Raw genomic sequence first — 56,007 nt, 5'->3', positions numbered from 1 at the left:
GCCATCGTAGCGCGGGCCGCGCGCGCTGGCGAAGAAATGCGATTCGATGGGCTCCCTAGAATGGCCCGACCATGGATGACTCAGCCCCTGACACCGAACCTGCCGTGGCGTCGGCATTCGACGCCATTCTCGATGCACGCTACAGCTGTCGCGGCTATCTGCCGCAACCGGTGCCGCGTGAAACCGTCGAGGCGATCCTGCGCAGCGCGCAGCGCACGGCTTCGTGGTGCAACTCCCAGCCCTGGCAGGTGGCGGTGACCAGCCCGGCCGCCACCGATCGGCTCCGCGAGGCGATGGCATCGCCCGAAGGTCTGGCTGACCAGGGCTTCGACATTGCGCCGCCGGCCGAATACCGCGGCGTCTATCGCGACCGACGACGTGAATGCGGCTTCAGCCTCTACGACAGCGTGGGCATCGCGCACGGCGATCGGGTCGCTTCCGCAAGACAAGCGGAACTGAACTTCACCTTCTTCGGCGCGCCGCACATGGCGCTCATCACGACGGAAGCCGCGCTCGGCGCCTACGGCGTGCTCGACTGCGGCGCCTATGTCAGCAACTTCATGCTTGCCGCGCGCAGCCGCGGCGTAGCCTGCATTGCGCAGGCGGCCGTCGCCTCGCGCGCGAAATTCCTGCATCGGTGGTTCGACGTTCCGGACGACCGGCAAGTGGTGTGCGGCATCGCGTTCGGCTACGAGGACCCGGAGCATCCGGCCAACCGCTTTCGGACCTCGCGCGCGAGTCTCGCGGAGGCCGTGCGCTGGGTCGAGGACTGATCGGCCTCAAGGCTGCGCAGGTGGTTTGTCTGCATCCGCCAGTTGCCGGTACACCAGCCCGGCGCTGGCGATGTCTTCGACGGCGACGCCCACCGACTTGAAAAGCGTGATGTCGTCGGGGTGCCGCCTGCCCGGATGGGTGCCTTCGATGACTTCGCCGATTTCCGCAAAGATGCTTCCCGCGGCGATCACGTCGCCCGATTCCCGCGAGGCTGCTTCGCGAGATTCGACGTAAAGCCTGCAACGGGCCAGCACCTCGTCATCGAGTTCCCGCCAGTCGGGCCTCGGGGCGCCCACCGCGTTGACGTGCACGCCGGGTGACAGCCATCGCCCCGACAGCACCGGCTTGCCCGAAGTCGTCGCGACGACCACCACATCGGCGCCGCGGACCGCGTCCTCCGCGGATGCCGCCGAGCGCACGCCGTGTTCTTGCGCGAAGGCGGCGGCGTTGTGCGGACTCCAGACCCGAACGTCGTCGAAATTCCGAACCAGCCGCATCGCCTCCAGATGGCTCCGGGCCTGCACGCCGGATCCGAGGATCGCCAGGGAAGAGGCGTCGGGCCGAGCAAGGAGCTTGGTTGCCGCGGCGGAAACCGCTGCGGTGCGCATCTCGGTGATCAGGCGACCGTCCATCACCACCAGGGGTTCGCCCGTCTCGGGCCGGAACAGCATGATCAGCGCGTGATGCGTCGGCATGCCCTGGTTCCTGGGATAGAAGGTGACAAGCTTGGCACCCAGATGACCCGATACATAAGCGGGCATCGTCAGAAAGAATCCTCCATGCGCATCGATGGGCAGCACATTGCGCAACGGCTGCATGGCGCGTCCGGAAGACAGCAAGTGCAAGGCTTGTTCCATGACCGGGATCAGCGCGTCCATGCGCAAGACCCGGTGCACCGCCTGCTCGTCAACGAATTTCATGAGGTCGAAGTTGGCGCCGGCTGGATCGCAATGTCAAATACACCGTCCATTTGGCGGAGCGCGTCTCTCCAACTCCCCTGCCGCCGCAAGGGCGAATCAGCTTGACGTCACGCGGAGAGATTTCGACTGCCGGAATCCTTGGCGAACACGTCCAGATACGAAGTCGGATCGATGTATGCGCCGTTCTCCAGGAGCTCGAAGTGCAAGTGCGGGCCGGTCGAGCGACCGGTCGATCCGACGTCCGCGACATGCTGGCTCGGTGACACCCGATCACCCTTGCGCACGATCAGGCGCGATGCGTGACCGTAGCGCGTGACAAGTCCGTTGCCGTGATCGATCTCGACGAGGTTGCCGTAGCCGCGCTTTTTCCCGGCGAAGCTGACGCGGCCGCTGGCGGTGGCGCGAATCGGTGTGCCCTTGTTGGCGACGAAATCGATGCCCGAATGAAAGCGCACTCGGCGCTTGAATGGATCGACGCGATTGCCGTACTTCGAGCCGATGCGGGCGTTGTCGACCGGCAGGCGCCCGGGAAATGCTGCCCAGGCGACGGTCTGTGCCTTTGCCCCCTGCTCGTGAGAGGCCAGCGACGTGTTGATCAGCCTGGCCGGCAACTCGGGACCCCCGCTGCCCTCGTGAGGGGCGTGGTCGGAGTGATCTTCCCCTTCATCTTCGTCGCACACATGTTCGTGATCCGCGTGATCCGCGTGATGCTCGGAATAGTCAGCCGCGGATTCCGCCGTGGCGAGTCTGAGGCCGATCGCGATGCCTGATGCAAACGCGATTGCCGAGATTCCAACCGTGACCGTGATTGCGATCGTCAGGGCCGAACGGCGCTTTGCGGATCGAATCGATCGGCGAACGCGACGACGAGTCTTGAACGTGAACAGGCGGCGTTCTTGCATACAAACCTCCGGGAAAATTCTGTGCGGCTGAAGTGGACGAGGTGGGCGCTCAGGCGCCAAACCTGTCGACCTCTCAGTGAGTGAACGGCGGCATGCGTGCTGATGCCCCGCTGTCTCGATTGTTCGCGGTCACTGCGATGCGAGACATGGGAAAGTTCCGAAAGGCTTCGGAAGCGTCTTACGCAATAGGGAAAATTCCACAAGCGCCCGAGGGCGCGGTGTCACCAAGCCGTGCCGTCGCCCAGCAGGGCGCGCCGGGCGAGCAGGAAAGTCGCAGCATTCCAGCTCTGGCCGGCCATCCCCATCGGTGCCAGCGATCGACCTTGAAACCACTCGGTGAAGCGCCAGTCGTCGAGTTCGTTGGCGCGCGCGAGTTTCGCAAGCTCGGGCCAGGCCAGTTCGCGCATGCCCAACTGGGCCAGCGCCATCACCCAGAAGCCACCGACGAAGGGCCAGATGCCGCCGTTGTGGTACTGATGCACGAGGTTTTGCTGATGGCGCGCCATGTAGGGCCGCCACAGCGGATCCTGACGCGTCAATGGATGCAGCACCACGCGCACTGGAAAGGGCTCGCAGGCATGTGCAGCGACGATGGTCTTGACGATGCGCGCCGCCATGGAAGCATCGGCCAGCCCGCTCTGTATGGCCAGGACGTTGCCGAACACATCTCCCTCGTCGCCGACGACCGAGAGATTGACGAAGCTGAGGTACATGCCGGGATCGCGACGGCCGCGGCGCGCATAGTGCTGAAGCAGTCGGGCGCGGTGGTATTCGGGCAAGTCGCGCTGGAACGGGTTGAACAGGTGATTGAAGTGGCGCCGCGTTGCCTCGGCATCGTCGAGCGCGTAGCGGCGCTTGACGTCGTACCAGAGCGCATTGGTGTACAGCACATAGCCTGAGCGCGGCATGATGTCCGCCCAGTCACTGGCCTCGTTCTGTTGCAGCAGCCGGAAGTGCTGGTGCTCCTGCGCGAGCAGCCATCCGATCGCACGCTTCACCTCGCTGTCCCAATGCGACAGACCGACACGTCCGTGGCGTCGCACATGGTCCACCGCGATCAGCCACCACAAGGTGGCATCGATGCAGCCCAGGTACCAGAAGTCGGCATCGAGACCCTCGGGATCGACGTACTTGGGTATCTGCCCGTTGGCTGCCTGCTGCGCGGCGAGCGCGTCGAGACTGGCCACCGCTCCTTGCTCCGATGCGGGCACGCCGCTCCCGCACATCGCCATCACGCAGATCGCCGCATCGCGTCCGAAGATGCGCGTGTAGCGCCGGGCCTCGGCTGCTTCGGTGCGGCTGGCGGCCAGGATGCCGTGCGGCGTGAGGTTGCGCTCCAGAAGATCGAGCGAGGCCTGCGCGCAGGTGTCGATGAGTGAAAGGGCAGGGGCGTCGAGGGTGGTCATGAGTGCGTCTATCGTCGCGCAAGAATGCCGTTGGTTCCAGCTAGTACGATTTTCCACAGTGCGTCGCTAAGATGTCCGCCGATCCAGTACAGGCCGCAAGACGAAAGGACGCCCTGAACATGAACGCCAACGACCCCGCTCCCCGGCGCCACAGCCACAGGCATTACGCCTCGGGAAGTTCGCGCTCCCGTCGGAGGCGCTCGCGAAAGGGATTGATGGTGTTTTTCGCAACCGTGGTGGTTGTCGGGGCCGCCATCGGCGCGGGCGTGTTCTATCTCTCGGACACCGAGCCGATGCCAATGGCAGCTGCAGCCTCCGGACCGGCAAGCCGCAAGCCGATGGAGCGAACGGCGGCACTTCCGCCGCTCAACTTGCCGGCCGACGACGCGCCCCACGGCTCCGCGATGGAATGGTGGTACTACAACGGCATCCTCGACGCGAAGAACGGCCCCCGCTACGCGTTTCACATGGTCGTCTTCGTCGCCAACGGGCTGGTCAAGCACACGGCCATGCACGCGGCGCTGACCGATCTTCAGACTGGCAAACGCTACGTCAGCCAGACCCGTACCGCCGGCATCCCATGGTCCAACGTCCCCAACGGTTTCGACTTCAAGCAGGAGGGATGGCAGGCGACGTCGTCGCCTGCCTCCCAAGTGGTGCGCGCCAGCTTCGACGATGCCTCGATCGCGGTCGACTTGAAGGATTCCGGCCCGACGGTTGCACATCGCGCGCCCGGCTCCGAGACGCCGGGCGTGCTCGATTTCGGCAAGAGCGGAATCAGCTACTACTATTCGCGCCCCCGACTTTCGGCGCAAGGCACCATTGCCGTCGGAGGGAAGTCGCTTCCGGTGAGCGGTGAGGTGTGGTTCGATCACCAGTGGGGCGAATTCGACGTCCTGTCGCTCGGCTGGAACTGGTTCGCGCTGCACCTGTCGGATGGATCCGACCTGATGCTTTATGAGCTTTTCGACATGGACCAGCGGAAAGTCATGACCGCGGGCACGATTTCGACTGCAAAGGGGTCCGTGCCGATCAAGCCGGGTGAGGTCGAACTGGTGCCCGGCGCCACGTGGACTAGTCCGAAGACGAACATCAATTACGTGGTCGAGTGGGGCATCAAGCTTCCATCGGGCGTCCTGAACGTGAAACCCTTCCTGCCCAACAGCGAATTCGATTCGGGCGGGACGACCGCGAATGTCTATTGGGAAGGGCCCGTGAAGGTGACGGGCAGCCTCGACGGCCAGGGTTTCCTCGAGCTGAGCGGCTATGACCGCTTGAGTGCCAAGCAGGCGAAGGGCAAATGAAGGGCAAGTGAAAGGCGAGCGCCTGCGAAGCTTCAGCGAAAGAACTCGCTCGCAGCCCGAACGGCGCGCGACAGGCTTGGATGCTACCGCTACGATCCGCCTCTTTGTTCCTGTATCGCGCGACGTTCCGCGCCCACGCCATGTCTTCGACTGCCACTGCCCGCGCTTCCGCCGTTCCAGCCGCATCATCATCATCGAGCGCGGCTCGACCGGGTTGGCTGCCAGCGGTCGACACCGCGCATTGCACGGGCTGCGGATGGTGCGTCGCCGCGTGCGACCTCCACCTGCTCAGCCTTGAAGTCGTGCAATGGAGAAAAGCCGCCACGCTGCACAACGCAGATCAATGCACGGGCTGCAGCGATTGCGCTGTGAAGTGCCCTTTTCATGTGATCACGATGCGGAAGAGGGCTGGCGCATCGCCCTGATTGCACGCGGTTGGCAGTGATCAAGCTGTCTCCGACAACGCCTCCGAAAGCTGGCGGAGCAGCGATGCGCCATCGCCCAGCCACGCACTGCCGTGCATGCATGCGAAGGTACGGGGTTCCTGCTTCGCGAGTCCGGCCAGCAACGTGGCGGTCTGCGGCGCATGCGCGTAGTAGTCCATCTGGTGCCGGAACGCCTCGCTGGGGCCCAGGATGTCGGTCTCGATCAGCGCCTTCTCGCTGTTGCCGGGCTGCGTGAAGAGGTCGCCGCAAAAGAAGGTACGCGTGAGCGTGTCCATCATCAGGCCGCATTCCCACCCATGCGGGAGATGGGGCGTGTCGAACCAGCGGATGGTGTGGGTCCCGAGCGTCAGTTCTTCGCCATTGGCGAGGGCGCGCGGCGGCCGATCGGCCAGATCGCCCATCGAGATCATCGCCGCGAGGCTGCCGCACAGCGGCACCGCCTCCGGCGCCGCGGCGAGAAACAGGTTCATCGCGCCGCACTCGTCCGCCTCGACATGGGACAGGCCGATATAACGCAGACGTTCCAGAGGCATCACGCTCGCGACGGCCTCGCTCACGAGCGGGAAAAGCTGGCGCAGCCCGGTGTGGAAAAGCAGCGGCTGGTCGTCGACCACGAGATATTGGTTGAAACTGAACAGGTTGCCGTCGGGCAGCGGCACCGGCGTATTGATGCGGAAGATGCCCGAAGCAATTTCCTGCACGTTGGTTCCGGATTGCGGATTCGTGATCATGCGCGTCTCCCAAAGGCCGACGGGGCGGCGACAGGTGTCGCCGGGGCGCCAAACCTTACTCCGAATTGAAGAGCCAGAGAAGCCGCCCCCATCGGGAGCGATGCAGGGACAATACGCGTCAGCCCAAACCTATGACCCACCCCATGAACAGCATTTGGATCGACACCGACATGGGCTTCGACGACCTCGCGGCCGTGCTGACAGTCACGCATACGCCGCCTTGGTGCGTCGCCGGCATGTCGCTCGTCGCCGGCAACGCGCCGCTCGACGTGGTGATCGACAACGCGTTGCGCTCGGGCGCTTTCTTCCGGTGGGGCTTCCCGATCCACGCAGGCAGCGCCAAGCCGATCGCCAGCGAACTGGTCACGGCACAGTACGTCCTCGGGGCGGATGCCATGGCCTCCGCCGGTCGCAGCCTGCCCAAGGCGCGCGCGGAACTGGCATCGACCGATGCGGTGGCTGCGCTCATCGACCATCTCGCCTCGTCCGCTGAGCCGGCCACCTTGCTCGCGCTGGGGCCGCTGACCAACATCGCGATCGTGCTGCAGACGCTCCCCGACCTCGCAGCGCGCATCGGGCGGCTCATGTGGATGGGCGGCAGTGCAGGGCCGGGCAACCACACGGCGGCGGCGGAATTCAATGCGGCGGTCGACCCGGAAGCGATCAACGTCGTGCTCGACGCAGGCGTGACGCTGCACATGGTCGGTCTCGATGCCTGCCGGCAGGTGCGCGTGCACGCAAGCGATGCGGAAGCGCTGCGTGCGCTCGGTTCCGACAGGGCGGACGTGCTGGCCGACCTGCTGCTCGGCTACGTGCGCATTGCGAGCCCTGTCGGCGCGCTGCCGATGTCGCTCTACGACCCGACCGCCGCGGCCGCGTTGGTGGCGCCGGAAGGAATGAGCTTCAGGCCCGCGTACGTGGTGGCCGAATGCAAGGGCGAGCACACGCGCGGCATGACGGTGGTCGAGTGGCGTGTGCCGAAGCGCGCCAAGGCCAACGCGCAGGTAGCCTGCGTGGCCGACGAGCCTCTGCTGCGGCGCGTGGTGCTGGACGCACTGGCGCGCGCCGCGGGCTGATCAGTCGCGCAGCACCCAGCCGTCCGGCACGACCTTCAGCAAGGGACTCTCGAACACGCCGACGACCCGCGAGGCGCGTTCTGCGCCGAGCGCGTCGAGCCAGCGGCGGCCCTGCAGCATGGCGACCCCGCAGGCCACCACGTTGCCGCCGAGCGACTCGATCAAGTCCCACGCCGCGAGAAGCGTAGTGCCGGTGCTGATCGCGTCGTCGACCAGCACGAGGCGCTTGCCGTCCAGCAGCGGTCGGAGGTTGGGGTCGAGGTAGATGCGCTTGCCCGGTGTCGGCGAGGTGATCGAATGCACCGGGGTGGACAGCGCCTCGTCGTACCAGAACTTTCGCGAGTAGCCCATCGGCACGTAGCGTGTGTGGCCCAGTGCACGTGCGACCACGGGCGCCAGCGCGAGCCCCAGTGTGGGCAAGCCGATCACCAGATCAGGTGCCTCCGCAGACAGGCGCTGCGCGAGCATGGCGCCCAGCGTATCGACCACGTCGAGCGACGCGTGATTGACCAGCAGCGAAGCCACGGCATGCGATGGTTCGTTCGCGAGCTGCCTGATCGGCAGCATGAGCACGCGCCCGTCCGGCAGGCGTGCCGGGTAGCCGAACTGCCAGGGCGCTTCCGGCCGTTCGACCGCGTCGGCCGCGACGATGCGCTGCCAGTGGTCGGTGGTGGGTTCGGTGAAATGACGGGTCATCGTCGGGTCATTGCGCTTCGAGCTGGCGCGACGGGTCGGGAACGGGCGTGGCGGCCAGCAGCCGCTGGGTGTAGGGATCGCGCGGCGCGTTCAGCACCGCGTCCGCATCGCCGCTTTCGACCACGCGGCCCTGGTGCATCACCATCACGCGATCGGCCATGGCCCGCACGACGCCCAGGTCGTGCGTGATGAAGAGGTAGGAGAGCTTTCTTTCCCGCTGCAGGTCGAACATCAGCTTGAGAATCTGCGCGCGCACCGAGACGTCGAGCGCAGACACAGGCTCGTCGGCAATGATCAGCGCCGGATTCGATGCCAGCGCACGCGCGATGCCCACGCGCTGGCGCTGACCGCCGGAGAGTTCGTGCGGAAGCCGGTCGCGAAAGTGCGCGGCCGGCAGTCCGACCTGGTCGAGCAGCGCATCGACCTCGGCCGACGCGGCGCGCCGGTCGAGTCCGCGGTGATAGGTCAGCGGAAGCCCGACGCTCTGGCCGATGGTGCGCCGTGGGTTCAGCGAACCGCCGGTGTCCTGGAACACCACTTGGACTTCGCGGCGAAAGCTGCGCGCCGCTTCGCCGGAGCGCGTCGCAATGTCCATGCCCTTGTAGAGAATGGTTCCCTCGCTCGGCGCGGTGAGCCCCAGCAGCATGCGGCCGAGCGTGGTCTTGCCGCTGCCGCTTTCGCCGACCAGGGCCAGGACTTCACCAGCACGGATCGACAGGGACACGCGGTCCACCGCGCGTTGCATCTGCCGAGCGCGAAACAACCCCCCGCTCGCGCGCACGGGAAAGAGCCGGCTCAGGTCCCGGGCTTCGAGAAGCGGCGGGGTCGTGGCGGTGTTCATGGGGACGTGGCCTCGTTGCGCTGCCACGCGTCGGCGGCGATCCATTCATCGGCCAGGTGGCAGCGGTCGGCGCCGGTTCCGTGGGCTCGCAGCGCCGGCGCGGTGCTGTCGCAGACACCGGCACGGGCGATCGGGCAGCGTGGATGAAAGCGGCAGCCGTCCGGCCAATGGCCGGCGATCGGTACGCTGCCCGGAATCGAGAACAGCGAATGCGCCCGCGACTGTGGGCTCAGGATGCTCCCAAGCAATCCCTGCGTGTAAGGGTGACGCGGCGCCGCGAAGAGCGGTCCGACATCATTCGATTCGACCACCTGGCCTGCGTACATCACGTTGACCCGTTGGCACGTCTCGGCCACCACCGCGAGGTCGTGGGTGATCAGCAGGATGCCCAGATCGAGTTCCTTGCGCAGCCGCATCAGCAGCTTCAGGATGCCCGCTTGCACGGTGACGTCGAGGGCCGTCGTCGGCTCGTCGGCGATCAGCAGCGCGGGCCGCATCGCGAGGGCCGTCGCGATCAGGATGCGCTGGCGCATGCCGCCGGAGAGTTCGTGCGGATACTGGCGAGCGACCCGTACGGCGTTCGGCAGCTCCATCATGTCGAGCAGTTCGAGCACGCGCGCCTCCAGTCCCTCTGTGCGTCCGTGCGCGCGCAACGGCTCGGCGATCTGGCGTCCGACGGGCATCAGCGGATCGAGGTAGCTCGTCGGGTCCTGGAAAACCATGCCCACGCGCGCGCCACGCACTGCTCGCAGTTCGGCGGGCTTCAACTGCGCGAGGTCCTGGCCTTCGAGCAGGATATGCCCCGCTGCGACCTGCGCCAGGGGCGAGGGGAAGAGATTCATGATCGCGAAGGCAGTCATCGACTTGCCCGAGCCCGATTCGCCAACGAGGCCCACCGCCTCGCCGCGGCGCACTGTAAGAGAAAGGTCGTTCACCACGCGCAGCGCAGTCGCGCCTTGGCGGATGTCGACCGACAGGCCGCGCAGGTCGAGCAGCAGATCGGCGTTCATCTCGGCCCCCACGCTCGGCACTTCGTGTCCTCGCTGCCCCCCGAGGGGGCGCGAGCTTGCTTGGGGCGGCCCGGCGCTGCGCTCATTTCGCCCCCCTCGGGTTCAGCGCGTCGTTCAGCGCGTCGCCGAAGACGTTGAAGGACAGCACCGTGAGCGCGATCGCAAGCCCCGGAAAGGCCGACATCCACCACGCGCTGCGCAGGTACTGCTGCGCGTCGTTGAGCATCGCGCCCCACGATACATGGTTGGGATCGCCGAGTCCGAAGAAGCTCAGGCTGGCCTCGATCAGGATCGCCATCGCGATGTCGAGCGAGCCGAGCACGATGATGGGCGCCGCCACGTTGGGCAATATCTCGCGCAGGATGATCGCGCCGTGGCCCATGCCCGCCACGCGTGCCGCGTCGACGAACTGCGATTGCGCGAGCGCTGCGACCGAGGCCCGCACCACGCGTGCAAGCTGCGGCCACGAGAGCGCCGCGATCACCACGATCATCTTGAACACACTGGTGCCGAAAAGAGCAATCACGATCAACGCCACCACGAAGCGCGGCAGCGTCTGGAAGAACTCGGCAATGCGCATCAGCAGCGTGTCGAGCCAGCCGCCGAAGTAGCCCGCCAGCGCGCCGACGATGACGCCGACGACGACCGCGCACAGCGCGCTCAGGACGCCGACAGTGAGAGAGATGCGCGTGCCGAAGACCACGCGCGCCCAGATGTCGCGGCCCAGGTCGTCGGTGCCGAGCCAATGGCCGGGCGAGAGCGGTTCGAGGAGCGAGCTGTCGCCGCCGCCGAGCGGGTCGTAGGCAGTGACCAGCGGCGCGAAGACTGCCAGCGCGAAGAGCAGCGCGAGGAAGGCCAGCGCGAGCAGCGTCGTCGGCCGCCGGAGCAGGCGGCGCCAGAAGCCGGCCTTGCGAAACGGCGTGCCGACTGGAGGGATCGTGATCGGCGTCAGCGTTGCGTCGGTCATGAGCGTTCGATCCGCGGATCGATCAGTCGGTGAATGATGTCGGTGACCAGGTTCGCAATCACCACCGTGACCGACACCATCAGCAGAATCGCCAGCATCACCGGATAGTCGCGCTTGGAGATCGATTCATAGAGCAGCCGCCCGATGCCGGGCCATGCAAACACCGCTTCGATCAATGCCGAACCCGCGAGCACGAAGCCGACGTTGTAGCCAATGACGGTCAGCACCGGTGCCGCGGCATTGCGAAGCGCATGCACCACGACGACCGTCCATTCCGACGCGCCGCGCGAACGCGAAGCCAGGATGAAGTCGGCATTCATCACCTCGAGCATTGCGGCGCGCGTGATGCGCGTGATCAGCGTGAGGTAGCGCAGCGACAACGCGAAGGCCGGCAGCACCAGGTAGGACAGGTGCTGCACGAAGCCATCGAAGCCGGGGAGCGTGCCGCGCACGGGGTTGTTGCCTTGCGAAGGAAGCCATCTGAGCCAGATCGCGAACACGAGAATCAACAACTGGCCGAGCCAGAAATCCGGAATCGAATAGCCCGCCGACGAAACACCCTGGATCGCCGAGTCGACCAGCCCGCGACCCGAGCGTGCGGCCGAACGGGCCGCGACGACGCCGAAGACGATCCCGAGCACACTCGCGAACGCGAGCGCGGTCATGGTGAGTTCCAGCGTGGCGCCCAGCCGTTCGAGAATCAGCGTCGCCACCGGCTGCTGGTTGGCGAACGAATAGCCGAAGTCGCCCTGGACCACCTTGCCCAGATAGCGCAGCAGCTGGATCCATACCGGCTGGTCGAGCCCGAACTCGCGGCGCATCTGATCGAGGTATTCGGGCGGCGCGGGAAAGTCGCCCACCAGCAGCGTGATCGGATCGCCCGGTGTGAAGGCGATCAGCAGGAAGTTGAGCACCACCACCGCGAGCAGCAGCGGAATCGCGTGCAGCAGGCGCCGCAGGATGAAAGAAGACATTGAATGCCGGTTAGTCCGTGCGTCGCACGCCGGCCCACTGGTCGCGTGCATCGAGCGCGGGGAAAACGCCGGTGAGCTTCTTGCTCGCCGTGTCGACGGTCTCCTCATCGAACAACACCAGCGTCGGAAGGTCCTCGTTGAGGATCACCTGCAATTCCTTGTAGAGCTTGGCGCGGAGGTCGCGATCCGTGGCTGTGGCGGCGCGGCCCAGCAGGTCGTCGACCTTCGGATTCGAATAGCCGCTGGCGTTGGTGTTGGGCGAGGTGCCGGTGTAGGTGTTGTACAGGCGCGTGTAGCCGATGGCCGGATCGCCGGCCGAGAAGTACGAGCCCAGCATCATGTCGTAGTCGCGCTTGGCAAACACCCGGTCGTAGTACACCGAGCGCTCCAGCGGTTCGAGCTTCACTTCGATGCCGATCTGGCGCAGGTTGTCCTGGATGATCTGCGACTGCGCGCGCATCTGCGCACGGCTCGCGTCGAAGGGCATGCGCACCGTCGTGCTGCCGGATTTGACGCCGGCCTTTTCGAACAGGGCCTTGGCGCGTGCCGGATCGAGCGGGTACTTCTTCGCATAGCTCACGTCGTCGTTGAAGAGCCACTTGAAGCCGTCGCCGAAGGCGCCCGCGCCCGGCCGCGCAATGCCGTTCATGGCCTGCTTGACGAGCCGTTGCCGATCGATCGCCAAGGCGGCCGCATGGCGCGCCTCCAGCTTCGAGAACAGCGGCGACTGCGTGTTGAACATCAGGAAGTAGACCGCCGGGATGTTCACGCCGCGGCGCGGCGCCAGGTTCTTGTCCGCCAGGATGCGCGGGACTTCGGGCTTGGGCGTGTAGAAGTCGAGCAGCTCGTCGATCTCGCCCGTCTGCAATGCGGGCACGCGGTTGGCCGCCTGCGGGATCACCTGGAAGATGATCGATTCGAGAAAGGGCTTGTCGCCATCCCAGTACTGGTCGTTGCGCACGAGCTTGATGCTGGCTCCGCGCTTCCATTCGCCGAACTTGAAAGGACCGGTGCCCACCGGCTTCTGGTTGGCCGGGTTGGTGCCGATGTTGCTGCCTTCATAGAGATGGCGAGGCAGCATCGGCGCGTCGAACACCGTCATCTGCGACAGCAGGGGCGCATAGGGCTTCTGGAGCCTGACTACGACGGTCAGGGCGTCGGGCGTGTCGACCTCGATGCCGAGGGTCTTGAACACCGGGGCCGCGCGCGGATGCAGCTTGCCCACGACTTCGGTCAAGGTGTACTTGACGTCGGCGCTCGTGAAGTCCTTGCCGTCATGCCATTTCACGCCGGGGCGCAGTGTGAAGCGGTACGTCTTTCCGTCGGGTGAGATCGTCCACGCGGTGGCGAGCGAGGGCTTGGGGTTGTATTGCGGGTCGAGCCACACCAGGCCTTCCAGGATCTTGGCCGAGACGTCGCCGGCCGCGAAGTCGGTGGTCGTGCCGAGGTTCAGCGTCGGCGGATCGGCGTCGATGGCGAGCACGGCGGTGCCCTTGCCGGTGGCGGCACGGCCGTAGCGCGTGGTGGCGAGGCCGCCGGCCGCGGCAAGCGCGCCGAGGGTCAGTTGGCGCCGGGTCAGGAAGGGGAGGGTGGGGTTCTGGAAGTGGTGAGTCATCGTCGGAGGTGAGGCCTTCGGAGGCAGCCGCTTCTGGAAGCAATATCGAGGCCATCGCGGCAGGCCCCATTATTGGCGTGGAAAATGCGAAGCCAGTGCTTTGAAGGCGGCCTCCCGATGATTTCAGTTCCCATCCATCCCGGCATCCAGGCCTCGACCGAGGAGATGGTCGGGCTGCGGCGCCGGATCCACGCAAACCCCGAACTCGGCTACGAGGAGTTCCAGACCAGTGACCTGGTGGCCGAGCGTCTCGCGCGATGGGGCTACTCGGTGCATCGCGGCCTTGGCGGTACCGGGGTGGTCGGCACGCTCAAGGCCGGCGATGGCGCCAGGCGGCTGGGGCTGCGCGCCGACATGGATGCGCTGCCGATGACCGAGACCACCAACCTCTCATGGGCCAGCCGCAAGCCCGGCGCCATGCACGCCTGCGGGCACGACGGGCACACGGCCACCCTGCTCGCCGCGGCGCAGTTGCTGGGGGTCACGAAGGCGTTCAACGGCACGCTCAACCTCATCTTCCAGCCGGCCGAGGAAGGCTTGATGGGCGCGAAGAAGATGGTCGAGGAGGGCCTCTTCGAGCGCTTTCCGTGCGACATGGTGTACGCGTATCACAACGAGCCCGGCTTTCCGGCGGGGCAGTTCGGCTTCCTGCCGGGCGTGATCTACAGCTCGTCGGACACCGCCGTCATCACCATCGAAGGCAAGGGCGGACACGGCGCGATGCCGCACACCACGGTCGATCCGATCATGGTCGCGGCGCACCTGGTCCTCGCGCTGCAGACGCTGGTGTCGCGCGAGGTCGACCCCAACGACATGGCGGTCGTCACAGTGGGCGCGATGAGCGCCGGCAAGGCGCCCAACGTGATTCCCACGAGTGCCGAACTCAAGCTGTCGATCCGGGCGCGAAAACCGGAAGTGCGCGCATTCCTGCGCGACCGCATCATCGCGATGGCGCAGGCCCAGGCCGCCGTGCATGGCGCCAGCGCGACGGTGGACTACCAGTGGAAGATGCCGCCCTGCGTGAACGACGATGCCGCCACTGCCTTCGCGCGCCAGGTGGCCGTCGAATCCATGGGCGAAAAGGCGCTGATCCCCGACATGGCGCCCTTGCAGGCCAGCGACGATTTCGCATTCATGCTGAACGCGGTGCCGGGCAGCTACTTCATCGTCGGCAATGGCGACGGCAAGGCGGGGAGCGGTCCGGGCTGCATGGTGCACAACACCGGCTACGACTTCAACGACGAGATCCTGCCCAGCACCGCGAGCTACTGGGTCGCGCTGGTGCAGGCCTACCTGCGTTGAGCGGCTGTCAGCCCAGCCGCCCACAGATCAACCCGAGTGGAGCACGCATCGCCATGAACCCGAGCACACCTGCAGTCCAAGGCCTTCGTCCCGACCGAGAAGTCATGACGAAGCAGCGACTTCCCTACTTCGTCGGCATTTCCGGCCAGACGGTGAACGCGTCGGGCTTATCCATGCACTTGGTCGTCATCCCGCCCGGCGCCCGTGCGGAGCCCCATGTCCATGTGGGCTACGAGACGGGCATCTACGTGCTGGAGGGGACGGTCTGCACGCGGTGGGGTGCCGAACTCGAAAACGAAGTCGTCAGCCAGGCCGGCGACTTCCTCTTCGTGCCGCCTGGAGTGCCGCACGAGGCCATCAATCTGAGTGCGACCGATCCTGCCCGCGCCGTCGTCGCAAGGAATCATCCGGCGGAGCAAGACTTGGTCGAACCGTACGTGCGGCCTGCGAAGACAATCAAGAATTCCAGGAATCGGTAGCGGCGCTCTCGCGGTCGCTGGCGACGCGCGATATCGGCAAACAGGAGGAGGACGCCATGACCGAACCAACATTTCAGAAGGAAGAGTACGCAGCGCTTCACAACGAAGCGACGAGATGCATGGCGGAACTGGCCCTGCTCGAGCGTTCATGCGTCGTCGGCGCTTTCGCCGTCTTTGCATGGGTGGCGATCAACGCCGAGGTCCTGGTCGGCTTTGCCGGACTCGTGTGGCTGCTCCCCGTCACCATTGCGGTGTACGGAAGCCTGAAGGCGCTGGCCATCCGCAGGCATATCGCGGTGCTCGGGGGCTACCTCGAGGAACTGGAGGGCGAAACCACCGCCCCCGACAGGTTGCAGAAGCATTTCAGGCGCCGATGGGGCGCACGCCGCTGGCCGTCTGCGGCGGCATGGGTGTTGTTTCTGGGCCTGACGGTGGTCGGCAGCACTTTGGGATTCGTGCAGTTTCGTTCGGAGTGCCCTGGCCCCTTGATGAACGCGTGCAGTCAGGACGAAAGCGACGACGACCAGGACCAAGACCAGAATCAAGAAAGCCTGAAGCACGGCACGACCCTGAGGGTCGGCATCGCCGCGCGCGGAACGAAGGGATGAGCCGGCGAAACCGCCGCGCCCGTCGCAACGTTCAAAGCACACGCACCAGCGCAAAGACCGCCGACATCAACACGACCACGATCCCCGTGGCAAGGGCCAACCGGTTGGCAAACAAGCGGCGCATCAGGACCTCCTGCTAAATGTGGGAACGCGGCGAACATCTTCAGTGGCTTCCCAGGGATGGCCGCGCTCTCACGCAACTATAGGCCAGGCCGATGCCACCGTCAGCGGCCCAAGGCGAGCCCAGGTGAGAATTGGACTGGGTCACCGAATGGAGCTGTCATGAGTTGGGTCACCATTATCTGGGCCATGGTCGGGTCCGCATGCCTCATGCTGACTGCCGTGCATTTGCCGGTATGGGTGAAGGACCGGGCAGCCTGGCCGAGTTTGTTCTTTTCGGTCCTGGCCGCGGCGACCGCTGCACTTGCCTTCTGCGAACTCGTCATCATGAAGGCGCAGACGCCGGAAGCGTATGCCATCGCGAATCGCGTGGGACAGGTGGCGGTCTGGCTCGCCACCGTGTCGCTGGTCGGCTTCCTGCGCACCTATTTCAAAAGCGGTCGCGCCTGGTTGGGGTGGACAGTCATCGTCCTGCGGACCTTCACGTTGCTGCCCAACTTCTTGACCGGTCGGTCACTGAACTTCAGAGAGATCTCGACGCTGCGTGCCATTCCGTTCCTGGGTGAGAACGTTTCGATCGCCGTCGGGACGCCCAATCCGTGGATGCTGGTTGGCCAGTTGGCGATGGGGCTGCTTGCGATTCTTGTCGTGGATGCCAGCCTCTCGGCGTGGCGCCGCGGCGACAGGACTGCAGCGCTCACCATCGGCGGCACGACCTGCTTCTTCGCTTTGGGTGGTGTTGTTCAGGCGGTGCTGGTGTTCTGGGGCTTTGTCGAGATGCCCATCACGGTCAGCTTGTTTTCCTTGGGCATCGTGTTTGCGATGGCCTACGAACTGAGCCGCAACGTACGTCACGCGGCGAAACTGCTGCGCGAGTTGCGCGAAAGCGAGGAGCGCATGACGCTCGCCACGCAGGCCGCGAACCTGGGCCTCTGGATGCGTGATATCGCGTGCGGTACCTTCTGGGCGAGCCCGAGGACTCGGCAACTGTTCGGCTTTTCGTCGAGCGAGCAGATCAACCTGGAGTCGTTGCTGTTGAAGGTGCATGCCGACGACCAGGACATGGTTCGTTCGGCATTCTCCGAAGCGGCGGGAGGGGACAGCGCTGGCCACTATCAGACGGAGTTTCGCATCTGCGGTTCAGACGGCAGCACGCGGTGGATCTCGGCGCAGGGGCAATTCGAGTTCGCACGCCAGCGCGCCATTCGCAGTCGGGGCGCCTGCAGCGACATCACCGCACGCAAGGAAGCCGAGCAGGAAATGTCGCGTCTGCGGCATGAGATCGCTCACGCGGGCCGCTTGTCCGTGATGGGTCAGCTGGCTGCCGCTCTGGCTCACGAAATCAATCAGCCGCTCGGCGCCATCCTGCGCAATGCCGAAGCCGCAACACTCATGTTGCAATCCGGTCACGCGGACCTCGATGAAATCCGCGCGATCGTCGACGACATCCTCGCCGATGACCAGCGGGCGGGTGCCGTCATCGATCGCATGCGCTCGATGCTGCGGCGCCACGAGGTCGAGGTCATACCGCTGGACGTGCACGACCTTCTGGAGGATGTCACGGCATTGGTCCGTCCCGACGCCGCGGCGCGACGCATCAGCGTGGTCTTGCAAGTTGCAAACCGTCTGCCGCCAGTGCTTGGCGATCGAGTCCATCTGCAGCAGGTGCTGCTCAACCTCATCTCCAACGGCATGGACGCAATCGACGAGGCGGCACACAAGGTGCGCAGCATTGTGGTCACCGCGATGCGTCGCGGCGGCGAGACGGTCGAGATCGCCGTCATCGACAGTGGTTCCGGTATTCCAAAGGAGCGGTTCGAGCAAATCTTCGGGTCGTTCTTCACCACCAAGCCGACCGGGATGGGCATGGGCCTGTCGATCTCTCGCACACTGGTCGAGGCACACGGAGGGCGGTTGTGGGCCGAGAACCTTGAAGCTGGCGGCGCCAGCTTGCGCTTGACGCTGCCGGTCTCACTGGCCGGCGGGTGCGCGTGAAGCGCAGTGGAACCGCTACTTCGACGCAACGATTCCCGGCGGCTTCCACGTTCCTGCACCGGCCGGCAGGATCGAAGGCGGCGACTCCTTGGGCCAGTACAGGCGCATTACGAGGTAGACGGTGCCGTTCGGCGCAGGCAGCCAGTTGGCTTCGAGCGCCTTGCCGGGCGAGTCCTTCTGGATGTAGAGCGTGAGCGAGCCGTCGGCATTCTTCTTCATCGCCGACACCATCGGCGAGTTGATGAGGTAGCGGTTGATCGGATTCTTGATCAAGAGTTGGCTCTTGCCGTCGTACATCGTCACCGACCAGAAGGCGTTGACAGGTGGCAGCTGCCCGGCGGGGAAGGTGATCGTGTAGTTGTGTTTGCTGGCGTCGATGGTCTCACCGGTCGCCGACACGCGGGTGAAGGGATACGTCGCTTCAGCGGCGTCGTTGCCGTAGATGCCGGACTTGGCAGCGGCAGCGCGCATCAGCCAGTCGCCCTTGTAGAAGGCACGATCGCCAAAGAACGAACCGATGCTCCAGCCATTGATGTTCTTCACCCCGCTGGCTGCGAACTTGTCGACCTTTTCGTCGCCTTCCTTCATGGCCAGCAGAACGGCGGCCTTGTGCTCGAGCGAAAGATCCTTGAACTCGAAGGTCTTGCCCGGCCCGATGCCGATGCGCGAGAGCCTGGCCCGCAGGTCCTTGTCTTCCGGGGTGGGCGGCACGTACTGAAGCGCCGCGTCCAGATACTCGAAGTAGTTCTGCTTGATCCCGGCAGTGGTGGCCGGTAGGAAATTGATGGCCGGTGCGGCCGGCGGCGCGGGTCGTTTGAGAAACGCCGAAAGCGGCTGCGCCTTGTAGCCCGCCTGCACCTTCTCGACGTTCGAGATGTCCTTGGGATTGAAGAGCTGGGTGCGGATGAGGGCGAGCGAGAACGGCGTCGTCGAGGTGAAGACCTTCTTGATGCCGGGAGGCGTCTCGCCCTTCCAATCCGGGCCGACCACCATGTAGTTGCCCGGCGCGCTGCCGGTGGCGCGGCTGCCGATGTAGCCGTAGTTGTAGGTATTGCCGTCGATCAGCTGCACGGAGTAGTAGCGCCGCTTGTCCACGGCGGGGACCGAAATCACCATCGGCTCTGCGCGCAGGTCCAGCCAGACCACGGAATAGGGCGTGTCGCTGTTGGGCGTGACGACCGCCGTGTCCTCGTAGGTGAAGACGCGGTGCTGGTTGTTGATCTTGTTGAAAGGCGCCTTGAACTGGCTGGACTTCGAATCCACGGCGAACTCATACATCACTGCATAGTTCATCACGATCGGAAGACCGTAGATGAAGGCCTCTTCGGCGATCGCCTTGGTCTCCGCAATGCTGGGCGCGGCCACGCCTTTGGCAGCATCGGCCTTCTCCCCCTGGCTGATCGGATCGACTTTGCTGGCGCAGCCGACCGTCAGGATGATCGCCCCGGCGAGTACCGTGAGCCGTTTCAAAAGTTCCGCTTTCATGTTTACCCTCGTGCGTTGCAGATCGTGATGCGTGCACCGCTGGAGCGGTCCGCGCGATGATGACACCGGCCCCGATGGGCTGGCAATTGCCCTAAGGGGCAGTGTTGAAGGGGGCAGTCGTTCATCAGTAAGGCGCCGGCACGACGGTGTAGTACACGCCGCAGGCCCGGATCGCGGGTGCGTTGATCCGCTCGTTGCTCGACGGCTTGCGCCATGCGATTCGGTGCCGAGGATAGTGAGAACGGCGCCTGCGCACACCTTCCCTTTAGGGAAGTAGGTGGCAATCGTGTCGATCTCGGAAGCAGGAAGCTTTGTCGGCGGCGCAGTAAGCTCGAACGATTCGATGGAACTCGCCGCAGCATGAACATCACCGAACCCACCGAACCCACCGAACCCACCGTCTACATCGTCGACGACGACGTGTCGTTTCTCACAGCCACGTCCCGATTGCTGCTCGTCAGTGGATTCACCGTGAAGACCTTCCTGTCCGCGAGTGAGTTTCTTGCTCAGTGCGACAACGACGCTCGGGGTTGCGTGGTGGCGGATTTGCAGATGCCCGGTTTGAACGGGCTCGATCTGCAATCGGCGCTCGCCATGACGCGCAACCCGCTGCCGATCCTCTTTCTGACCGGACATGGCGACATCGCTTCGACCGTGCGTGCGATGCGCGGCGGGGCGGAGGACTTTCTGGAAAAACGAGCCCCCAAGGAGGAACTGCTCGACGCGGTACGGCGCGCTCTGGCGCGGGACGGGCACGAGCGCGCGGCGAGGGTTCGCCAACGCGAGCTGGAGGAGCGCTTCAGCGCACTGTCGGAGCGGGAGTTCGAGGTACTCTCCCACGTCCTTCGGGGCCGGCTCAACAAGCAGATTGCCGGCGATCTGGGAATCAACGAACGCACGGTGAAACTGCACCGCGCGGCGATCATGACGAAACTGGGGGTAGGGTCCGTCACGGCGCTCACGAGGCTGTCGCAGGAGGCGGGTGTCTTGACGGCGGCCTCGCCGACCTTCCCCAAGGGGCAGTAGACAACGGGCTCGGAGGCGCCCAGAGTTCATGTGGACCTCCTCCGATGAGCACCGTCATCCCCATCCATGTCGCCCTCGTCGATGACGACGAAAGCCTTTGCCGATCGCTTGGCAGGCTGCTGCGCGCGTCGGGCATGCAGTCGATCACCTATGACTCGGCAGAAGCGTTCCTCGCGGATGCGAAGCGGCCCCGGTTCGACTGCCTGGTGTTCGATGTCCAGTTAGGGGGGATGTCGGGCATCGAACTGGCCCAGCGCCTGGTCGCGGAAGGCGGACACGCGCCATTCATTTTCATCACCGCGCACGACGACCCGGAAACGCGCGCCGCGGCGCAAGCCGTCGGCTGCGCGGCCTACTTCCGCAAGAACGATACCGGTGCCGATGTGATCGAGGCCATCCGCCGAGCGGCTGGCTCCAGATAGAGCGGCAACGATTGGGCGCCGCGGCCTGTTCAAGTTTGTTCAACGACGAGTGGAGAAAACATGAAGTCAATCAAGTTCAGTCTGGTGCTGTGCCGCGGCGCTGGCCGCAGGTTGCGTCACCAAGCAAACCTACAACACTGAAGTGCAGAAGGCCGATACCTACGCTGCGCTCAGCAAGCAGCTCAGCGGCGAGTTGAGCAGCGACCAGGCACAGATCACGCAGTTGCAGACCAGCTCAAGGTGACGATGGTCAACGAGATCCTTCCGCGGTCATCGCACTGTGCTTCCTGACCTTCCGTTCCTGGCGGGCGGTGGTCGTGGCGGTGATCCCGCTGGTCATCACCTCGATCCTGTGCGAGGCGCTGATGGTGCTGCTGGGCATCGGCGTGAAGGTCGCGACCCTGCCGGTGATCGTGCTCGGCGTGGGCATCGGCGTCGACTACGCGCTGTACCTTCTGAGCGTTCAGCTGGCCGGGCAGCGGCGCGGCCTGAGCCTGGCACAGGCCTACAGCGATGCGCTGCTCTTCACCGGCCGCGTGATTGCGCTCGTGGGCGTGACGCTGGCCGCGGGCGTGATCACCTGGGCCTTCTCGCCGATCAAGTTCCAGGCCGACATGGGCATCCTGCTGACTTTCATGTTCCTGTGGAACATGGTCGGCGCGCTCGTGCTGATCCCGGCGCTGTCCCGCTTCCTGCTCAACGACGCCCACATGAGGCGCACCCTGCCCGTCGAACGGCGGACGACCATCGAACCCTCAGGCTCCGTCCGATCTTTCGCCCCCGCGGAGCATGCCGGGTAGCCGAGCCGCCGCCGCAGGCGAGCGCCGCGTTGCGTCACGGCGCAGGCCCTCGAGGACAGCGTCGAGCAGTCGTGAGCCGTGGTAGGGCTTCTGCACGAAGTCCACGGCATCGTTCTTGATCGCGCGGACGGCCGTCGCGATGTCACTGTGGCCGCTGATGAAGACGATGGGAATGCGCGCACCGATCTCGGTCAGATGCTCCTGCAGCGCGAGCCCGTCCATGCGGGGCATGCGCAGATCGAGCACCAGGCATCCGGGTCGCGATGGATCAAAGGCGGCGAGGAATTCCGACGCGGATGTGAAGGTCTCTGCTGACAGACCGGCAGAGCTGACGAGTTCGCGGATGGAATCGCGGCAGGCGGCGTCGTCATCGACAACAAAGACGGTGCCGGCGGGGAGCATCTAGTGATCGGTGGAGTCGCAGGTGTCTTGGAAGGTTCTTCGTTGCGTCATTGAGCGTTCCTCCGGAAGCTACGCGTGGTCCGTCGCTTCCTCAAGCTCAAGCGCGCGCGAGTCCCATCCGCACTGTGGACTTGCAGGGCGTTCGCTGTCTACTGCCCGAAGGGGAAGGTGCGGTCAGTGGCGAAGAACGTCGCCCAGAAAGGCCTGGGCTCGCTCGTGCTTCGGTGCAGCGAAGAATTCGGCAGGCGTTGCCACTTCGAGAATCTGTCCGGCGTCCATGAAGACGACGCGGTCGGCGACCTGGTGTGCGAAGCCCATTTCGTGGGTGACGCACACCATCGACATGCCTTCGCCCGCCAGATTGATCATGGTGTCGAGCACTTCTTTCACCATCTCCGGGTCGAGCGCCGAGGTGGGCTCGTCGAAAAGCATGAGGCGGGGCCGCATGCACAGGGCTCGGGCAATGGCCACGCGCTGCTGTTGTCCGCCGGAGAGTTGCGCGGGGTATTTGTGCGCATGTTCGGCAACACGCACGCGCGTCAGCAATTGCATGGCGACGTCGTTTGCCTCGCGCGCGCCCATTCGGCGTGTGGACGTCGGCGCCAGCGTGCAGTTTTCGAGCACCGTCATATGCGGGAACAGATTGAACTGCTGGAACACCATGCCGACTTGCTGGCGCACCGTCGCCAGATCACCCGAGGCCGGACCGATGCTCACGCCGCAGACCTGGAGTCGACCGGTGTCGAAGCCCTCCAGGCCGTTGAAGCAGCGAATGAGCGAAGACTTGCCGGAGCCCGAGGGGCCGCAGATCACGATGCGCTCGCGCTCGCCAACCTCCAGGCTGATTTCGCGCAGCGCGTGGTAGTCGCCATACCACTTGTTGAGTGCGTCGGCGCGCACGATGGGGGGCATGGAAGGCAGCGTCAAGGACATGGCAGTTTCAGTGGTGCCGCCCCGCATCGAGCGAGGCATGCAGGCGGGCGCTGTAGCGGGACATCGCAAAGCAGAAGACGAAGTAGATGGCACCGACGAAGAGGTAGATCTCCGTGCCGAAACCCTGCCACTGCGCATCGGCAATGGCGCGCTTGGCGGCCGTCATCAGGTCGAAGATGCCCACGATCACCACGATCGAGGTGGCCTTGAAGAAGGCGATGAACACGTTGACGAGCGCCGGCAGCACGGCGGTGAGCGCTTGCGGCAGGACCACCCGCAAGGTGGTCACACGCCGGCTCAGGCCCAGCGCCGCCGCCGCCTCGTACTGGCCGCGCGGCACCACTTGCAGCCCCCCGCGGATCACCTCGGCCAGATAGGCCGCGGTGAAAAGGGAGAAGGCCACGAACACGCGAAACAGCTTGGACAGGTCAGTGCCCTGCGGCAGGAAGAGCGGGATCATCACGCTGGCCAGGAACAACACCGCCAGCAGCGGCACGCTGCGCGCGATCTCGATGTAGGCCACGGCCAGCGCCTTGCCGACTCCGGGACGGCTGGAATGACGCAGCAATGCCAATGCCACCGCCAGCGGAAACCCCGCCGCCAGGCCAAGGGTTGCCAGGATCAGCGTGACTGCCAGGCCGCCCCATTGGTCGTCGGGCACGAAGGGCATGCCGAGGATGCCGCCCCACATCAACGTGCCGAAGCCGGCGAGCGCCACGGCCCAGGCGAAGGCCAGGCGCTGGTTCCACCAGGTGCGCCGTGTGGAGAGCACGTACATCACCACCAGGATCGCCATCGCCAGCGCCGCGCGCCACTGCTGGGCATAGGGATAGATGCCGAAGACGATGAGCCGGAATTTCTCGCCGATGACCGCCCAGCAGGCGCCGGCGCCCGTCACGCGGCAGGCATCGGGGCCCCGGCCGTGGGTGTTGAACACCGCGTGGAGCAGGCCCCAGTCCATGAGCTTCCAGAAGAACGCAAGGAACAAGGCGGCCAGCACCAGCGTGACGGCGCCGGTGGCCGGCGTCGGAAAGAGCCTCGCCTTCATGCGGTGCATCCAGTCGCGCCGCGCCGCGGGCGGCGGCGCAGCCTCGATGCGGGTGCTGGCCACGTACCGGGTCAAGCGAGCCCCCATCGGCGCTGGCGCTGCTCGAACGCGTGCATCGCTGCGCTCACCAACAGGCTCACGCAGGCGTAGAACAGCATGACGATGGCCATGATCTCCACGGCTTGGCCGGTGTCGGTGAGCATGGTCTCGCTCACTGCCATGAAGTCCTGGTAGCCGATGGCTACGGCCAGCGTGCTGTTCTTGAAGATGCCGATGTATTCGCTGGCGAGCGGCGGCAGGCCCACCCGCAACGCCTGCGGCCCCAGCACGCGGCGCAGCGTGGCGGCGCGTGACAGGCCCAGCGCCGAGGCGGCTTCCCATTGGCCGCGGGGCAGGGCGCCGACAGCGGCCCGCACGATCTCCGCGATGAAGGCCGCGGTGTAGAGCGAGATGCCGACGAGCAGTGCCGCGAACTCGGGCGACATGGAGACCACGCCGTGCACGTCCAGGCCGTCCACCGTGGGCAGCAGGAAGATGCCGCGGTTGCTGGCCAGCAGCAGCGAGCCCGCGCTGTCCGATGCCGGCGGCAGCTCCAGCAGCAGGCCATACCAGAAGGCGATGTGCAGCAGCACCGGAATGTTTCGCATCAGCTCCACGTAAGCCCTGGCCAGAGAGCGAGCGAGCGGGTTGTGCGCCAGCGCGCCCAGCCCCACCAGCAGGCCGAGGCTGCTGGCCAGCACGATGGATGAAGCGGTGAGCTTGAGTGTGTTGAGCGCGCCGGCCACGAAGGCCGTGGCAAAGGTGTCGACGCCGGGCTCGAATTCGAGCGGCGAATTGAACACCGGGGTGATCGCGGGTTTGCCCAGGAAGTCGAAGCCGGTGTGCACGCCGCGGGCATGCAGGTTGGCTCCCGTCACCCGGAACATCAGCACCAGCAGCCCCACCAGCACCGCAAAGGCGGCCGCTTGTCGCAGGACGGCGCTCCACTTCCAGCGGACCGGCGGCGCGGGACGGTTCATGCGGGCAGGTTCAGCGCATCGGTACGGCGTAGAGCAGGCCGCCCTTCTCGGCGAGCCGGTTCTGCGCGCGCGGCATGCCGCTGGCAGCAAAGGCGCGGTCGAAGGTCTCGCCGTAGTTGCCCACTTGCGAAATGACGTTGGCCGCCCATTCCTTGTCCAGGCCCATCGACGGGCCCAGGTCGCCTTCGGTGCCCAGCAGGCGCTTCACGTCGGGGTCGGCGGAGGTGGCGAAGGTCTTCAGGTTCTTGGAAGTCACGCCGAGCTCCTCGGCGTTGATCATGGCGTTGAGCGTGTAGCGCACGATATCGAACCAGCGGTCGTCGCCCTTGCGCACCACGCCCGCCAGCGGCTCGCGGGCGTGCGTCTCGGGCAGCAGCTGGTAGTCGGCCGCCTGTGCGCCCAGCGTGCCCTTGAAGGTGGCGAGGGCCGACAGGCTGTGGAAGATGGCGTCGCAGCGCTTTGCCAGGAAGGCCTTGCGCATCTGCTCGCCCTCTGAGAACGGTACCGGCTTGTAGCGCACCTTGATCTTGCCGAAATACTCGGCGGCGTTGGTCTCGCCGGGACCGGTGATCATGCAGATGCTGGCGCCGTTGAGCTTGGTGGTGCTTGCCACCTTCAGCGCGTTGGGCACCATGACGCCGTAGGTGTCGAAGAAATAGGTCCCTGTGAACTGCACGCCCGACTTGGATTCGCGCGCCAGCGTCCAGGTGATTTGCGAGAAGGACAGATCCACCTCGCCCGACTGAACTGCCACCAGGCGCTGGGCCGGCGTGAGGTTGATGAACTTCACCTTGTTCGCATCGCCCAGTACCGCGGCGGCCGTGGCGCGGCACAGGTCCGCATCCAGGCCGCGCATGACGCCGGTGCTGTCGGGCAGCGAGAAGTTGGGCGAGCTTCCGATCACGCCGCAGTTGAGTACGCCGCGCGCCTTGACCGCTGCCAGCGTGGGCGAAGACGCCGGCGCCGGCGCTGGAGCCGCTGCTGCCTGCGCGAAGGCAACGTGGCCGGCGGTGAGCAGCAGGCTGGCCAGTGCAAGGCGGCGGGCGTGCGGGTGGGGCATGGTGAGACTCCTCGAGATGTCGAAGGCGATGCTGGTTCAGGAGGCCGCGAGCACTTCTGCCAGTGCGGCAGCGCATTGCTCGATGTCCTGGCTGCTGTTGTAGAAATGGGGCGAGACACGCACGCCCTCGCCACGCGCGGAGACGCTGATGTTTCGCTCGGCCAGGCGCAGCCGCGCCGCTTCGCCGTCCGGCGCGCGAAAGACGAAGATGCCCGCGCGCTGCGCACGCGGGGTGACGAGGGAAAGGCCAAGCCGATCGGACTCGGCGATGAGCTGGTCGCCCAGCGCCCGCACGCGCGCATGGATGGTGTTCCAGCCGATTTCCTCGAGCAGGTCCAGCGTCGCGTCGAGTCCGTACAGTGCGGGCGTGTTGACGTGCGCGTACTGCAGCTGCCGCGCATCGTCCATGTTGGCGTAGCCCTGCCAGGCCGGTGCCATGGCCTCGCGGGCGCGCGGCGAAGTCACCAGGATGCCGAAGCCGAAGCCGGAAAGCATCCACTTGAAGAAGGACGATGCGTAGATGTCGACATCGGCCAGGTGGGTGGGCACCGCGCCCAGGGCCTGGATGCCGTCTACCATGAGCAGCGCACCGCGCTCGCGGCAGTGCCGGCCAAGCGCTGCCAGATCCAACGTGGTGCCGGTGCTCGAATGCGTGTGCGAGACGACGAGCACGCGCGTGCCGGCGCTCACCGCGTCCATCAGGCGGGCCTGCCGCTCATCCTCGCGCGGGATGGGCACGTGCATCACCTCGGCCCCCTCGCGCTCGGCGGCCTTCCAGATGCGGATGACGGAGGGGAACTCGTCCTGTGCGCACACGATGCGGTCGCCGGCGCGGAACTCGATGCTGTTCGCCGCCAGGTTGAGCCCCTCGGTGGTGTTGGAGACGAAGGTGATGTCTGTCGGTGTCACGCCCAGCCACTGCGCAAGCCGCGCGCGAACCTTGTTCGTCCTGGCCCACCACTCGGGTCGCGCGTCGTAGCCGCGGCTCTTCACGTCTTCGTAGAAGCGCGCCACGGCCGCGCCGTGGCCCTTCCAGCAGAGTCCCGCGGCGGCCGTGTCGAGGTAGACGCGCTGCGCGACATAGGGAAAGAACTCGCGTATTCGAGCGCTCGAGTCGACGACTGAGATGGGCGCCATACTGGGTTGATATGGGTTGATATGGGTTGATATTTAGTTGAAACGAATCAACAAGCTGTTTAAGATGCAATTTAAATGCGAGCACCACGGGTGTCAAGCCAATCCAGGGAAAGAAAAGACCGCATGGAGAACTTCGAGGGATGAGCAAGCGCGCGCCCAGACTTCCGCCCGAGGTGCAGCGTGAGCGCGAGGTGATCCTGTCCGCACTCGGCACTGTCGTGCCTATGCTGGGCGCCATGGTGGGCGATCACATCGAGGTGGTGCTGCACGACCTGACTCGGCCCGAATGCTCGGTGCTGCGCATTGCCAACGGCCATGTCACCGGGCGCGGGCCCGGCAGCCCGGTGCTGGCCGGGCCGGGCAACGACAAGGCCCTGGCCATCCTGGCCAATGGCAAGGCGCTGGCGCAGCCGGCCGAGCACGTGTCGGTGTTTCCCTATCCGACCTTTGCGCGCGACGGTCGCTCGCTCGTGTCTGCCACGGCGATGTTCCGCGATTCGCTGGGCCACACCTTTGCCGCCCTGTGCCTGAACGCGGACTTTCACAGTATCGAGACTGCGCGGGCGCTGCTCGCGCGCATGTTGCCCTCGAGGAACGACACCGAGAAAGAGCCCAAGGTCGAAGTGCTCGACACCGAGGCGTTGATGCTCGACATCATCTCCAGCGCGGTGCGCCGCTATGGCAAGCCCGTGCAGAAAATGGACAAGGAGGAGAAGACGGCGGCCGTCGAGATGATGCTCGAGCGGGGACTCTTCATGGTCCGCGGCGGTGTCGAACGCGCCGCTGCTGCCCTTGGCGTGACCCGCTTCACCATCTACAACTACCTGGATGGCGTGAAGGCGCGCCGGGGCGAGACGACTGGGGTGAATGGTCGTGGAGGAAGAGGCTGAGTCCGGAGATGCAGCAGTCAACACGGCAACGCCGAGCATGGCGTCCCGAACGTCCAGACGCCGTCCCGCTCCACGAACCTCGCTACGCGGTGTTCCTCCTTGTCCTCCTTCTTCAAGTCTCGCTCCGTGAAGCGGAACAGGAGCGCGCGCTCCGTCATGCACCGCGTGTCATGGATATCGCCTGGCAGATACACCTGGACTTGTCCCGGTCGCATCACGCTCGAATCACGTCTCACCAGTCGAACGCTGCCGTCCGGGTTCACCACGCGGCCATAGGTTGTCATCTCGATTTCACCGTGTTGAATCGCGTACATGACCCATCCTCGGCCGTGGTCGTGCGGCGGCCTGTAGAGCCCTGCGTACTCCGTGTGCGCCAGGAGCACGAATCCGTGCGTCGCGTCCCGATACAACTCCTTGTTGGCCTGAGCTTCCCGATGCAACGCCGCCAACCACTCCTCCGTGCCGGGCGCCTGGAGGAGGTTCTCCAAGTGCCGGCGACAACCGGCAATCACCTCGTCGCCGAGAGGTCCCCAGACCGACTTGATCCCTTCGATCGATGCTTCCAACGTATGGGTGGCCATGCTTGATTCCTTCGGTTTCAGCTCGAACGAAAAACTGTTCGAGCACGTGAGGGGAACGATAGAACTTCGCCTGAAATAGCGGAAGACGCAGCGGTTGCAACTTATTCGTGCGTCTGACGCCATGTCATGGCAGTTGGTGCTAGGGTCCGGGCATGTCCGCGCCCGACCTGAATCTGCTTGTCACCCTGGATGTCCTGCTTGCCGAAGGCAGCGTCGCGCGCGCGGCCCGGCGCTTGCGGCTGAGTTCATCGGCGATGAGTCGCGCGCTCGCGCGACTACGGGAAACGACGGGAGACCCGCTGCTGGTCCGGGCCGGACGCGGCTTGGTGCCCACACCCCGCGCGCTCGAATTGCGCGAGCGCGTGAGTCGCCTTGTTCAGGATGCCGAGGCGGTCCTGCGCCCTGCCGAGGCGCTGAATCTCAAGGAGCTCGTCCGGACGTTCACGCTGCGGACCAGCGAAGGCTTCGTCGAGACCTTCGGCCCCGGCCTTCTCGAGCGGGTCGCTGAGGAAGCGCCCGGTGTGCGCCTGCGTTTCGTGCAGAAGACCGACAAGGAGAGCACCTCCCTTCGGGACGGCACTGTTCAACTGGAGACCGGCGTCATCGGTGAGACGACAAGCCCCGAAGTGCGTGTGCAGGCGTTGTTCAGGGATCGCTTCATTGGCGTCGTGCACTTCGGGCATCCGCTGTGCCATGGAGAGATCACACCGGAACGCTACGCGGCTGGAAGGCACGTTCTCGTATCGCGGCGCGGATTCGACAAGGGCCCGATCGACGAGGCACTGAAGCCATTCGGCCTCGAACGGGAAATCGCGACCGTCGTCGGCGGCTTCTCGACGGCATTGGCACTGGCGCGGGCCTCTGACTTGATCGCAAGTGTTCCCGAGCGCCACACCGCAGGCCTGCGCGGAGGGCTGCACAGTTTTCCGCTCCCATTCTCCGGACCGGAGGTCGCTGTGTCATTGCTTTGGCACCCGCGAATGGACGGCGATCTTGCGCATCGATGGCTGCGCGGCCGCGTGAGGGATGCTTGCGCAGACATCACGGAATCGCGACGGGTCAAAGGTGCGCCTTGACGATCGTTTCGCTGCGCGTCGGGTCATCGCCGCCCTATACCCAGGCTTTCTCGCCAGCCCAGTCCACCGCCATTGCCGCCCATTTGGATACCGATTGCCGTCGTACCGCTGGGACTACCGCCGAGGGTGATGGTCGCGGCCCCACTCTGAGTGCCCACCCCTGCACCTGAAGGAGCGAGCGGCGACGCAAGGCCAACAGCACTGATCGCGCTCCCGGCACCGTTGCCGGACAACGCCGGACCAAAGTCGACAGCACCGGGCGACCCGCTTGGCGCTGTGCCAGAGACACTCGCGAGATCCGCGGGACGCGTCGGCCAGTCCTGAGCAGCGCACGGGGCGACCCATCCAGCCGTTGTCATTGCAATCAGCATCAACACTGCGCCTTGGAATTCTTGTGTCATTTGCGCCTCTTGGAAGGAGTCCGGACGATCCGGCGCAAAGTGTACAAATCGTTCTCCAAAAGGTCGCCAAGGGAATCGCAACGAATGGTTGCACCGCCGCTTGTCACCTCGATCAATGAGCACTCACTGACAGGCGAAATGCGGCGCGGGCCCATCGCAAATTCTTGCGAACCTGATTACCTGTTCAGGTACGTCCGAAAGGCGCCTTGCACAATGCAAAAGTGGAACTCACTCGCTTTCGTCGCCGCGTCGCATCGCACTTTTCATGGTGGTGCTTTGCGGGCCTCTTGCTGTGTGCCCTCCAGCCCTTCTTGTTCATCCATTTCCAGCGCGACGGGTGGGAGGACGAGCCCGGCTTCCGTGTTCGCAACGTAGAGGCGATGGCGTTGTTTTCGCCAGATGTCAGGGCCGAGCACAGTCTCGATCTCGAGACCACGCTCTATGCACCGGCAGGCGCGCACATCGATGTTCCTGACGCCTTCACGCATGGCCTCGATGCACTGATGGCGCTGGTCCTCCTGCTGCTGCCGTTGACGGTGGCCTTGGGCAGGATTCTGGTGCCGTCGGATTCGATCGTCCATGAACGCATTCTGTTCACGAGCGGCGCCCCGCCGCCCAAGGCGCCCTGGCGAAGGCAACCGCCCGAGACTGCGCCTCCCCTGACGGCCTGACAAGCGACGTCGCCTGACGTCGAGTCCCTGCTGCGCCCAGGCGCCGCTGGATTCCTTGTTCCAGGTCAAAAAGGGGGTATCCATGTCTTCATTCCTTGCGCGTGCCCTGGGCTGGGCGAACGCGTTTTTTGAGCAGTCGCGCTCGCGTGCCGCCCGTTGGGCGAGAGCCTCGCATTGGCCGATCGCGTTGCTACACGTCCCGGCCCGTGCGGGCCGTATCAAGGCCGCTCCGAAGCGGGCCTTGCTGATTCTGGCTTTCGCGCTTTGGGGCGGTACAGCGGGCGCTGGAGGGGGACCGCTTGGAATCGATCACGTGTTGGCCTTCGACCAGAGTGGCATTTGGGCGCGTCGCTACCAGACAGGCCTTGCATACGGTGTTGTCGTCTTCGAGTTGGCTGGTGCCGTGTGGCTCGGCAACGACGACGAATTCGGTCACGTGCTCTGGCAATCCGTGGATGCGTCCGTCGCATCTGCGGTGGGAGTGGAAGCTCTCAAACTCGCAACGGGGCGGCCGCGGCCTATCACAGGCGAGGGCCCGGACGCCTGGTTCAAGGGTCGCGGCAACCAGAGCTTCCCGAGCGGAGAAGTGGCGCTGCAGGCGAGCTTCATCACGCCGATGATCGTCAACTATGCGGATCGATACCCGTGGGTCTGGGCGCTGGAGGTCCTGCCTCTCTACGATGGGGTCGCGCGGATGAAAAGCCAAGCCCATTGGCAGACGGACGTGCTGGCAGGTTGGGCGATCGGCAGCGCGGTGGGCTACTGGATGACGCTCCAAGACACGCCTTTTTCGGTGATGATCTTGCCGCGGGGGCTGACGATCGGATATTCCAAGCGGTTTTAGCCGCGGTGAGGAATGTCCTGGCAAGCCGGAGCGAGTAGCCCGCATCAGGCGAGCTGCGCGTCGAGCAACCGCGCCACGTGAACCGCTTCGCGCTGCGCTCCGTCAGCGATCTGGTGACGGCAGCTGGTGCCGTCGGCCACCACGATGGCGTCGGGGTTCTGGCGCACAGCGGGCAGCAGGGTGGCTTCCGCCATCTGCATCGAGACCTCGTGGTGAGAAGCCTCGTAGCCGAAGCTGCCGGCCATGCCGCAGCATGAACTTTCGATCAACTCCGGCTTGGCGCCGGGGATCAGCTTGAGCACGTCGAGGATCGGACTGACTGCGCCGAAGGCCTTCTGGTGGCAGTGCCCGTGCAAGAGGATCGGCTTGTCGACCGCTTTGAGCGCCACCTGGAAGCGCCCGGCCTTCGCCTCACGGGCGATGAATTCCTCGAACAGCAGCGCCTGGCCTGCGACTGTCTCGGCCTTCGCGCCCAGGCCCATGACCAGCGTCTCGTCGCGCAAGGTCAGCAGGCATGAGGGTTCGAGCCCCACGATCGCGATGCCTGCATCGGCCAACGGCAGCAGTGCGTCGATCAACGCACCGGCCCTGGCCTTGGCCTCGTCGACCATGCCATTGGCGAGATAGGTACGACCGCAGCAGTGGTGGCCTCCATCCTTCCGCACTGTGTGCAGCGAGTAGCCGGCGGCCTTGAGCACGCGCGCGGCAGCCAGCGCGTTTTCGCTCTCGAAGGTTCCGTTGAAGGTATCGACGAAGAGCACGGCAACCTTGCGACCTTCGCGCGCCGCGGCAAGCGCCTGTTCACGGCTCGCGAACATCGAAGGATCGCTGGCGCGCCAGAAGGTGTCGCTGCGCCACTCGGGCAGCGAGCGCTTCGCGGAAAGCCCCAGCACCTTCTCGCCCAGCCAGCGCGCACCCGGCACGGTGTTGCGCAGGTTGAGCAGCCACGGCACGCGGCTGGCCACGTGGGCGTAGTCCGGCAGCCGGGCGATGAGCTTGTCCCTGAGCGTGTGGCCGTGCTTCTTCTTGTAGTGCGACAGGAACTCGATCTTCATCTTCGCCATGTCGACGCCCGTGGGGCAATCGCGCTTGCAGCCCTTGCAGCCGACGCACAGGTCCATCGTCTCGCGCATGGCTTCGCTGGTGAAGGCGTCGGGCCCGAGCTGGCCGGAGATCGCGAGGCGCAGTGTGTTGGCGCGGCCGCGCGTGAGGTGCTGCTCGTCGCGCGTCACGCGGAAGCTCGGGCACATCGTGCCGGCGTCGAATTTGCGGCAGTGGCCGTTGTTGTTGCACATCTCCACGGCCTTGGCGAAGCCGCCCGTGATGTCGCCGCCGGTGCCTGGGGCCGTCGTCACTTCCGTCACCGGGTCGGCCTGCACGTTCCATGCGGACCAGTCGAGGACCGGCGTGAGCGGGATGCGCTTGTAAGGCCTCGGCGCAGTCGCCGGCGCAAAGCGGAACAGCGCGCCATCGTCCATCTTTGGCGGATCGATGATCTTGCCGGGGTTGAAGAGATTGATCGGGTCGAGCTTCTGCTTGATGGAGCGGAAGGCTTCATTGATGGCCGGACCGAACTGCCACTCGATCCATTCGCCGCGGCACAGGCCGTCGCCGTGTTCGCCGCTGAAGGCGCCCTTGAACCTTCGCACCAGCGCGCTTGCTTCCTCGGCAATCGCGCGCATCTTGGCCGCGCCGTCGGTGCGCATGTCCAGGATCGGCCGCACGTGCAGCGTGCCCACCGAAGCGTGCGCGTACCAGGTGCCGCGGCTTCCATGCTTGGCGAACACTTCGGTGAGCCCGTCGGTGTATTCCGCCAGATGCTCCAGCGGCACCGCGCAATCCTCGATGAAGCTCACCGGCTTGCCGTCGCCCTTGAGGCTCATCATGATGTTGAGGCCCGCCTTGCGCACCTCCCACAGGTTCTTCTGCGGCGCGTCGTCGCGCATCTCGACCACGCTTCCCGGCAGGCCGAGTTCGCCCATCAGGTCGACGAGATCCTTCAGCTTCGGCAGCAGCGATGCCTTGTCACTACCCGAAAACTCGACCAGCAGGATCGCGGCGGGATGGCCGATCAACGCGGTCTCGACGGTGGGCCGGAAGGCGGGGTTGGCAAGGCTCAGCTCGATCATCGTGCGATCGACCAGCTCCACCGCGCTCGGGCTGAGCTTCACGATGTGCTGCGCCGAATCCATCGCGGCACGGAAGCTCGGGAAGTTGACGACGCCCAGCACCTTCGCGCGCGGCAGTTCGGAGAGCTTGAGCGTCAGGCTGCGCGTGTAGGCCAGCGTGCCTTCGGCGCCGATCAGCAGGTGCGCGAGGTTGACGCTGCCGTCCGCCGTATAGGGCTTCTCGCTCTGGTTGTCGAAGATGTCGAGGTTGTAGCCGGCGACGCGACGCAGCACCTTCGGCCAGTTCGACTGGATCTGGCTGCGGTGCTGCACCGCCAGTTGCTTCACGTGCAGCGCGATGTCGCTCGCCCGCGCGCCCAGCTTCGACACCGGCCCGAAGTCCACCAGTTCGCCGTCGGACAGCCATGCGCTCGCGCCTGCCACGTTGTGCACCATGTTGCCGTACGCGATGGAGCGCGAGCCGCAGGAGTTGTTGCCCGCCATGCCGCCGAGCGTGGCCTGCGCGCTGGTGGACACATCGACCGGATACCAGAGGCCGTGCGGCTTGAGTTGCGCATTCAGGTGATCGAGAACGATGCCCGGCTCCACCGTGACGGTGCGGCCTTGGAGATCGAGATCGAGCACGCGCCGAAAATGCTTGCTGTTGTCGATGACCAGCGCGGCGCCGGTGGTCTGGCCGCATTGGCTGGTGCCACCGCCGCGTGCCAGCACCGGCACCTTGAGGTCGCGCGCCACGTCGATGGCAATCGCGATGTCGCGCTCGGTCTTCGGCACCAGGACGCCGACCGGCATGATCTGGTAGATCGACGCATCGGTCGCATAGCGGCCGCGTGATGCGTCGTCGAACAGCACCTCGCCTTGCGTCTCGGCCACCAAGCGTCTTGCCAGCGCCTCGCAGGTCTCGTTAGGGGGCAGGACGGTGCCGGCTGGCTGGAGATGGCTCGCGGGCTCGATGCGCATGGGTGGGGCTTCAGGTCTTGGCCGCGTTGGACCGTGGATAGATTTCGCCGGCGCGCAGGAGCTCCAGCACGGTGTCGCGCTTGCGGTTCAGGTGCTCGATCAGCACCTGGCGCATCGTGGCGGGGTCGCGGGCACCGAGGGCTTCGATCATCCGTTCGTGCTCGGCCACCGCACCAGCCCACTTGGCTTCGTTCTGGTTGGTGCGAAAGCGCAGCGACTGCACGCGCGCGTTGATGGACCGGTAGGTGCTCGTCAGCACCGGGTTCTTGGCCGCGTCGTTGATCGCGGCGTGAATGCGGGCGTTGATGCGGTAGTAGCCGGAGAGGTCGCGGCGCGCGAAGCAGGCCATCATTTCGTAGTGCAACGCACGCAGCTCGGCCAGCTCTTCGTCGGTGACGCGCTGCGCCGCCAGTTCGCCGGACAAGGCTTCGAGCGTCGAGAGCAGTTCGAAGGTATTGACCACGTCCGCCTCGGTCAGCTTGACGGCGACCGCGCCCCGGTTGGGCAAAAGGTCGACCAGTCCCTCCGCGGCCAGCAGCTTGATCGCTTCGCGCAACGGCGTGCGCGAGACACGCAACTGCTCGCACAACTCGCGCTCGTTGAGCTTGGCGCCGGGCGCGATCTGACCTTCGATGAGCATCGTGCGCAGCCGCGACGCCACCTGGTCATGCAGCGCGAGACGCGAGATTTCGATGATTTCCGCCATGGGTTCATTTCCTTGAGTTGCATTTTGAATGCAAAGTTTTGGCCCCTCAAGCGATTGGCTTAGGGGATAACCATCATCCACATTTGTCTTTTGAATGCAAAACTGCCGGCGAAAGGACGGCCACATGCTTCAACTCGACTCTCATCCCACCGGTAGGCATTTCCTGCAGATTCCGGGCCCGAGCCCGGTGCCCGACCGCATCCTGCGCGCGATGAGCCTGCCGACCATCGACCATCGCGGGCCCGAATTCGGCGCGCTCGGCCGACGGGTGCTGACGGGTATCCGGAAGATCTTCAAGACGCAGCATCCCGTGATCATCTATCCGGCGTCCGGCACCGGCGCCTGGGAGGCCGCGCTGTCGAATACGCTGAGCCCCGGCGATCACGTGCTGATGTACGAGACCGGCCACTTCGCCTCGCTGTGGCAGAAGATGGCCACGCGACTGGGCATCTCGACCGAGTTCCTGGCCTTCAACGGCACTGACGAGCAACTGCCGCAGGCACCGGGTTGGCGCCGCGGCGTGCAGGCCGATCTGATCGAGGCGCGCCTGCGCAAGGACACGGAGAAGAAGATCAAGGCCGTGTGCGTGGTGCACAACGAGACCTCGACCGGTGTCACCTCCGACATCGCCTCCGTGCGCCGCGCCATCGATGCGGCGGGCCACCCGGCCCTGCTGATGGTCGACAGCATCTCCGGCCTCGCCAGCGCCGACTTCCGCCACGACGAATGGGGCGTGGACGTCACCATCAGCGGATCGCAAAAAGGGCTGATGCTCCCGCCGGGCATCAGCTTCAACGCCATCTCGCCGCGCGCCCTCGAAGCCGCGAAGAGCGCGAAGCTGCCGCGCTCGTTCTGGGCTTGGGACGAGATCGTCGAGATGAACAAGGACGGCTACTGGCCCTACACGCCCAACACCAACCTGCTCTATGGCCTCTCGGAGGCGCTGGACATGATCCTCGGCGAGGGCCTGAACAACGTCTTCGCGCGCCACCAGCGGTGGGGCTCCGGCGTGCGCGCAGCGGTGAATGCATGGGGACTGCCGATCCAGTGCGCCGACCCGGCCGTGTACTCGCCGGTGCTCACCGGCGTGATCACGCCCGAAGGCGTCGATGCGGACGCGGTGCGCCGACTCATCCACCAGCGCTTCGACCTGTCGCTGGGCACGGGGCTGGGCAAGCTTAAGGGCCGCATGTTCCGCATGGGCCACCTCGGCGACAGCAACGACCTGACGCTGGTCGCCATGGTCGCCGGCGTCGAGATGGGTCTGAAGCTCTCCGGCGTGAAGCTCGCCGGCAGCGGCGTGCAGGCCACGATGGACTATTTCGCCGGCCATGTCGCGCCGGCCGCCCTGCAGAAGGCGGCCTGAGCGCAGGCGCGTTCATTCAAAAAAACGGAGACAACATGCAACGACGTTCCTTCATCCAGGCTGCAGGCGCGGCCACAGCCACCCTCGGCGTGCCCAGCGTGTTCGCGCAGGAGTGGCCCTCCGGCCCCGTGCGCATCGTGGTGGGCTTTCCGCCGGGCGGCGGCACCGACGCACTGGCCCGCGTGGTCGCTCAGAAGCTGTCCGTGATGTGGAACCAGTCTGTCATCGTCGACAACAAGGGGGGCGTCGCAGGCGTGCTCGCGGCCGAATACGTGGCGACGCAGCCGGCCGACGGCAGCACGCTGCTGATGGCGCACATCAACAGCCATGCGCTGGCGCCCAGCCTGCAGCCCAAGCTGCGCTACAACGTCGAGCGCGACTTCGTTCCGATCGTGCTGGTCGGCGTCACGCCCAACCTGCTGATCGCGAGCCCCACGCAGAAGGCCTTGACGGTGAAGGACATCGTCTCCCTGTGCGCCGCGGAGCCCGGCAAGGTGAGCTTCGGCTCGGCCGGGGCCGGTTCCGCGCAGCATCTGGCGCTGGAAATGTTCAAGCTTCAGGCCAAGGTCGACGCGCTGCATGTGCCCTACAAAGGCAGCGGGCCCTTGCTGGCCGACCTGATGGGCAGCCAGATCCAGTACAGCTTCGAGACGATGACGGCGGCCACGCCGCACGTGAAGAGCGGCAAAGTGATCGGCGTCGCCCAGACGCGGCTCAAGCGCGCCAAGGGCCACCCGACCATTCCGACCATGCAGGAGCAAGGCTTCGACGGCTTCGAAGCGACCACGTGGTACGGCCTCGCCGGCCCCGGCAAGCTGCCCGCCGGCATCGCCGACAAGATCAATCGCGACGTCAATACGGTGCTTGCCATGCCCGACGTGCAGGAGCGGCTCGACACTTACGGTGCCGAGGACGGCGGTGGCTCGCGGGAGAAGTTCGCCAAGTTCATTTCGAGCGAGATCGACAAGTGGGCGCGCGTCGTCAAGGACGGCAAGGTGAAGGTCGACGCATGACCGACCTGTCCGGCCGGAATCCAGGGTTGCATCGCGACGATCGGTGTATGCCGTCTCGCTTTGATCTTGGCAACTGACTCGCGCACCCAGTCAAATGGAATACGCCTGACAGGGGCTCCTAGGCCGAAAAAGACGGCCACTGCACGGGGGAGGGTGAGTAATATGGAAGTTGTTTGCAGCCAGATTCCACGATGCCCGATGCCAGCGGAGTTACCTCTTTGCGGCGCACAAAGATCTTGTTCAGGTTCCTGCTGCTGTGCGTCGCGAACCTGTTCGTCTCGTCGTTTGCCTGCGCGCAATCTACCGACGCCACGTCGGCCTGGGTGCGGTCCAACAGCGTCGTCGGCATCGTCGAGGGCGACGTTGCGCTGATCCGCCAGACCACGCGCTACTCGCTCGCCGAGGGCGTGGTCTTGAATGAGCAGGACATCATCGAGTCAGGACCCGGCGCATTTGCCCAGATCGAACTGCCCGGCGGCGTCCTTGTCGGTATTGGTGAATCGACGCGGCTGATGCTGCGGCCTCGCGTCGGCAAGGGGCTGACGGCGCCGCCGCTCTATCTGCTCGAGGGCTGGCTCAAGACCAGCGCCAACGGGGCCTTCGGCTACGTCGGCCCCAGCGTCGAGGTCGCGACCCAAGCCGCCACCACCGTCATCCACACCAAGGGCGCGCAGTACGAACTGTTTGTCGAAACCGGCAGCGCCAAGCTGACGCTGCGTGATGGCACGCAGACGATTGCGCAATTGGCCAGCGGCGATTTCGCGCAGCGGCGTGAAGGGAGCACGCCGACGGTCGGTGCGCGCGCCACGCCCGAGTTCCTGAGCAAGGTGCCGCGCCAGTTCCGCGATCGGCTGCCCGCACGCGGTGAGCAGTTCGCCAAGCGCAACGTCGCACCCAAGCCGCGCGGCGATGTCACGTACGCCGATGTGGCCGCGTGGCTGCGCACCGAACCGGCGCTGCGGCTTCAGCTACTGCCGCTGTGGAAGTCGCGCGCGGCCGCCGACCTGAGCTTCCGTGCGGGCGCCAAGGCGGACTTGGCACAGCACCCCGAATGGGAGCCCTATGCCGACCCGGAGGGTTATGCGCGCCGCCTGGCCGAAGAGGCCGAACGTCGCCGTGCGCGGGAGGCCGCGGCTGCAGCGGCACGGGCCAACCGGGCAGCGGCAGCCGCCGCCGCAGCCGCCGCAGCCGCAGCAGCCGCTGCGGCCGCACCTGCGGCTTCAGCCGCACCCACACCTGTACCGGCAGCCTCGGGCGGCACCAGCGCCGGGCGGGGCAAGTCTCAGTGAACCGTCCCACGTCGTGCCGCAACTCAACGACCAGTGACAGCCAGGACTGGAGAATCCCATGAGCCTTCTATTCAAGTTCAATCTGATCTTCCTGGTGGTCTTCGTCGGCGGCGTGGCCGGCGCGGGCAAGATTTCCCATGACCTGCTTCAAAGCAACGCCAAGCAGGAAGTGCTCAACCAATCGCGCCTGACCATGGAAAAGGCGCTGGCGATTCGCGCCTACACCAATGACCAGATCCGCCCGTTGCTTGAAACGCAGATGAAGTACACCTTCCTGCCCCAGACAGTGCCAGCCTATTCCGCCACGGAAGTGCTGGCGACGCTGTCCAAGAGCTTCCCCGACTACACCTACAAGGAAGCGACCCTCAATCCGACCAACCCGCGCGATCGTGCGGTCGACTGGGAAGCCGACATCGTGAATCGTTTTCGCAGCCAGGCCGATCAGAAGGAGTTCGTTGGTGAGCGCGAGTCGGGTACCGGCCGGGCGCTCTACATTGCGCGCCCGATCCGCATTACGAACGCTGCCTGCCTGGCATGCCACAGCACGGTCGAGGCGGCGCCGCACACCGTGATCGACAAGTACGGGCCGGCCAACGGCTTCGGCTGGCAGATGAACGAGGTGATCGGCGCGCAGGTCGTTTCGGTGCCCATGTCGGTACCGCTGGCGCGCGCCGAACAGACTTTCAAGGTCTTCATGGGTTCGCTCATCGGCATTTTCGTGGCCATCGGCATCGTGCTGAATGTGATGCTCTACCTGCTCGTGATCCGACCGGTGACGGCGCTGTCGAAGGTGGCCAACCGCGTCAGCCTGGGCGAATCCGATGTGCCGGAATTCCCGACGCGTGGCCGCGACGAAATCGGGATCCTGGCGAATTCGTTCACGCGCATGCGCCGCAGCCTCGATCAGGCCATCAAGATGATCGACACCTGAGGTCCGTCACCCGTATGTCGCCGCCCACCCATGTCGGTCCATACCCGATCCGTGGCGTGATCGGCTCGGGCGCGATGGGCGTCGTGTACCTGGCGCACGATCCGGGGATCGACCGTGCGGTGGCGATCAAGACGATCCACCGCCGCCTGCTCGAATCGGGCGACGACCTGAGCGTGGCGGCGCGCTTTCGCGTGGAAGCCAAGGCGGCGGGGCGGCTGAACCACCGCAACATCGTCCCGATCTACCAGTTCGGCGAAGACGACGACTGCGCGTACATCGTCATGGAATACGTTGCCGGACGAAACCTGCGCGACTATGTCCAGGCGCCGCGCAAGCTCGAGGTGCCGCAGGTGCTGTGCGTGATGATGCAACTGCTCGACGGCTTGCACTACGCCCACGAGCGCGGCATCGTGCACCGGGATATCAAGCCGGCGAATCTCCTGATTGCTGATGATGGGTGCCTCAAGATCACCGATTTCGGCATAGCGCGAACCGAAACGTCGAATCTGACGCGCGCCAATTCGATCGTCGGGTCGCCCGGCTACATCGCGCCCGAGCAGTACACGGACCGCGAGATCGACCGCCGCGTCGATGTTTTCTCGGCGGGCGTGCTGCTCTATCGGATGCTGAGCGGGACGACGCCATTTGTCGGCACGGACGACGCGATCATGTACAAGATCGTCTACGAGCCACACAAGCCGCTGAGCGAAGTGACGAACGACCCCGTGCACAAGCCGTTCGATGCAGTGCTGGACCGGGCGCTGGCGAAGGATCCGGCGCAACGCTATCCGAGCGCGATGGCGATGCGAACGGCGCTGGTGGCGCTCGCCACGGAGACGTTGCCGGAGGTGCTCCCGGCCCACATGCTGATGCCGCCTCTCCTCGAAGGCCAAGAGGCGAGCCCGGCCCCCCCGAAGGTGCGCGACGCGTCCGACATCCCCGCGCCCAATCTGCCATTCGTACCGACGGTGCCCGACTCGACGCGGATCCCCCTGGCACCCTCGAAGTCGCAGCCCGGCACAAGCCCGCCTTCGATCCCCCCGCCCACCGGATGGGACACCGCCGCGCTGGCCGGGGTCGAACGCGAACTGGCCGAGCATGTGGGCGCGGTGGCGCGCGTGCTGGTGCGTCGTGCCGCGCGCGGGTTGTCCTCGCTGGCGGAAGTGCGCCATGCCGTTGCCGGTGCGATCGTGGACATTGAAGCGCGCGAGCGCTTCCTGGCCAAGGCCGGCGCGCCGCCGACCCATGGCGCGGTCTCGGCGGCTGCCCCTGGTTCCCAGGCCTCGAGAGTCGACGGCGCAGCGCTGAGCGGCGCGCCGATGCGCGAAGGCGATGTCGACAAGGCAGCGGCCGCGCTGCTTTCCTCGATGGGTCCCATTGCGCGGATCGTCGCGAAGCGCTGCGCCGCGAAATCGACCACCCGCGAGCAATTCGTCTCCAGCATCATGGAACAGCTCGCGCCAACCGTCGATGCCCGCCGTGTGCTGGCCGACTTGTGGCGAGCCTTGGGCTGAATTCGAACGGACCGACCGTGATCGCGCTGCATGTCATGCGCCGCCCCGGCGCCACCGAGCCCGATGCGACGGCGCTTCCGCTACCGCCCGAGGGCCTCGTCATCGGCCGTTCTCTCGAATGCGACCTGGTGCTGGCCGACCCGCTGCGCGGGGTCTCGCGCCAACACGCACAAGTCGCCATGGTCGGCCAGGACGCGCGCGTGCGCTGCATCAGCAGCACCACCCCCTTGTGGGTGAACGGCACGCAGCTTGCCCCGGGTGACCAACTGGCCCTGTCGGTGGGCGATCGCCTGCGCATCGGCGGATTCGAGCTCGCTGTCGAGTCCGTCGCGGCGCCCGCTGCGCCGCGCGCGCGTCTGGATCGCTGGTTCGATCTGGACGACGCGCTCGATCCGCTCGCCGCGCAATCGCCGCTGCCCGCCCTTGCGCCGCCGCCCGAGGCGGCGTCAGCGAGCGCGGTCGTGTCCTGGAAGACGAGTGGGCTGTCCGTGCGAACCGGCACACCGATTGTGAACAGCGCGCCCTCGATGCCGCCGGCTTCGCCGCCCGTGCAAGCCGCTGTATCGGCCGTGCCGGGGCCACCCACCGCTGTGGCAGCCGAATCGACGGCGCCCGCGCCCCTTTCGTCGACTTCGGCTTTGGCTGCCGAGGGCGGGTCGCGGGACCTGACCGAACTTGCAGCGGCATTCGCTCGCGGCGCCGGACTTGACGCCGCCCAAGTCCCGCTGTTGACGCTGGACTGGATGGAACATCTGGGCGCGCTGCTGAGAGCGACCGCCGAAGGCACGCTCGCACTGCTGCAAAGCCGCTCGATCGCGAAACGCCACATGCGCGCCGAGGGCACGGTGATCGCGCCGCGCCACAACAACCCCCTGAAGTTCTCGCCGAACGCAACTGAAGCATTGACCCGCATGCTGCAGCGTGACCCGAGACCCGGGTTCCTCGACCCCGTGGCAGCGTTGCAGGACGCGAATCGCGACTTGCTGGTTCACCAGGTGGCGATGGTCGCCGGCATGCGCGCCGCGGTGTTCGAGCTCTTCTCCCGCCTGGGTCCCGAGGCCGCCGAGAACGCGGAGGGGCCGCCGCGCGGTCTTCATTCGCGCCTTCCCAGGCTCCGCGCCGCGGCGCTCTGGGAACGCCATCGCCTGCAGCACGCCCACCTGCTCGAGCACCTCGATGACGACTTCGAGACCATCTTCGGACGGGAATTCCTGCGCGCTTATGAAGCCCAGTCGCGTGTCAATGCCGACGATCCACCGCCGGAGCCCCCATGGCCCAACGCGCGTTGAACGTCTCGGTCGCGGCGCTGTCGCAAACCGGGCGGCGCGAGTGCAATGAAGACGCCTTCGGCTATTGGCTGGGCGCCGACTCCCTCGTCGCCGCCCTGTGCGACGGTGCGGGCGGGCACGGCGGCGGCCAGGCGGCCTCGCGCGCAGCCGTGACGCATGTGCTCGAAGCCTTCGCGCTCCAACCCGAGGTCAGCCCGAACGCGCTGAAACGGCTTGTCCGAGGGGCCAACGACGCAGTGGTCGCGCAGCAGGTTGCCGGCACCCTGACGGCCGATATGCGCACCACCATCGTCGTGCTGCTGTTGGACCTCCGCAGCGGCGCGGCGCTCTGGGCCCATGCCGGCGACTCGCGCCTGTACCGCTGGCATGACGCCCGATTGCTCGGGCGCACGCGTGATCAGAGCCTCGCGCAGAGCTTGCGCGATGCCGGGCTGAATGCGACCGACGCCGCCCCCGGGCAGTTGACTTCGGCGCTCGGCTCGCCCGAAGGCTTCGACTTCGAGGTCCTGGAGACGCCGCAGGTGCTCGCTTCCCGCGATGCCCTGCTGCTGTGCAGCGACGGCCTCTGGTCGGCCTTCGACGATGTTGCCATGGCGAGCAGCCTGGCCGGCTGCAGCGGCGTCCAGGCCTGGCTCGATCGCCTCGAAGCGGGTGTGCAGCGAGCCGATCGCAGCGACCAGGACAACTATTCCGCGCTCGCGATCTGGTGCGAGGCCGGTTGAACACCGAGCAGTTCGAGCAGAAGTGCCGGCTCCGGTGGCCAAGCCGCAGGCCGCGCAGCGACATCGTGTGCGGCGGCGAGCGGCCACCAGAGGCTGGCCGGCTCCGGCGGCCAGGCCTCGGCAAGTTTGAAGTCCCGCTCAGGACGGGGCGGCAAGGCGGAGATCGCGGCCTCGAGCGCTTCGGGTCCTTCCGAGACCGCGTCGAGCAGCGACGCGAGGCGTGCGGCGCTTTCGTCCGGTGAAGGCGCCGCGTTGAAGCGTTCCGCCAACGTCAGCGGAAAAGCGCGTCCGACACGATCGTGCGACGCCGTGATGATGCCGCACCAGATCTCGCCGGGCGCCGGCAGCGCCAGATAGCGCCATGGCGCGAAGGTACAGAGGCGTTCGCGCAGCGTGGTGGCGTCCAGCGTGGTCGCGGCGAGGGCGAGGCCGCGCTGCAGCCAGCCATCCCAGTCAGTGCGCCAGCGTGCAGGCAGGCCGCGGCCGACGAAGTCTCCGCGCGCGGGCAATTTGCCATACCAGGACACGCGACGCGATGACGACTTCACCATGATGCCTGCGGACAATGGAAACCTGCCAGTTCCCGGAGGGTCCAGACATCGGCGTCGGGCGCCCCGGCTGCGCTCGCCTCGACGTCGAGGGTGCGTGTGTCGACGACGAAGGTCAGCCGCGCTGGTGCGCCGCGCTCGCCCTTCCAGTCGCCGTGCAGCAGCACCCGAAGCCAGGCGAACGGACCTTCATGGATTTCGGCGCCGACCCCGGTGGGGCCGGGCGGCAACACGCGCATCAGCACTTTTTGCGTCGAAGCCGGTCCCGGCCAGGCCAATTCCTTGGCACGCGGCGGGCCGTTTTCGAATCGCAAAAGCTGGCCATCGACATCGATGCTGAACTGCAGCAGCTCGGCATCCATGCGCTGCGGCGTGAGGCGCAGCTTGAGCTCGGGCAGCGGTGCACCTTCGGGAAAGAACAGGCTGCCGATCGCCGCCGCCCGCTCGAATGCTTCCGAATTGCTCGCATTGGCGCCTGCGCTGCGCGCTTTCCACGGCCGGCTCGACGTGTCGACGCGTTCGGTCAACTGGTTGCGCCGGAATTCGTCGAACAGGCCGCCGGGTCCGAACAGGCGCGCAAAGTCGGACGGCGCCATGTCCCGCGCCGCGTTGGCACTGAACGGAAAGCGCTCACGCGTCAACGCGCTGCAAGTCTGCGCGAGTTCGACCAGGGCGGCGTCGAAACTCGGCTTGGCGCCGCCGCGCGAGCGAATCAATGTCCCGAGGTCGAGGTAAGCCTTCCGCAGCGCCGCCGGCGCGCCGGCAGCCTCGGTACGCAACGTCGCGTCGAGTTCGGCGCCGCCGGTCTCGTCGCGCTTGCCGGTGACCAGGGCGTGAAGGCGGTCAAGCGCTTGGGGTCCAGGCCCCGCCGCGTAGTCCCCGAGGGAGCCGAAGCGTGCACGCAGCGTGCCTTCGAAGGCGACCTCGGCCGCGCTACCGCCCTGTGAGGTCGCACTGAACTCGTCGGCCAGGCGTGTCAGGAGGCGGCGCAGCGGCGAATCGGGCGCCGTGAGATCCGTTGCCTGGCGCGAGGCTTCACCCGCGTCGCTGCGGGGCGCCAACACGAGGGTATCGAGTTGGCGCGACCAGGCGGCGATCACGCGTTCGGCCTGGCGCTTGCCGACCTGCGCGGCGATTTCGTCGCGCCAGGCGCGGTCCTTCTGCAGGCGTCGAACGTCGCCGCCGGTGTCGCCGAGCACCCAGTCTGCCTCGCTCGCGAGCTCATCGAACGTCCCCTCGAGCGCCGGCACCAGATTGCGCCGCCAGTCGCCGGCGCTCGAATGCGCCGGCATCGGTCCGGCGCTCGAGGCTGCGAACACGAGAGCGCTGGCCGCGCCGAGGCGTGTCGGCAGATCCTGCGGCGGCTCGGGATCAGGAACGCGTCGCAGCAAGCGCTCGTGCACGCGTTGTGCCAGCGGCAGCGCCGCGAGGGCGCTGCGCGCCGCGCGCACGCCGGCATCGTCGGGGCGCATGGCCTCGGGCAACCCGTTGCGCTCGAGCAAGTTCTCGACATGGCGCGCCAACTCGCCGCGTTCGCCGGCGCCGCTCGCCTGTGCCAGCGTCTGCCCGACCCAGCCGCGCAACTCGCCGCGGACCAGCCGTGTCGGGTTGGCGAGCATCAATGAGGCGCGCAGCGCCTCGTAGCGTGTCGCGCTGTCCTCGGCCTCGCGCAGGTCGCTGCGCAAGCGCCCGATGAGCAGCGGCGCCAGACTCCGATCGAGCATCTCCCGGTAGACCTGTTCCGCCGAGCGCGCCAGCCGCGGTCCCTGGAACAGGCCGAAGCCGAAGCCGGCGGGCGGTTCATCCGGGTCGATGCCGTCGTTCGCGGCCAGATGCTCGAGCAGCGAATAAAGCGGCAGCACCTGCTCAAGGCCTGCCGATTCCAGGGGACCGATGCGCCGGGTCAACTGCTCGACACGCGCGCGCACGGCGTCGACATAGTCGAGGTTTCGTCGATAGCTCTGCCACCACAGGGCAGAAGTGGCGAGCAGCGCGGCACTGGCAAATGCTGCGCCGAACATGATGGCGCGCCGCCGCAAACGCAGCCGCTGTAGTCGCTGACCTGCCAGGGGCGCCTCCGCGATCACCAGCCGCTTGAGCAACGCGTTCAGGAAAAACGACTTGCCACCGGCATCAGGGCGCGGCAGCGGCTTCAGCGCCAGGCCGTGACTGCGCGCGAGTTCGCCGATGACCCGATCGATCGGATTGCCCTCCTGTGTGCCACTCGTCAACGCGATCGAACGCAAGCGTTGCGCCGGTTCGGCTGCAATGTCCGCGAACGCCTCGCGCACGAATCCTTCGAGGGGCCCGAGCAGCGCCTTGAACTGTGCTGCAAACGCGTAGATCGGCAGACGGCGCTGCGGCGTCCGTTCATGCTGCAGCAACTCGGGACTGCGCTGTGTCAAGCGCTGCGCGAGGTCGTCGAGGCGCGTTCCGAGATCGGCCGGGAGGCCTGCAACATCGGCGTCGAACACCGCGCCCCAGAACTGCTCGCGCTGTGCGGCATCGAGATCGCCAAAGGTTTCGACAAAGCCGGAGAGCAGGTCGGCCTTGGTCACCAGCAGGTAGATCGGAAAGGTGAGATCGAGCTCGCGGCGCAGTTCTTCCAGGCGCGATGCGACGGCTGCCGACTGGCGCGCGAGTTCTGCGCCGCCTTGCAGCAGGTCGGGCACGCTGACGCTGACGATCACGCCATTGATGGGCTGCACGGGTCGGTGTCGGCGCAGGAGCGCGAGGAACTGCTGCCATTCCCCGGCGTCGACCGCGGCGTCGCTGTCCTGTGTCGTGTAGCGTCCTGCCGTGTCGATGAACACGGCGTCCTCGCTGAACCACCAGTCGCACTGGCGCGTTCCGCCGATGCCCGCGAGCGGGTCGCGTCCGAGCTTTTCGGCGAGCGGAAAGCGCAGGCCCGAATGCAAGATCGCGGTGGTCTTGCCGCCCCCGGGCGCGCCGATGATCAGGTACCAGGGCAGTTGCTGCACCTGTCGCCGGCGCTGCCACCAGCGACGCGTGCCTTGCGCCCCGACTCCCTGCCGCAGCATCGCGAGCGCCTCGTGGAAACGCTGGCTCAGCTCAACGCCGGCATCGCCGGATTCGAGGCCCTTCAGCAGTCGCTCGTTGCGCCGCCGGGCCAGCAACGCCCGCAGCCCGCTCAGGCCGACCAGCAAGAGCGCCACCAGCACCAGCAAGGCCACGCGCGCACGGGCGCCGTCGAAGGGGTGCCAGCTGCCGAAGGCGAACAGCGGCGCCGCAAACCACAACAGGGCGCCTGCCGCACCGAGGTTGACGGCGCGTTGCACGAAGCGTGGCGACGCCTTCATTGCGGGAACAGGACGATCTCGACGCGTCGCGGTGGCGCGCGGCCCGCGGTGTCGACACGGGCCTCGACCGCCAGCCGCTCATCGCCGAGTTGCGGCCGCAAGACGTCGGCGGCACCGCGCGCCCATTCCATCGCCTGATGCCAAGCCGAGGGCGTGCGAGCCGTCGGGGGATCGCTGCCATCGGTGTAGCCGACGACAAGAACCTTGCCCGGCAGCTTCTTCAGCGCTTCGCCCAGGCGCGTCAATGGCGCGGTGGCATCGCCGAGCGCATCGGCGTCGACCACGACCACGCTGCGCAGCGCCTCGTCGCGCACGGACAACCGGCCCGCATCGATGTCGCCACGCAGGCTCGAGGCCAGCCGCGGCGGCGCCGTCGCCGCGCCCGCGACCGGCTGCACGGCGACGGTGGGTGCCGGTACGAGTCGCTGCAAGGATGCCAGCACGCCGTCGACGCGCGCTGCAAGGTGAAGCTGGCTGGCGCTGTAGATGCCCACGGCAAGCACGCCGAGCAGCAGGACCGCCGGCAACGCGACGCGTGGCGCCCGCGGTGGGCTGGCCGCGGCAGCCGCGCAGTGCCACGAAGGCACCAACGCCGGAGCCGGCGCCACCTGTTCGAGCGCGAGGTGCACCCGTGCGCGCAGCATTTCATGCTCGCGGCTGTTGGGGGCCATGCCCGCGCGCAGACCGAGACTCAGGCAGGTATGGAAGAGTTCGAGCAGCGCGCGATGCTCGCGCGGCTTTTCGGCCAGCCGCGACAGCAGGCGCAACAGCTTGTCGCCGCCGTCGGCCTCGCCGTGAAAGCGCTGCAGCAGTCCGGCGCCTCCCGTACCGAACGGCGCGGCGCCAAACTGCTCGTCGCCCCAGGCACAGAGTACGTAGCTCGCGGCCGCGACGCTTGCCTCGTCGACACCTGCGACGCGCGCATTGGCCTCGAAATGGGCCACCACCGCGGCCAGCGTGCGGCGCAATTCGGCCGGGTCGACCGACGTCGCGTCGTGCAAGCGTGCCACCAGGGCAATGAGGGGGAGGGCCTCGGCGCGCAGCGCGCGCGCGGCAGCCGGCTCGTCGACGCCATCCGAAGCACCGGAAGCCGGCGACCCAGGCGCGGCGCCAGGTTGCATCATTTGGCCCACCCCAGTTGCAGTCGGCGCGCCTGCGCATCGAGGCGCGCACGCGGCGCCAACGATCCAACCGGCAACGGCAGCACGGCACGCCACTCCGAGCGCTCGATCTCCCGAAACGCACCGAACACCGCGACGGCACGCGCGTCGCCGCGCAACTCGAGGTCCAGCTCGCGCGCTTCGCCGGGGCGGAGGTACAGACTCTGGCGAACGAGCATATTCGACCCGAGGGTCGCTTCGTCATCGTCGTAGAGGCTGTCGAAACTCGCCTTTTCGAACCCGCTCGCATCACTCAGCACATAGATCCGCAGCGCCAACGAGGCCGACGCATCGCGCGCATCGGTGTTCAGGCTGCGCTGCGCCTGTACGAGCAGCTGCAGGTTGCGTTTTGGCCCGGCCAGCGCCGCTGCCGGACCTGGGTTGAACATGAAATTCACGACCATCGAGGTGTTGACCCAGGGGATCTGGCGCTCCGCGGTGTCGCGCAGCACCTTGATGCGTACGGTCTTCATCATTTCCTCGACATCCACGCCACGGGTTCGCATCTCGGTGGCGAGATAGCGCGTGTAGATGCTGTTGCCGCCGACCGGGCCGTCCTCGGCGACGCGACCGGGCGCGGCGGAGAAGGCAATGAGGGCGCCCGGCGCCGCCATCTCGGCCAAGCCGTTGGCGTTGCGCGAAGCGTCACCGCGCGCCGCGAAGGGGTCGTTGCGGCAAGCGTCGATGATGAAAATGCGGGCGCGCGGACGCACCCGATCCACATGCGTGAGCAGCGCTTCCTGCATGTCGATGGCCTCGTCGCGCACTTCGGCCTCATCGCGCAACGCGATGTCGACCGGCAGCAGGAAGTTGCGCCCGCCGATCTGCACGCCGTGGCCGGCGTAATAGAAAACCGACGCGACCTGATCGTCGTCCATGCGGCGCGCGAATTCCCGCAGCACGCGCTTGAAGTCGCGGGCATTGAGATTGAGATACTCGCCGACCTCGAAGTTGAGGCTGCGCAACGTCTGCGCGACCAGGCGAGCGTCGTGCTCGGGATTGTTCAGCGGGAGTTCGGGGTACCGCGCGTTGCCGATCACGAGTGCGACACGACGTTGCCCGGGCGAGTCGACCGTGGCCTGCGGTTGCGCGAGGCTGGCTCGGCTCCACCACACCGGCACGCAACCGAAGCCAAGGCAGGCGAGCAGGCGACGGCGAATCATGGTACGGCCGGATGAATGGATGCTGCGGACCTCTGGGACTCCACTGGCGATCGCATCCCATTCTCGGCGGTGCGCTGCGGCGGCACAAGGGGAAGGCGGGGCCGCCGAAATTCGGTCATGGCCCCGCCGTGAGTACTCGCAAGGACTGATCAGGCGCCGCGGAATTGCACCCGACGGTTGATGGCGGCGTACGGGTCGGTGTCTTCGAGCGGCCGGCCTTGGCCGTAACCGACGGTCTTCAGGCGTGCGGCGTCGATGCCGTGGTGCACGAGATAGTCACGCACGGCGCGGGCCCGGTTGCGCGACAACTCGAGGTTGTAGGCCGCGCTGCCCGCGGCGTCGGTGTGCCCTTCGATCGTGACCTTGCTTCCAGGCGCCATCAGTTCGATGCCCTTGGCGAGGGCGTCGAGCTGGGTCCGTGCGGCCGGGAGGATCTCGGCGGAATCGAAAGCGAACCGCACCGGCAAGGACAGCGCCGAGGCGGCGGCTTTCGAGTCATTGCGCGCGACATGTGCGGTTTCCGAGGGACGCGCCGATGCATTGACCCGGGAGCTCGCCGCGACCGCCGTGGCCTTCGCCGGGGCTGCGGGCGGATCGTCGAGCAGGCGGATCGAACGGTTCAGCACGTCCGCCACGTCCTGCGGGATCACGAGTTGGCCTTCGTGGTAGATCACGACCTTCTCGGCCCTGGCGGCGGGGGCGATCATTGCAGCGGCGGCGGCGAGAGCGAGGGCGAGGGTGCTGAGGTAGCGGATCATTTGAGGGCTCCTTGGGCGTTGGGTCGTCGATAACCATGGGTTGCGCGCGCCGCCTGCCCGGTTCAATCTTTATCGACCGTGCCGATGCCGCGGATGGAGCGTGTCACCGCCGGGTCGCCGTGATAGCGCACGTGACCGACACCGCCGATGCGCACCGCCAGCGTGTTGCTGGCGGCGAGCTGCGCTTCACCGTTGCCATCGATGGCCACGTCGGCGCGCTCGCTGGCGAGCTTGGGTGCGGAATAGGTGCCAACGCCGGTGATGGCAAGTTGCTGCGCCGTCACTTTGCCGCCGCCAACCGCGACATCGCCGGCACCGGTGATCCGCACGTCGAGGTTGCGCGCGTTTTCCAGGCGATCGACGCGGATCGAGCCGCTGCCTGCCAGCACCAGGGTGAGCGTATCGCTGCGCAGCGCGCCGATGGTGATCGCACCGACGGCGCGCGACTCGAAGGCTCGCAACGCCTGGACGCCGAGCTTCATCCGGATCGGCTGCTGCGTCTCGACCCGGCCAGGCGCAAGGCCGATGACCAGGCGTCGACCGTGGACCTCGGTCGTGATCTTGCTCAGCACTGCAGGCTCGGCCTCCAGGGTCAGCGACTCACGGGGTCCCTGTTCGACGCTGACGTCGCCGGAGACGGTAGACACGACTTCGTCGAAGTCGGCGACGCTGCGGGGTTCCGTGGCGGCCTGTGCGGGCCCGGAAGGGGCCGCGGCAAGAACCGCGGCACAGCCAGCGGCAAGGGCCGCAACTCGGAGCGACGGCGGTACCGGGAAGGCTTGGATGAACCAGTTCATGATGGGGCTCCAGGCTGGGGCGAGGGTGGGCTCAGCGCGGCAGCGCGAGGCTGGGCGGGGGTGGGGCAGGGCGCGCCAGGCAGGTCGTCCCGTTGAGATCGGCGGTGACGATCAAGTCTCTGCCATGGCGGTCGATCGCCACCATCTTTGCACCCTGCCGCGCTTCGGCGCCGAGGGTGACCGGCGCTTCATCGAACAGCAGGAAACCGTTCTGCCAGCAGCGGAGTTGATAGGTGGCGGGTGCCTTCCTGCTCGCGGCCCGTGGCGCAGGCGCGACTCGGGAAGCGACACGGTCGTCGCCACCGATTGCGCCGGCGCCTGCGGTCGCGCCGCGGGGCAACTGCAGGACCAGGCCGGTCACGGCGGCAAGGGCCACCAGGGACACCGCTGCCAGGCGGGCGCCGCGCTGCTTCTGGTGATCGGGATGGAAATCACTTGGCTTGTACATGGAAGTTCTCCTGGGCGAGCGTGCCGCCGCTGGCTTTGGCGAAGGCGGCGTGGATCATGTCGAGCGAGGCGCCGGGCAGGGGTTCGAAGTCGATGCCGACCAACGCCTGGGGCAGTGAAGGCATCACGTCGCGCGGCGTGGCGAAGCAGGAAACCGTCTCGGGCACGCCCTTCGAATTCATCGAGAGCTGGAAGCGCATCGGGCCGGGCAACGTGAGCGGCTTGGCCGCAGCGATGCGTGAGTCGCGGGTGAACCGGTTGGGGAAGAAGCGGACGATCTTGCCGTCCTCATCCTGCAGATAGCAGTAGACATGCGCGTCCTGCGACGGCGCAAGGGCGAGGCTGATCGCTTCGCCGCGGGCAAACCGCGTCTGCTGGTTCGGGGCCGACACTGACAGCTTCAGCGGCGCCGCCTGCGATGCGGGGGTTTGTGCCGCCGCTGCCGCTGCCGCTGGCGCCGCCGCCGCAGCCGCCGACGACGACGACGACGATGCTGGGGCTGTCGCAGCCGCCGGAGATCCGAGCGTGGTGGCAAGCGTGCCAGGCGCAACGTAGCGTGCCGGTTGGGCCGGTCGCTGGATCTTGCTGTGGTCTGCGGCGAGGAAGGCACTGAAGAATTTCTCGTCGAGCTTGGGCTCGCGGCTGAGGCCGAGTTGGGCGCGATAGTTGGAGATCGCCTCGTCGATGGCAGGATTGAATTCCCCGTCGATCGGGCCGTCGTAGAACCCGCGCTGCCGCATCTGGTTCTGGAAGTAGGCGATCAGCTCGACGCGCGTCGCAGCCATCGCGCCGTACCAATCCAGCATCTCGAGACGCGTTTCCTCATTCGCTTTCGGGTCGCTGACGCCCAGGCAGGTCCAGTAGGGGGTCTTCGTCAGCTTGCCGATGAGTTCCACCACCGCCAGTTCGACCAGCCCGCGCAGCGCCTGCGACTGGCCTTCCGAACGCGCCAGGTTCATGCTGTAGTTGATGCCGAACTTGTGATACGCGGCATCGCCGTCGATGCCTCTGCCTTGTTTCATGATCACCACGGCATTGCGCGACGTGACGCCCGGCAATACCCCCATGTCGCTGGTCGTCAGCATGCTCAGGTCGAGCGCCAGCATGCTGGTGGACGCATCTTTGGCAACGCCGAGGTTGAGGTACGGGAAGTAGCCAACACCCAGGTCCTTCTGGTTCTTGATCAGGTTCTCGTCGAACTGCGACACGGAGCCCTTGATGTCGTACCGCGGAATCGCCTGGTAGACCGCCGTGGTTTGCGCCGCCGAGAGAAAGCTGACCACGTTCAGCGTGTCCTTGCCGAACGCGACCAGACGCACCGCGCGGCTGCGCCGCGACATGTCCGACACCGCCGAGATCAACATGTCGCGCGTTCCGGCGTTCAGCTTCTTCGTTTCGTCATTGATTTCCTCGGTCAGCATCGTCACGTCGTGCACGCCGTAGTCGATCATCAGCGTGTCCATGCAACGCAGTGCCGGCGAAAAGCCCGTGATCGAGCGCTGCGGCAGTTGCTCGGGGCCGACGCGGATCTCGGCGGTCTGCTCGACCGTTTGCTGCTTGACCTCGAGCGTCTGGCAGCCCGCGAGTGCTGCGAGTGCGGCAAGCGCTATGAAGCGCGCGATGCGGGGCGGTTTCATGACATCTCCGATGTGTGGGAATTCAGTTCACTGGCAACCGCCGCGGCCGACGATGTTGATGGCATTGGGTGCGAACACGAACACCTCGCGCGGCGCGGCGCCGATGCGTCCGCCGGTGTCGATGTTGCCGATGCTCTGGCTCCCGCAGCTGCCTTGGTTTGGATCCGCGGACTTCCCTTGTTCTTCAGCCTTGCGCTCCTGTGCGCTGATGCGGACCTTCTCCTTGGCGATCTTCGCGCGGAACCGCGTGTCGACGTCCAGCAGCTCCTGTCCCGCGAAGGCATGGGCGCAGGCGCCCAGCGTGACGGCGACAAGGACGATGCGGGAGGTGCGAACGAGGGTTGCATTCATGGTGAGTTCTCCTTGCTGAAAAGACCGCCAGCGCCGGTGGTGCTGGCGGACGCGGGGCGAAAGCACTGCGCGTGGTTACTTGGCGACTCCGATGGACTGCGAGGCGCTGGACAGGAAGCCGCTTGCACTGTTGTTCGAGCCCGTGGCGATGACGGTCGAGTTGGTCAGCTTGCCGTTGCCTTGTGCGCCGCCGATCTGCTGGGTGGCCGAGGACAGGAAGCCGGAGGCGGAGTTGCTTGCACCATTGGCGAGCACCGTGCTGTTGGTGACCGTGCCGTTGCCCTTGGCGAAGCCCACTTCCTGCGTGGCGCTGCTGAGGAAGCCCGAAGCAGTGTTGTTCAGGTTCGTGCCGAGAACCGTGCTGTTGGCGATCTGGCCATTGTCCTGGGCGTGGCCGACGTTTTGGGTCGCCGACGACAGGAAGCCCGAGGCGGTGTTGTTTGCGCCATTGACGAGCACCGTGCTGTTCGAGATCTTGGAGTTTTGCTCGGACACACCGATATTCTGGGCCGCCGAGGCCAGGAAGCCGGACGCGTTGTTGTTGGCGTTGGTCGACAACACCGTGGTGTTTGCGATTTCGCCGGCCATCGCGCCACCGAAGGCGAAACCGAGGGCGATGAGGATGGATGCTTTGCGAACGATTTGCATGATGATCTCCAGAGAGTGATGACAGGGGTTGAGGTCGGGCTTGCCGAATTGCTTGCCTTCCCGCCCATGGGTTGCGACCCGTCCGGATTCGGTTCAAACAGATTTCGGATGAAGGGCGCACCGGGGTAGGATCGCCCGCGATGCCCGACAGCGCGCCGCCTGATCCGCCTCCACGCCCCGCACGCCTGACGGGCTTGCGCGGCGCCTTCGACGCGCTGCGCAATTTCGGGCTGATGGGCCTCGGCACGCCCGGTGCGAGCGACTACGACAGCTTCACGGCCAGTGACGGCCACGTGGTTCCCGTGTGCGTGCTCGGCGGCGGGTCGCCGCTGATACTGGTGCATGGGTTCGGATGCACGCATCGCGACTGGTTGCCCGTAGCCCGGAGGCTGGCGCGGCGCCATTGCGTGCTCGCCTGGGACGCACGCGGCCATGGCAGTTGCCGGTCGGTGAATGGCAGTATCACGCTGGCGCGACTGGCGAACGACCTGGCCGAGGTACTCGACCACTTCGGGCTACAGCGTTCGATCCTGGTCGGGCATTCCATGGGCGCGCTGACGCTGATGCAGTACTTGCATCTGCACGGCACGCAGCGCGTCGCTGCGGTGGCGCTGGTCGACCAGTCGCCGCGCATCGTGACGGACGACAGCTGGCGACTCGGGCTGTTCGGGGGCTGCAGCGCGGCGATGTTGTCCGGGCTGCTCGCTGGCGCACGCCGCGATTTGGCCGGCATGTTGTTGAACGAGGTCGGCGCGCTCGGAGGCGCCTGGTTGCAGCGGCAACTGAGTGTCGAAGCACCGCTTGGACGGATGTTGCGCCGCAGTCTGGGCCGCATCGATGTCCGGCCGCTGCTCGACCTCGCCGAGTCGATGGCGCAGGCCGACTTCCGCACTTCGCTGTCGCGCCTCGACGCGCCGCTGCTTGTCGTGCTCGGGGCGCGCAGCCCGCACTACGCCGGTGTGCCGCTCGATGGCTGGTATCGCGACACGGTGAAGCACGCGCAGATTTCGATCTACCCGCATGCAGGCCATTCGCCGCATGTCAGCGAGCCGCTGCGCTTCGCGCGCGAGCTCGAGCGCTTCATCGACGACCACGCGTGAGCGGTTTAGGGCCTGTTCACACTACTTCCGGGGATCGCGTTGCCGCGCAAAGGGGCTGGATGCAAGGCGCCCGCGCGCAGCAAGGCTTTGGCCTTGCAAGCGTGGGCAACGCCGCAGACGGCCCCTTTGCACGACAACCCGAAGGGAAGGTATGCCAGGACGGGCCACTCGGCGTTGCGCTCCTTGCATGTGCCAACG

At 66.3% G+C, this 56,007-nt stretch carries 52 protein-coding genes and 1 pseudogene; 23 read left to right on the top strand and 30 right to left on the bottom strand.

Annotation, left to right across the window (positions count from 1 at the left end; translation table 11 throughout):
* Positions 1-71 precede the first annotated feature (71 nt).
* A complete protein-coding gene (locus tag AC1DN9_RS00265) occupies positions 72-773 on the top strand; it encodes a nitroreductase (RefSeq protein WP_478096182.1) in 702 nt (233 codons plus the stop codon).
* A gap of 6 nt (positions 774-779) precedes the next feature.
* On the opposite strand, the gene AC1DN9_RS00260 is transcribed toward AC1DN9_RS00265, so the two are convergent.
* The 3 genes from AC1DN9_RS00260 to AC1DN9_RS00250 form a co-directional block, all read right to left on the bottom strand.
* A complete protein-coding gene (locus AC1DN9_RS00260; RefSeq protein WP_478096180.1) occupies positions 780-1,694 on the bottom strand; it encodes an ornithine cyclodeaminase family protein in 915 nt (304 codons plus the stop codon).
* Between the two features lie 107 nt (positions 1,695-1,801).
* On the bottom strand, positions 1,802-2,596 hold the full coding sequence (locus AC1DN9_RS00255; protein WP_478096179.1) for a M23 family metallopeptidase: 795 nt from the start codon (positions 2,594-2,596) through the stop codon (positions 1,802-1,804).
* A gap of 221 nt (positions 2,597-2,817) precedes the next feature.
* Positions 2,818-4,002, bottom strand: a complete 1,185-nt coding sequence (locus AC1DN9_RS00250; RefSeq protein WP_478096178.1) for an amylo-alpha-1,6-glucosidase — start codon at positions 4,000-4,002, stop codon at positions 2,818-2,820.
* A gap of 215 nt (positions 4,003-4,217) precedes the next feature.
* Between AC1DN9_RS00250 and AC1DN9_RS00245 the strand changes: the two genes are divergently transcribed.
* Positions 4,218-5,306: a lipocalin family protein gene (locus AC1DN9_RS00245; protein WP_478096176.1), complete on the top strand. Its 1,089-nt coding sequence runs from the start codon at positions 4,218-4,220 to the stop codon at positions 5,304-5,306.
* Between the two features lie 80 nt (positions 5,307-5,386).
* Positions 5,387-5,731 (top strand): ATP-binding protein, encoded by a 345-nt coding sequence (locus AC1DN9_RS00240; protein ID WP_478096175.1) that lies wholly within the window; start codon positions 5,387-5,389, stop codon positions 5,729-5,731.
* A 20-nt stretch (positions 5,732-5,751) separates the two neighbouring features.
* On the opposite strand, the gene AC1DN9_RS00235 is transcribed toward AC1DN9_RS00240, so the two are convergent.
* Positions 5,752-6,483, bottom strand: coding sequence for an oxygen-binding di-iron domain-containing protein (locus AC1DN9_RS00235; RefSeq protein ID WP_478096173.1), 732 nt, complete (start codon positions 6,481-6,483; stop codon positions 5,752-5,754).
* A 143-nt stretch (positions 6,484-6,626) separates the two neighbouring features.
* Here AC1DN9_RS00235 and AC1DN9_RS00230 point away from each other — a divergent pair, with 143 nt between their 5' ends.
* Positions 6,627-7,559, top strand: coding sequence for a nucleoside hydrolase (locus AC1DN9_RS00230; protein ID WP_478096172.1), 933 nt, complete (start codon positions 6,627-6,629; stop codon positions 7,557-7,559).
* Here the strand turns inward: AC1DN9_RS00230 and AC1DN9_RS00225 are convergent, their stop codons facing one another.
* The 6 genes from AC1DN9_RS00225 to AC1DN9_RS00200 all read right to left on the bottom strand — a co-directional run bounded on the left by AC1DN9_RS00225 (position 7,560) and on the right by AC1DN9_RS00200 (position 13,662).
* Positions 7,560-8,255, bottom strand: coding sequence for a phosphoribosyltransferase (locus AC1DN9_RS00225; protein WP_478096171.1), 696 nt, complete (start codon positions 8,253-8,255; stop codon positions 7,560-7,562).
* Between the two features lie 7 nt (positions 8,256-8,262).
* Positions 8,263-9,096 carry an ATP-binding cassette domain-containing protein gene (locus AC1DN9_RS00220; protein WP_478096169.1) on the bottom strand — a complete coding sequence of 278 codons (834 nt, stop codon included), beginning with the start codon at positions 9,094-9,096 and terminating at the stop codon, positions 8,263-8,265.
* Positions 9,093-10,106 (bottom strand): ABC transporter ATP-binding protein, encoded by a 1,014-nt coding sequence (locus AC1DN9_RS00215; protein WP_478096168.1) that lies wholly within the window; start codon positions 10,104-10,106, stop codon positions 9,093-9,095. Before AC1DN9_RS00215 ends, AC1DN9_RS00220 begins: the two co-directional genes overlap by 4 nt.
* 82 nt (positions 10,107-10,188) lie before the next feature.
* A complete protein-coding gene (locus tag AC1DN9_RS00210) occupies positions 10,189-11,073 on the bottom strand; it encodes an ABC transporter permease (protein ID WP_478096167.1) in 885 nt (294 codons plus the stop codon).
* Positions 11,070-12,047 carry an ABC transporter permease gene (locus tag AC1DN9_RS00205; protein WP_478096165.1) on the bottom strand — a complete coding sequence of 326 codons (978 nt, stop codon included), beginning with the start codon at positions 12,045-12,047 and terminating at the stop codon, positions 11,070-11,072. Before AC1DN9_RS00205 ends, AC1DN9_RS00210 begins: the two co-directional genes overlap by 4 nt.
* A gap of 10 nt (positions 12,048-12,057) precedes the next feature.
* Positions 12,058-13,662 carry an ABC transporter substrate-binding protein gene (locus AC1DN9_RS00200; protein WP_478096163.1) on the bottom strand — a complete coding sequence of 535 codons (1,605 nt, stop codon included), beginning with the start codon at positions 13,660-13,662 and terminating at the stop codon, positions 12,058-12,060.
* A gap of 117 nt (positions 13,663-13,779) precedes the next feature.
* Here AC1DN9_RS00200 and AC1DN9_RS00195 point away from each other — a divergent pair, with 117 nt between their 5' ends.
* The 4 genes from AC1DN9_RS00195 to AC1DN9_RS00180 all read left to right on the top strand — a co-directional run bounded on the left by AC1DN9_RS00195 (position 13,780) and on the right by AC1DN9_RS00180 (position 18,166).
* Positions 13,780-14,964 carry a M20 aminoacylase family protein gene (locus tag AC1DN9_RS00195; RefSeq protein WP_478096161.1) on the top strand — a complete coding sequence of 395 codons (1,185 nt, stop codon included), beginning with the start codon at positions 13,780-13,782 and terminating at the stop codon, positions 14,962-14,964.
* A 104-nt stretch (positions 14,965-15,068) separates the two neighbouring features.
* Positions 15,069-15,443, top strand: coding sequence for a cupin domain-containing protein (locus AC1DN9_RS00190; RefSeq protein ID WP_478096159.1), 375 nt, complete (start codon positions 15,069-15,071; stop codon positions 15,441-15,443).
* A gap of 56 nt (positions 15,444-15,499) precedes the next feature.
* Complete coding sequence (locus tag AC1DN9_RS00185) at positions 15,500-16,051, top strand: hypothetical protein (RefSeq protein WP_478096158.1); 552 nt, start codon at positions 15,500-15,502, stop codon at positions 16,049-16,051.
* A 282-nt stretch (positions 16,052-16,333) separates the two neighbouring features.
* Positions 16,334-18,166 (top strand): PAS domain-containing sensor histidine kinase, encoded by a 1,833-nt coding sequence (locus AC1DN9_RS00180; protein ID WP_478096157.1) that lies wholly within the window; start codon positions 16,334-16,336, stop codon positions 18,164-18,166.
* Positions 18,167-18,181: 15 nt separating this feature from the next.
* Here the strand turns inward: AC1DN9_RS00180 and AC1DN9_RS00175 are convergent, their stop codons facing one another.
* Entirely contained in the window at positions 18,182-19,651 is a 1,470-nt protein-coding gene (locus AC1DN9_RS00175; RefSeq protein ID WP_478096155.1) for a DUF1254 domain-containing protein, read from the bottom strand.
* A gap of 360 nt (positions 19,652-20,011) precedes the next feature.
* Between AC1DN9_RS00175 and AC1DN9_RS00170 the strand changes: the two genes are divergently transcribed.
* The 3 genes and pseudogenes from AC1DN9_RS00170 to AC1DN9_RS00160 form a co-directional block, all read left to right on the top strand.
* Entirely contained in the window at positions 20,012-20,677 is a 666-nt protein-coding gene (locus AC1DN9_RS00170) for a response regulator transcription factor (protein WP_478096154.1), read from the top strand.
* Positions 20,678-20,721: 44 nt separating this feature from the next.
* Entirely contained in the window at positions 20,722-21,099 is a 378-nt protein-coding gene (locus AC1DN9_RS00165) for a response regulator transcription factor (protein WP_478096152.1), read from the top strand.
* A 263-nt stretch (positions 21,100-21,362) separates the two neighbouring features.
* Positions 21,363-21,899: pseudogene (locus tag AC1DN9_RS00160) on the top strand (MMPL family transporter); the annotation flags it as partial.
* Here AC1DN9_RS00160 and AC1DN9_RS00155 read toward each other — a convergent pair.
* The 6 genes from AC1DN9_RS00155 to AC1DN9_RS00130 all read right to left on the bottom strand — a co-directional run bounded on the left by AC1DN9_RS00155 (position 21,855) and on the right by AC1DN9_RS00130 (position 27,498).
* Complete coding sequence (locus AC1DN9_RS00155; RefSeq protein ID WP_478096151.1) at positions 21,855-22,301, bottom strand: response regulator transcription factor; 447 nt, start codon at positions 22,299-22,301, stop codon at positions 21,855-21,857. The pseudogene AC1DN9_RS00160 and the gene AC1DN9_RS00155 sit on opposite strands and share 45 nt — an antisense overlap.
* 174 nt (positions 22,302-22,475) lie before the next feature.
* The gene (locus AC1DN9_RS00150; RefSeq protein WP_478096150.1) at positions 22,476-23,234 is read right to left on the bottom strand and encodes an amino acid ABC transporter ATP-binding protein; all 759 of its coding nucleotides are present in this window, start codon (positions 23,232-23,234) and stop codon (positions 22,476-22,478) included.
* Between the two features lie 7 nt (positions 23,235-23,241).
* On the bottom strand, positions 23,242-24,357 hold the full coding sequence (locus tag AC1DN9_RS00145; RefSeq protein ID WP_478096148.1) for an amino acid ABC transporter permease: 1,116 nt from the start codon (positions 24,355-24,357) through the stop codon (positions 23,242-23,244).
* Entirely contained in the window at positions 24,354-25,301 is a 948-nt protein-coding gene (locus AC1DN9_RS00140) for an ABC transporter permease subunit (protein ID WP_478096147.1), read from the bottom strand. The genes AC1DN9_RS00145 and AC1DN9_RS00140 overlap by 4 nt, the downstream gene beginning before the upstream one ends.
* A 10-nt stretch (positions 25,302-25,311) precedes the next feature.
* Positions 25,312-26,361: an amino acid ABC transporter substrate-binding protein gene (locus AC1DN9_RS00135; RefSeq protein ID WP_478096146.1), complete on the bottom strand. Its 1,050-nt coding sequence runs from the start codon at positions 26,359-26,361 to the stop codon at positions 25,312-25,314.
* A gap of 36 nt (positions 26,362-26,397) precedes the next feature.
* On the bottom strand, positions 26,398-27,498 hold the full coding sequence (locus AC1DN9_RS00130; RefSeq protein WP_478096145.1) for an aminotransferase class V-fold PLP-dependent enzyme: 1,101 nt from the start codon (positions 27,496-27,498) through the stop codon (positions 26,398-26,400).
* 140 nt (positions 27,499-27,638) lie between these two features.
* Between AC1DN9_RS00130 and AC1DN9_RS00125 the strand changes: the two genes are divergently transcribed.
* Complete coding sequence (locus AC1DN9_RS00125; protein WP_478096143.1) at positions 27,639-28,388, top strand: helix-turn-helix transcriptional regulator; 750 nt, start codon at positions 27,639-27,641, stop codon at positions 28,386-28,388.
* A gap of 17 nt (positions 28,389-28,405) precedes the next feature.
* Here AC1DN9_RS00125 and AC1DN9_RS00120 read toward each other — a convergent pair whose 3' ends face one another.
* Positions 28,406-28,969: a hypothetical protein gene (locus tag AC1DN9_RS00120; RefSeq protein ID WP_478096142.1), complete on the bottom strand. Its 564-nt coding sequence runs from the start codon at positions 28,967-28,969 to the stop codon at positions 28,406-28,408.
* Positions 28,970-29,121: 152 nt separating this feature from the next.
* On the opposite strand from AC1DN9_RS00120, the gene AC1DN9_RS00115 reads away from it, so the two are divergent.
* From AC1DN9_RS00115 to AC1DN9_RS00105, 3 genes are all read left to right on the top strand, one after another.
* Complete coding sequence (locus tag AC1DN9_RS00115; RefSeq protein ID WP_478096141.1) at positions 29,122-30,045, top strand: LysR family transcriptional regulator; 924 nt, start codon at positions 29,122-29,124, stop codon at positions 30,043-30,045.
* A gap of 622 nt (positions 30,046-30,667) precedes the next feature.
* Entirely contained in the window at positions 30,668-31,117 is a 450-nt protein-coding gene (locus tag AC1DN9_RS00110; protein WP_478096139.1) for a hypothetical protein, read from the top strand.
* Positions 31,118-31,199: 82 nt separating this feature from the next.
* Entirely contained in the window at positions 31,200-31,961 is a 762-nt protein-coding gene (locus tag AC1DN9_RS00105) for a phosphatase PAP2 family protein (protein WP_478096138.1), read from the top strand.
* Between the two features lie 44 nt (positions 31,962-32,005).
* Here AC1DN9_RS00105 and AC1DN9_RS00100 read toward each other — a convergent pair whose 3' ends face one another.
* Complete coding sequence (locus AC1DN9_RS00100) at positions 32,006-35,050, bottom strand: FAD-binding and (Fe-S)-binding domain-containing protein (RefSeq protein WP_478096137.1); 3,045 nt, start codon at positions 35,048-35,050, stop codon at positions 32,006-32,008.
* A gap of 10 nt (positions 35,051-35,060) precedes the next feature.
* Entirely contained in the window at positions 35,061-35,756 is a 696-nt protein-coding gene (locus tag AC1DN9_RS00095) for a GntR family transcriptional regulator (protein WP_478096135.1), read from the bottom strand.
* Positions 35,757-35,880: 124 nt separating this feature from the next.
* On the opposite strand from AC1DN9_RS00095, the gene AC1DN9_RS00090 reads away from it, so the two are divergent.
* The 7 genes from AC1DN9_RS00090 (at position 35,881) to AC1DN9_RS00060 (ending at position 43,880) form a co-directional block, all read left to right on the top strand.
* The gene (locus AC1DN9_RS00090; RefSeq protein ID WP_478096134.1) at positions 35,881-37,122 is read left to right on the top strand and encodes a pyridoxal-phosphate-dependent aminotransferase family protein; all 1,242 of its coding nucleotides are present in this window, start codon (positions 35,881-35,883) and stop codon (positions 37,120-37,122) included.
* Between the two features lie 35 nt (positions 37,123-37,157).
* Positions 37,158-38,135, top strand: a complete 978-nt coding sequence (locus AC1DN9_RS00085) for a Bug family tripartite tricarboxylate transporter substrate binding protein (protein WP_478096133.1) — start codon at positions 37,158-37,160, stop codon at positions 38,133-38,135.
* A 236-nt stretch (positions 38,136-38,371) separates the two neighbouring features.
* A complete protein-coding gene (locus tag AC1DN9_RS00080; protein ID WP_478096131.1) occupies positions 38,372-39,424 on the top strand; it encodes a FecR family protein in 1,053 nt (350 codons plus the stop codon).
* Between the two features lie 58 nt (positions 39,425-39,482).
* Positions 39,483-40,355, top strand: coding sequence for a c-type heme family protein (locus AC1DN9_RS00075; protein ID WP_478096130.1), 873 nt, complete (start codon positions 39,483-39,485; stop codon positions 40,353-40,355).
* Positions 40,356-40,369: 14 nt separating this feature from the next.
* Positions 40,370-41,869, top strand: coding sequence for a serine/threonine-protein kinase (locus tag AC1DN9_RS00070; RefSeq protein WP_478096129.1), 1,500 nt, complete (start codon positions 40,370-40,372; stop codon positions 41,867-41,869).
* A gap of 17 nt (positions 41,870-41,886) precedes the next feature.
* Entirely contained in the window at positions 41,887-43,158 is a 1,272-nt protein-coding gene (gene tagH, locus AC1DN9_RS00065; protein WP_478096127.1) for a type VI secretion system-associated FHA domain protein TagH, read from the top strand.
* Positions 43,140-43,880, top strand: coding sequence for a PP2C family protein-serine/threonine phosphatase (locus AC1DN9_RS00060; protein ID WP_478096126.1), 741 nt, complete (start codon positions 43,140-43,142; stop codon positions 43,878-43,880). The genes tagH and AC1DN9_RS00060 overlap by 19 nt, the downstream gene beginning before the upstream one ends.
* Here the strand turns inward: AC1DN9_RS00060 and tagF are convergent.
* The 10 genes from tagF to AC1DN9_RS00010 all read right to left on the bottom strand — a co-directional run bounded on the left by tagF (position 43,844) and on the right by AC1DN9_RS00010 (position 54,709).
* Positions 43,844-44,431 carry a type VI secretion system-associated protein TagF gene (tagF, locus tag AC1DN9_RS00055; protein WP_478096125.1) on the bottom strand — a complete coding sequence of 196 codons (588 nt, stop codon included), beginning with the start codon at positions 44,429-44,431 and terminating at the stop codon, positions 43,844-43,846. The genes AC1DN9_RS00060 and tagF overlap by 37 nt on opposite strands.
* A complete protein-coding gene (gene tssM, locus AC1DN9_RS00050; protein ID WP_478096123.1) occupies positions 44,425-47,748 on the bottom strand; it encodes a type VI secretion system membrane subunit TssM in 3,324 nt (1,107 codons plus the stop codon). The genes tagF and tssM overlap by 7 nt, the downstream gene beginning before the upstream one ends.
* Positions 47,745-48,872 (bottom strand): DotU/TssL family secretion system protein, encoded by a 1,128-nt coding sequence (locus AC1DN9_RS00045; protein WP_478096121.1) that lies wholly within the window; start codon positions 48,870-48,872, stop codon positions 47,745-47,747. Before AC1DN9_RS00045 ends, tssM begins: the two co-directional genes overlap by 4 nt.
* Entirely contained in the window at positions 48,869-50,071 is a 1,203-nt protein-coding gene (gene tssJ, locus AC1DN9_RS00040) for a type VI secretion system lipoprotein TssJ (protein ID WP_478096119.1), read from the bottom strand. Before tssJ ends, AC1DN9_RS00045 begins: the two co-directional genes overlap by 4 nt.
* A 149-nt stretch (positions 50,072-50,220) precedes the next feature.
* The gene (locus AC1DN9_RS00035; RefSeq protein WP_478096118.1) at positions 50,221-50,829 is read right to left on the bottom strand and encodes an OmpA family protein; all 609 of its coding nucleotides are present in this window, start codon (positions 50,827-50,829) and stop codon (positions 50,221-50,223) included.
* Positions 50,830-50,891: 62 nt separating this feature from the next.
* Positions 50,892-51,626 (bottom strand): GIN domain-containing protein, encoded by a 735-nt coding sequence (locus AC1DN9_RS00030; RefSeq protein WP_478096115.1) that lies wholly within the window; start codon positions 51,624-51,626, stop codon positions 50,892-50,894.
* A gap of 31 nt (positions 51,627-51,657) precedes the next feature.
* On the bottom strand, positions 51,658-52,074 hold the full coding sequence (locus AC1DN9_RS00025) for a hypothetical protein (RefSeq protein WP_478096114.1): 417 nt from the start codon (positions 52,072-52,074) through the stop codon (positions 51,658-51,660).
* A complete protein-coding gene (locus tag AC1DN9_RS00020; RefSeq protein ID WP_478096112.1) occupies positions 52,058-53,710 on the bottom strand; it encodes a DUF4384 domain-containing protein in 1,653 nt (550 codons plus the stop codon). Before AC1DN9_RS00020 ends, AC1DN9_RS00025 begins: the two co-directional genes overlap by 17 nt.
* Positions 53,711-53,737: 27 nt before the next feature.
* Positions 53,738-54,061: a hypothetical protein gene (locus tag AC1DN9_RS00015; protein WP_478096110.1), complete on the bottom strand. Its 324-nt coding sequence runs from the start codon at positions 54,059-54,061 to the stop codon at positions 53,738-53,740.
* A 75-nt stretch (positions 54,062-54,136) separates the two neighbouring features.
* Positions 54,137-54,709, bottom strand: a complete 573-nt coding sequence (locus AC1DN9_RS00010) for a hypothetical protein (protein WP_478096108.1) — start codon at positions 54,707-54,709, stop codon at positions 54,137-54,139.
* A gap of 140 nt (positions 54,710-54,849) precedes the next feature.
* On the opposite strand from AC1DN9_RS00010, the gene AC1DN9_RS00005 reads away from it, so the two are divergent.
* The gene (locus AC1DN9_RS00005) at positions 54,850-55,809 is read left to right on the top strand and encodes an alpha/beta fold hydrolase (protein WP_478096106.1); all 960 of its coding nucleotides are present in this window, start codon (positions 54,850-54,852) and stop codon (positions 55,807-55,809) included.
* Positions 55,810-56,007 lie beyond the last annotated feature (198 nt).

It is taken from the genome of Variovorax sp. 05L425, assembly GCF_056397705.1.
The sequence above is the reverse complement of the archived record's forward strand: the minus strand, read 5'-3'. Positions and strand labels throughout refer to the sequence as shown.

Bases quoted from the DNA above. Each gene is read 5' to 3' on its own strand.
- AC1DN9_RS00265 (WP_478096182.1), top strand. From the start codon at position 72: ATGGATGACTCAGCCCCTGACACCGAACCTGCCGTGGCGTCGGCATTC.
- AC1DN9_RS00260 (WP_478096180.1), bottom strand. From the start codon at position 1,694: ATGAAATTCGTTGACGAGCAGGCGGTGCACCGGGTCTTGCGCATGGAC.
- AC1DN9_RS00255 (WP_478096179.1), bottom strand. From the start codon at position 2,596: ATGCAAGAACGCCGCCTGTTCACGTTCAAGACTCGTCGTCGCGTTCGC.
- AC1DN9_RS00250 (WP_478096178.1), bottom strand. From the start codon at position 4,002: ATGACCACCCTCGACGCCCCTGCCCTTTCACTCATCGACACCTGCGCG.
- AC1DN9_RS00245 (WP_478096176.1), top strand. From the start codon at position 4,218: ATGGTGTTTTTCGCAACCGTGGTGGTTGTCGGGGCCGCCATCGGCGCG.
- AC1DN9_RS00240 (WP_478096175.1), top strand. From the start codon at position 5,387: ATGCTACCGCTACGATCCGCCTCTTTGTTCCTGTATCGCGCGACGTTC.
- AC1DN9_RS00235 (WP_478096173.1), bottom strand. From the start codon at position 6,483: ATGATCACGAATCCGCAATCCGGAACCAACGTGCAGGAAATTGCTTCG.
- AC1DN9_RS00230 (WP_478096172.1), top strand. From the start codon at position 6,627: ATGAACAGCATTTGGATCGACACCGACATGGGCTTCGACGACCTCGCG.
- AC1DN9_RS00225 (WP_478096171.1), bottom strand. From the start codon at position 8,255: ATGACCCGTCATTTCACCGAACCCACCACCGACCACTGGCAGCGCATC.
- AC1DN9_RS00220 (WP_478096169.1), bottom strand. From the start codon at position 9,096: ATGAACACCGCCACGACCCCGCCGCTTCTCGAAGCCCGGGACCTGAGC.
- AC1DN9_RS00215 (WP_478096168.1), bottom strand. From the start codon at position 10,106: ATGAACGCCGATCTGCTGCTCGACCTGCGCGGCCTGTCGGTCGACATC.
- AC1DN9_RS00210 (WP_478096167.1), bottom strand. From the start codon at position 11,073: ATGACCGACGCAACGCTGACGCCGATCACGATCCCTCCAGTCGGCACG.
- AC1DN9_RS00205 (WP_478096165.1), bottom strand. From the start codon at position 12,047: ATGTCTTCTTTCATCCTGCGGCGCCTGCTGCACGCGATTCCGCTGCTG.
- AC1DN9_RS00200 (WP_478096163.1), bottom strand. From the start codon at position 13,662: ATGACTCACCACTTCCAGAACCCCACCCTCCCCTTCCTGACCCGGCGC.
- AC1DN9_RS00195 (WP_478096161.1), top strand. From the start codon at position 13,780: ATGATTTCAGTTCCCATCCATCCCGGCATCCAGGCCTCGACCGAGGAG.
- AC1DN9_RS00190 (WP_478096159.1), top strand. From the start codon at position 15,069: ATGACGAAGCAGCGACTTCCCTACTTCGTCGGCATTTCCGGCCAGACG.
- AC1DN9_RS00185 (WP_478096158.1), top strand. From the start codon at position 15,500: ATGACCGAACCAACATTTCAGAAGGAAGAGTACGCAGCGCTTCACAAC.
- AC1DN9_RS00180 (WP_478096157.1), top strand. From the start codon at position 16,334: ATGAGTTGGGTCACCATTATCTGGGCCATGGTCGGGTCCGCATGCCTC.
- AC1DN9_RS00175 (WP_478096155.1), bottom strand. From the start codon at position 19,651: ATGAAAGCGGAACTTTTGAAACGGCTCACGGTACTCGCCGGGGCGATC.
- AC1DN9_RS00170 (WP_478096154.1), top strand. From the start codon at position 20,012: ATGAACATCACCGAACCCACCGAACCCACCGAACCCACCGTCTACATC.
- AC1DN9_RS00165 (WP_478096152.1), top strand. From the start codon at position 20,722: ATGAGCACCGTCATCCCCATCCATGTCGCCCTCGTCGATGACGACGAA.
- AC1DN9_RS00155 (WP_478096151.1), bottom strand. From the start codon at position 22,301: ATGCTCCCCGCCGGCACCGTCTTTGTTGTCGATGACGACGCCGCCTGC.
- AC1DN9_RS00150 (WP_478096150.1), bottom strand. From the start codon at position 23,234: ATGTCCTTGACGCTGCCTTCCATGCCCCCCATCGTGCGCGCCGACGCA.
- AC1DN9_RS00140 (WP_478096147.1), bottom strand. From the start codon at position 25,301: ATGAACCGTCCCGCGCCGCCGGTCCGCTGGAAGTGGAGCGCCGTCCTG.
- AC1DN9_RS00135 (WP_478096146.1), bottom strand. From the start codon at position 26,361: ATGCCCCACCCGCACGCCCGCCGCCTTGCACTGGCCAGCCTGCTGCTC.
- AC1DN9_RS00130 (WP_478096145.1), bottom strand. From the start codon at position 27,498: ATGGCGCCCATCTCAGTCGTCGACTCGAGCGCTCGAATACGCGAGTTC.
- AC1DN9_RS00125 (WP_478096143.1), top strand. From the start codon at position 27,639: ATGAGCAAGCGCGCGCCCAGACTTCCGCCCGAGGTGCAGCGTGAGCGC.
- AC1DN9_RS00120 (WP_478096142.1), bottom strand. From the start codon at position 28,969: ATGGCCACCCATACGTTGGAAGCATCGATCGAAGGGATCAAGTCGGTC.
- AC1DN9_RS00115 (WP_478096141.1), top strand. From the start codon at position 29,122: ATGTCCGCGCCCGACCTGAATCTGCTTGTCACCCTGGATGTCCTGCTT.
- AC1DN9_RS00105 (WP_478096138.1), top strand. From the start codon at position 31,200: ATGTCTTCATTCCTTGCGCGTGCCCTGGGCTGGGCGAACGCGTTTTTT.
- AC1DN9_RS00100 (WP_478096137.1), bottom strand. From the start codon at position 35,050: ATGCGCATCGAGCCCGCGAGCCATCTCCAGCCAGCCGGCACCGTCCTG.
- AC1DN9_RS00095 (WP_478096135.1), bottom strand. From the start codon at position 35,756: ATGGCGGAAATCATCGAAATCTCGCGTCTCGCGCTGCATGACCAGGTG.
- AC1DN9_RS00090 (WP_478096134.1), top strand. From the start codon at position 35,881: ATGCTTCAACTCGACTCTCATCCCACCGGTAGGCATTTCCTGCAGATT.
- AC1DN9_RS00085 (WP_478096133.1), top strand. From the start codon at position 37,158: ATGCAACGACGTTCCTTCATCCAGGCTGCAGGCGCGGCCACAGCCACC.
- AC1DN9_RS00075 (WP_478096130.1), top strand. From the start codon at position 39,483: ATGAGCCTTCTATTCAAGTTCAATCTGATCTTCCTGGTGGTCTTCGTC.
- AC1DN9_RS00070 (WP_478096129.1), top strand. From the start codon at position 40,370: ATGTCGCCGCCCACCCATGTCGGTCCATACCCGATCCGTGGCGTGATC.
- AC1DN9_RS00060 (WP_478096126.1), top strand. From the start codon at position 43,140: ATGGCCCAACGCGCGTTGAACGTCTCGGTCGCGGCGCTGTCGCAAACC.
- tagF (WP_478096125.1), bottom strand. From the start codon at position 44,431: ATGGTGAAGTCGTCATCGCGTCGCGTGTCCTGGTATGGCAAATTGCCC.
- tssM (WP_478096123.1), bottom strand. From the start codon at position 47,748: ATGAAGGCGTCGCCACGCTTCGTGCAACGCGCCGTCAACCTCGGTGCG.
- AC1DN9_RS00045 (WP_478096121.1), bottom strand. From the start codon at position 48,872: ATGATGCAACCTGGCGCCGCGCCTGGGTCGCCGGCTTCCGGTGCTTCG.
- tssJ (WP_478096119.1), bottom strand. From the start codon at position 50,071: ATGATTCGCCGTCGCCTGCTCGCCTGCCTTGGCTTCGGTTGCGTGCCG.
- AC1DN9_RS00035 (WP_478096118.1), bottom strand. From the start codon at position 50,829: ATGATCCGCTACCTCAGCACCCTCGCCCTCGCTCTCGCCGCCGCCGCT.
- AC1DN9_RS00030 (WP_478096115.1), bottom strand. From the start codon at position 51,626: ATGAACTGGTTCATCCAAGCCTTCCCGGTACCGCCGTCGCTCCGAGTT.
- AC1DN9_RS00025 (WP_478096114.1), bottom strand. From the start codon at position 52,074: ATGTACAAGCCAAGTGATTTCCATCCCGATCACCAGAAGCAGCGCGGC.
- AC1DN9_RS00020 (WP_478096112.1), bottom strand. From the start codon at position 53,710: ATGAAACCGCCCCGCATCGCGCGCTTCATAGCGCTTGCCGCACTCGCA.
- AC1DN9_RS00015 (WP_478096110.1), bottom strand. From the start codon at position 54,061: ATGAATGCAACCCTCGTTCGCACCTCCCGCATCGTCCTTGTCGCCGTC.
- AC1DN9_RS00010 (WP_478096108.1), bottom strand. From the start codon at position 54,709: ATGCAAATCGTTCGCAAAGCATCCATCCTCATCGCCCTCGGTTTCGCC.
- AC1DN9_RS00005 (WP_478096106.1), top strand. From the start codon at position 54,850: ATGCCCGACAGCGCGCCGCCTGATCCGCCTCCACGCCCCGCACGCCTG.